General features: G+C 42.8%; 48 protein-coding genes and 3 pseudogenes. 2 read left to right on the plus strand and 49 right to left on the minus strand.

Annotated features, from left to right (window positions below):
• Positions 1–99: 99 nt before the first annotated feature.
• The 13 genes and pseudogenes from ACGF49_RS02205 to ACGF49_RS02265 all read right to left on the minus strand — a co-directional run bounded on the left by ACGF49_RS02205 (position 100) and on the right by ACGF49_RS02265 (position 12033).
• On the minus strand, positions 100–435 hold the full coding sequence (locus ACGF49_RS02205; RefSeq protein ID WP_387489394.1) for a hypothetical protein: 336 nt from the start codon (positions 433–435) through the stop codon (positions 100–102).
• A 165-nt stretch (positions 436–600) separates the two neighbouring features.
• Entirely contained in the window at positions 601–825 is a 225-nt protein-coding gene (locus tag ACGF49_RS02210) for a hypothetical protein (RefSeq protein WP_315901984.1), read from the minus strand.
• A 2155-nt stretch (positions 826–2980) separates the two neighbouring features.
• Positions 2981–5461, minus strand: a pseudogene (locus ACGF49_RS02215) (hypothetical protein); the annotation flags it as partial.
• 58 nt (positions 5462–5519) lie between these two features.
• Positions 5520–5768, minus strand: a pseudogene (locus ACGF49_RS02220) (hypothetical protein); the annotation flags it as partial.
• The gene (locus ACGF49_RS02225; RefSeq protein WP_113043168.1) at positions 5765–6211 is read right to left on the minus strand and encodes a GPW/gp25 family protein; all 447 of its coding nucleotides are present in this window, start codon (positions 6209–6211) and stop codon (positions 5765–5767) included. The gene ACGF49_RS02225 and the pseudogene ACGF49_RS02220, both read right to left, overlap by 4 nt.
• 12 nt (positions 6212–6223) lie before the next feature.
• Positions 6224–7825 (minus strand): phage baseplate assembly protein V, encoded by a 1602-nt coding sequence (locus tag ACGF49_RS02230; protein ID WP_113043167.1) that lies wholly within the window; start codon positions 7823–7825, stop codon positions 6224–6226.
• A complete protein-coding gene (locus ACGF49_RS02235) occupies positions 7822–8505 on the minus strand; it encodes a hypothetical protein (protein ID WP_046975698.1) in 684 nt (227 codons plus the stop codon). Before ACGF49_RS02235 ends, ACGF49_RS02230 begins: the two co-directional genes overlap by 4 nt.
• Complete coding sequence (locus ACGF49_RS02240; RefSeq protein WP_113043166.1) at positions 8492–8671, minus strand: DUF5908 family protein; 180 nt, start codon at positions 8669–8671, stop codon at positions 8492–8494. The genes ACGF49_RS02235 and ACGF49_RS02240 overlap by 14 nt, the downstream gene beginning before the upstream one ends.
• Positions 8668–9126 carry a phage tail protein gene (locus tag ACGF49_RS02245; RefSeq protein ID WP_046975700.1) on the minus strand — a complete coding sequence of 153 codons (459 nt, stop codon included), beginning with the start codon at positions 9124–9126 and terminating at the stop codon, positions 8668–8670. The genes ACGF49_RS02240 and ACGF49_RS02245 overlap by 4 nt, the downstream gene beginning before the upstream one ends.
• Positions 9127–9161: 35 nt before the next feature.
• Positions 9162–10337, minus strand: a complete 1176-nt coding sequence (locus tag ACGF49_RS02250; protein ID WP_113043165.1) for a phage tail sheath C-terminal domain-containing protein — start codon at positions 10335–10337, stop codon at positions 9162–9164.
• A gap of 63 nt (positions 10338–10400) precedes the next feature.
• Positions 10401–10877 (minus strand): annotated as a pseudogene (locus ACGF49_RS02255) (phage tail sheath family protein); the annotation flags it as partial.
• A complete protein-coding gene (locus ACGF49_RS02260; RefSeq protein ID WP_113043164.1) occupies positions 10852–11301 on the minus strand; it encodes a phage tail protein in 450 nt (149 codons plus the stop codon). The gene ACGF49_RS02260 and the pseudogene ACGF49_RS02255, both read right to left, overlap by 26 nt.
• 453 nt (positions 11302–11754) lie before the next feature.
• Entirely contained in the window at positions 11755–12033 is a 279-nt protein-coding gene (locus ACGF49_RS02265; protein WP_387489401.1) for a DUF1778 domain-containing protein, read from the minus strand.
• 121 nt (positions 12034–12154) lie between these two features.
• Here ACGF49_RS02265 and ACGF49_RS02270 point away from each other — a divergent pair, with 121 nt between their 5' ends.
• Complete coding sequence (locus ACGF49_RS02270) at positions 12155–12337, plus strand: hypothetical protein (RefSeq protein WP_387489404.1); 183 nt, start codon at positions 12155–12157, stop codon at positions 12335–12337.
• Here ACGF49_RS02270 and ACGF49_RS02275 read toward each other — a convergent pair.
• The 19 genes from ACGF49_RS02275 to ACGF49_RS02365 all read right to left on the minus strand — a co-directional run bounded on the left by ACGF49_RS02275 (position 12332) and on the right by ACGF49_RS02365 (position 35087).
• Positions 12332–13195, minus strand: a complete 864-nt coding sequence (locus ACGF49_RS02275) for a cytotoxic necrotizing factor Rho-activating domain-containing protein (protein WP_158536579.1) — start codon at positions 13193–13195, stop codon at positions 12332–12334. The two genes, ACGF49_RS02270 and ACGF49_RS02275, sit on opposite strands and share 6 nt — an antisense overlap.
• Before the next feature lie 292 nt (positions 13196–13487).
• On the minus strand, positions 13488–14426 hold the full coding sequence (locus tag ACGF49_RS02280; RefSeq protein WP_387489407.1) for a hypothetical protein: 939 nt from the start codon (positions 14424–14426) through the stop codon (positions 13488–13490).
• Positions 14427–14491: 65 nt separating this feature from the next.
• Positions 14492–15394 (minus strand): DUF4255 domain-containing protein, encoded by a 903-nt coding sequence (locus ACGF49_RS02285; protein WP_113043160.1) that lies wholly within the window; start codon positions 15392–15394, stop codon positions 14492–14494.
• 24 nt (positions 15395–15418) lie between these two features.
• A complete protein-coding gene (locus ACGF49_RS02290) occupies positions 15419–17485 on the minus strand; it encodes an ATP-binding protein (RefSeq protein WP_262977793.1) in 2067 nt (688 codons plus the stop codon).
• A gap of 9 nt (positions 17486–17494) precedes the next feature.
• Positions 17495–19144: a contractile injection system tape measure protein gene (locus ACGF49_RS02295; RefSeq protein ID WP_387489412.1), complete on the minus strand. Its 1650-nt coding sequence runs from the start codon at positions 19142–19144 to the stop codon at positions 17495–17497.
• A 63-nt stretch (positions 19145–19207) separates the two neighbouring features.
• On the minus strand, positions 19208–20431 hold the full coding sequence (locus ACGF49_RS02300) for a tail fiber protein (protein ID WP_113043157.1): 1224 nt from the start codon (positions 20429–20431) through the stop codon (positions 19208–19210).
• A gap of 196 nt (positions 20432–20627) precedes the next feature.
• The gene (locus ACGF49_RS02305) at positions 20628–23522 is read right to left on the minus strand and encodes a hypothetical protein (RefSeq protein WP_262977791.1); all 2895 of its coding nucleotides are present in this window, start codon (positions 23520–23522) and stop codon (positions 20628–20630) included.
• Entirely contained in the window at positions 23519–25345 is a 1827-nt protein-coding gene (locus tag ACGF49_RS02310) for a hypothetical protein (protein ID WP_387489417.1), read from the minus strand. Before ACGF49_RS02310 ends, ACGF49_RS02305 begins: the two co-directional genes overlap by 4 nt.
• A 42-nt stretch (positions 25346–25387) precedes the next feature.
• Positions 25388–25804, minus strand: coding sequence for a hypothetical protein (locus ACGF49_RS02315; RefSeq protein ID WP_113043154.1), 417 nt, complete (start codon positions 25802–25804; stop codon positions 25388–25390).
• Complete coding sequence (locus tag ACGF49_RS02320; protein ID WP_113043153.1) at positions 25801–26322, minus strand: GPW/gp25 family protein; 522 nt, start codon at positions 26320–26322, stop codon at positions 25801–25803. The genes ACGF49_RS02315 and ACGF49_RS02320 overlap by 4 nt, the downstream gene beginning before the upstream one ends.
• Positions 26323–26334: 12 nt before the next feature.
• On the minus strand, positions 26335–27936 hold the full coding sequence (locus tag ACGF49_RS02325) for a phage baseplate assembly protein V (protein ID WP_262977789.1): 1602 nt from the start codon (positions 27934–27936) through the stop codon (positions 26335–26337).
• Positions 27933–28616, minus strand: coding sequence for a hypothetical protein (locus ACGF49_RS02330; RefSeq protein ID WP_271859131.1), 684 nt, complete (start codon positions 28614–28616; stop codon positions 27933–27935). The genes ACGF49_RS02325 and ACGF49_RS02330 overlap by 4 nt, the downstream gene beginning before the upstream one ends.
• The gene (locus tag ACGF49_RS02335) at positions 28603–28782 is read right to left on the minus strand and encodes a DUF5908 family protein (protein ID WP_113043150.1); all 180 of its coding nucleotides are present in this window, start codon (positions 28780–28782) and stop codon (positions 28603–28605) included. Before ACGF49_RS02335 ends, ACGF49_RS02330 begins: the two co-directional genes overlap by 14 nt.
• Positions 28779–29237 (minus strand): phage tail protein, encoded by a 459-nt coding sequence (locus ACGF49_RS02340; protein WP_113024977.1) that lies wholly within the window; start codon positions 29235–29237, stop codon positions 28779–28781. The genes ACGF49_RS02335 and ACGF49_RS02340 overlap by 4 nt, the downstream gene beginning before the upstream one ends.
• A gap of 13 nt (positions 29238–29250) precedes the next feature.
• Positions 29251–30444 carry a phage tail sheath C-terminal domain-containing protein gene (locus ACGF49_RS02345; RefSeq protein ID WP_271859132.1) on the minus strand — a complete coding sequence of 398 codons (1194 nt, stop codon included), beginning with the start codon at positions 30442–30444 and terminating at the stop codon, positions 29251–29253.
• 48 nt (positions 30445–30492) lie between these two features.
• Complete coding sequence (locus tag ACGF49_RS02350; protein ID WP_387489426.1) at positions 30493–31890, minus strand: phage tail sheath family protein; 1398 nt, start codon at positions 31888–31890, stop codon at positions 30493–30495.
• An 11-nt stretch (positions 31891–31901) separates the two neighbouring features.
• A complete protein-coding gene (locus tag ACGF49_RS02355) occupies positions 31902–32978 on the minus strand; it encodes a phage tail sheath C-terminal domain-containing protein (RefSeq protein WP_113043147.1) in 1077 nt (358 codons plus the stop codon).
• Between the two features lie 53 nt (positions 32979–33031).
• Complete coding sequence (locus tag ACGF49_RS02360; protein WP_113043146.1) at positions 33032–33481, minus strand: phage tail protein; 450 nt, start codon at positions 33479–33481, stop codon at positions 33032–33034.
• A gap of 631 nt (positions 33482–34112) precedes the next feature.
• Positions 34113–35087 (minus strand): Rpn family recombination-promoting nuclease/putative transposase, encoded by a 975-nt coding sequence (locus tag ACGF49_RS02365; protein WP_387489430.1) that lies wholly within the window; start codon positions 35085–35087, stop codon positions 34113–34115.
• Between the two features lie 311 nt (positions 35088–35398).
• Here ACGF49_RS02365 and ACGF49_RS02370 point away from each other — a divergent pair, with 311 nt between their 5' ends.
• Entirely contained in the window at positions 35399–36055 is a 657-nt protein-coding gene (locus ACGF49_RS02370) for an IS1595 family transposase (protein WP_271868341.1), read from the plus strand.
• A 127-nt stretch (positions 36056–36182) separates the two neighbouring features.
• Here the strand turns inward: ACGF49_RS02370 and ACGF49_RS02375 are convergent, their stop codons facing one another.
• The 17 genes from ACGF49_RS02375 to ACGF49_RS02455 form a co-directional block, all read right to left on the minus strand.
• Positions 36183–37454: a glycerophosphodiester phosphodiesterase family protein gene (locus ACGF49_RS02375; protein ID WP_271868342.1), complete on the minus strand. Its 1272-nt coding sequence runs from the start codon at positions 37452–37454 to the stop codon at positions 36183–36185.
• Positions 37455–37487: 33 nt separating this feature from the next.
• Entirely contained in the window at positions 37488–38390 is a 903-nt protein-coding gene (locus ACGF49_RS02380; RefSeq protein WP_387489434.1) for a DUF4255 domain-containing protein, read from the minus strand.
• Between the two features lie 24 nt (positions 38391–38414).
• A complete protein-coding gene (locus ACGF49_RS02385; RefSeq protein ID WP_387489437.1) occupies positions 38415–40496 on the minus strand; it encodes an ATP-binding protein in 2082 nt (693 codons plus the stop codon).
• Between the two features lie 9 nt (positions 40497–40505).
• Complete coding sequence (locus ACGF49_RS02390; RefSeq protein WP_387489440.1) at positions 40506–42164, minus strand: contractile injection system tape measure protein; 1659 nt, start codon at positions 42162–42164, stop codon at positions 40506–40508.
• Positions 42165–42227: 63 nt separating this feature from the next.
• Entirely contained in the window at positions 42228–43490 is a 1263-nt protein-coding gene (locus tag ACGF49_RS02395) for a tail fiber protein (RefSeq protein WP_387489443.1), read from the minus strand.
• 239 nt (positions 43491–43729) lie between these two features.
• Positions 43730–46672, minus strand: a complete 2943-nt coding sequence (locus tag ACGF49_RS02400; RefSeq protein ID WP_387489446.1) for a hypothetical protein — start codon at positions 46670–46672, stop codon at positions 43730–43732.
• Positions 46665–49379, minus strand: a complete 2715-nt coding sequence (locus tag ACGF49_RS02405; RefSeq protein WP_387489448.1) for a hypothetical protein — start codon at positions 49377–49379, stop codon at positions 46665–46667. The genes ACGF49_RS02400 and ACGF49_RS02405 overlap by 8 nt, the downstream gene beginning before the upstream one ends.
• Positions 49380–49422: 43 nt before the next feature.
• Entirely contained in the window at positions 49423–49839 is a 417-nt protein-coding gene (locus tag ACGF49_RS02410) for a hypothetical protein (protein WP_011146003.1), read from the minus strand.
• On the minus strand, positions 49836–50267 hold the full coding sequence (locus ACGF49_RS02415) for a GPW/gp25 family protein (protein ID WP_387489597.1): 432 nt from the start codon (positions 50265–50267) through the stop codon (positions 49836–49838). The genes ACGF49_RS02410 and ACGF49_RS02415 overlap by 4 nt, the downstream gene beginning before the upstream one ends.
• A gap of 300 nt (positions 50268–50567) precedes the next feature.
• On the minus strand, positions 50568–52169 hold the full coding sequence (locus ACGF49_RS02420) for a phage baseplate assembly protein V (RefSeq protein ID WP_387489451.1): 1602 nt from the start codon (positions 52167–52169) through the stop codon (positions 50568–50570).
• On the minus strand, positions 52166–52849 hold the full coding sequence (locus ACGF49_RS02425; RefSeq protein WP_387489453.1) for a hypothetical protein: 684 nt from the start codon (positions 52847–52849) through the stop codon (positions 52166–52168). The genes ACGF49_RS02420 and ACGF49_RS02425 overlap by 4 nt, the downstream gene beginning before the upstream one ends.
• On the minus strand, positions 52836–53015 hold the full coding sequence (locus ACGF49_RS02430) for a DUF5908 family protein (RefSeq protein ID WP_011146007.1): 180 nt from the start codon (positions 53013–53015) through the stop codon (positions 52836–52838). The genes ACGF49_RS02425 and ACGF49_RS02430 overlap by 14 nt, the downstream gene beginning before the upstream one ends.
• Entirely contained in the window at positions 53012–53470 is a 459-nt protein-coding gene (locus tag ACGF49_RS02435) for a phage tail protein (RefSeq protein ID WP_387489456.1), read from the minus strand. The genes ACGF49_RS02430 and ACGF49_RS02435 overlap by 4 nt, the downstream gene beginning before the upstream one ends.
• A gap of 13 nt (positions 53471–53483) precedes the next feature.
• Positions 53484–54662 carry a phage tail sheath family protein gene (locus ACGF49_RS02440; RefSeq protein ID WP_387489459.1) on the minus strand — a complete coding sequence of 393 codons (1179 nt, stop codon included), beginning with the start codon at positions 54660–54662 and terminating at the stop codon, positions 53484–53486.
• A 54-nt stretch (positions 54663–54716) separates the two neighbouring features.
• Complete coding sequence (locus tag ACGF49_RS02445; RefSeq protein ID WP_387489462.1) at positions 54717–56108, minus strand: phage tail sheath family protein; 1392 nt, start codon at positions 56106–56108, stop codon at positions 54717–54719.
• An 11-nt stretch (positions 56109–56119) separates the two neighbouring features.
• Positions 56120–57184 (minus strand): phage tail sheath family protein, encoded by a 1065-nt coding sequence (locus tag ACGF49_RS02450; protein ID WP_387489466.1) that lies wholly within the window; start codon positions 57182–57184, stop codon positions 56120–56122.
• Positions 57185–57198: 14 nt separating this feature from the next.
• Positions 57199–57648, minus strand: coding sequence for a phage tail protein (locus tag ACGF49_RS02455; RefSeq protein ID WP_040152829.1), 450 nt, complete (start codon positions 57646–57648; stop codon positions 57199–57201).
• Positions 57649–57671: the final 23 nt, after the last annotated feature.

Consider the following 57671-nt stretch of genomic DNA (forward strand, 5'->3'; position numbering starts at 1 on the left):
AGTTTATTTTTTCCCCTGAAAAAGCAAGAAAAAGTCATACACAATAAGGTCATTTATTGGTGAGTGCAAAATTGATCTTATTTTTTGTATTGAGAGTTTTTAGAGGTTCCCTGTAATACCACCGCTCGGCCAACATTTAACAGCTATGCCACTCGAATCAACGGAAATACCGCCGGTAGGGTTAGTTTTCACTGATAATCCATGATTATTATCCAGTTCTAGCCCTGAATTTGGATTGTCCGTCTGATCCGGTGCTTTGCCTACTGCCCGGCGACCGATATCAGCAATATCAATCAGGTCTGAATAATCGGTTTGTAGGGGAATACTGCCTTCTTTAAAACGATTTTTTAGTTCATCTGCTGAAGGTCCTATTGATTTAGGATTGGTATTTTCTGTATTGGATTGCGAAGTAGACAGATTATGTTTTTTTTCCATTTTAATGACCTTGTATATAATATTGAATTATTCTGTTTTAAATATCCTGTCAATATTGCCGTATAATGAAATGGCAATCAGGGAGAATATTTTATTTAACTCTGAAATCGATATTATTCAACTAATCTATTTTTGCTATTATGTTTACTCAAATGTAGTATTAATTTAAATTTTTGGTACATATAGTAACTGATTATCTTCTATTACCTTTTCGTTCCATTCAGTTCCAGAGTCGCCAATAACCTCTTTGCGCTGCTGTTCGGTGGCAATGCGCATATTACCTGTACCCGTTGCCGTTGAAGGTAGACGTCCTAACGTTAAGGTTTCTAAAATATTATAGGCTTCATCACCCAAGGGAGCGCCATTGTTCTGCCAACGCGTATTTTTCATTGGAAAAATACCAACGATAGCGCCATGCATCTTCTGGTTTCGGGAAATCATATTGTTGGCCGGATATTTTTTTAAGTAATATTCGGCCTTGAATACTATCGAACTTCACTACCTGTGCTTTAAGTTCATAACCGGCGGGAGAATCACTGTTAGCTAATATTGTTGTCGGCGGCCTATCGGGGGTAATGACATATTTCAGGGTGATTTCATCATGTTCTTCGATCATAGCAGGGAAGGGACTTTGGGTGCTGGAGGTGATCCAGCGTTCATCTTCTGTTCCCGTTTGATATGTCTCACTGGCATAAACCAGTTGATAATCCATATCTTCCATCCATACCGGGCTATTACACCAGCGTAAATTACCTTGTTCAAACGTGGTTTTCACACGGTCTAAATTACGCTCTAGATCAGTGCTATTACGGGTGTCAAGCGAGAAGGCGTCTCCTGTAATATCGGTGATCATTTGGCCCCGTAATGTGAATTTTCTGTCGCCCTCAATAATAATTAGATTAATCACTTGACCATGCAATAATTGGCCTGCCGTTCCTTTCTGGGTAATGACTAATTGATGATTTTTAGCATTGGTTTCACTGTTTATTGCCAGATTATCGGGCTTTTGCTCACTATCGAATTTTTTGTCAGGTTTTACCGGTAATAGCTGACGATGTTCAATCAGATAGAAAGGCAAATTAGCCAAGTTGGGGTTGTCTTTAAAACACTCTCCACCTAAGCCAATACGGGCGGCAATTCGTTTTTGCAGCGCTGACACTTTATCAATACGAATATTATTACGCTGGTAGGTCAATTCAGGTTGTTGAGCCAAATAACCGCGCTGAGTAGAGAGAAAATCCAATGAATCCAGAGTGAGTGGTCTGGCCGCGCGATGGGTACCAAAATATTCCAATAAGTCATTCAGGATTGATAATTCTTTTGCATAATTTTGTGGATGGATACCGTTACCATTATTAATAATAATTTGGGAGTCATCATTTAGTTGTTTGATTATATCAGGCATGATTTCCTGATGGACTTTCTGACCGACAGTATTGGCTTTAAAAGGCCATTGTATACCGTATATTGCATTTCCCCGTTGTTTAAAGGCTAGTAATTTCGGTAAAAGGTCGAGTTCGGCGCAGCCGTTAGCCAGCATCTGTTCAAACGGCAACATAAATTGGTGCAAGTGTACTTGCTGTTGAGTCTCGGCGTAGGTCTGTAATCCATAGCAGGCGGGTAATTTATTGCTGACTGGATAGTAATCCAAAACTTTACGATGTTTGCCCCAGTTTAATAATTCGGCTTGTGTCTCAATCAATGGCTCAGCAATAATTTTGCTCGCTATATCTTGTTTAGAAACAGCGACTTTTACTCCACCTTTGGCGGTAATAATGAGTGGGCTTGCTGGTGAGGAAATTAAGCTTAAGGGATCGTTACCCCATAGCCTGGGATAATATCCTTGAGTGATTGTCCAGGACCAATTATCGTCCACCAGCGGAGAAATGTTTTCATCGTGTTGGCCTAATGCTAATCGGGTAATACTTTGTATCCCCGGGATAGCCAATAAACGATTAGCCAAATGGCTGAGCTTTAATTCTGTCGGCTTGGTGTAATCTTTGGCTGCGGGTAATTCAGGTATCCAGCCGTGATGTAAATAAGGTCCCGCGAATATTTCTTCATTGCTGTAGCCTGATTCTTTCATGGCTTGAGTGGTATAACGTAATGGTGTTGCCAGTACCGTCTGTGCGGTTGTCATATAGACTTTGGCGAAGATGTCATCAATATCTCTCACATCATCATCCAGCTCAATATTAAGCTGCAATAAGAAATCCGTGGGTTGTAGCCAGATAATTTTACTGACGGATTCCCCCAGATTACGGTTGTTTTTTAAGAAAGCCGTCAGACTTTGCTGCACTAATGTCTTATTGATCTCAGTTTCCCGACTAGGAAGTAGATAAAGCCAGTAATTGCCTCTCAGCGTTAATTGTTGGCTATCTGGCGTTTTAATAAAACTATATTCACGTTTCTGTTTGTTATACCAGTATTCATAGCGTTCGCTTTCAGGCTCACGAACTAGCTGTACATCGTTAAAGAAAAAATAATCTGCATTGTTGTCGTTATTGTTATCGCTACTGTGCAAATCCAGTAAGGCGCGGCGATAATCTTCTGCCCACGGCATATATTTTCGGCTGAGTTCCTGCTGTAACTGATGACGGCCATAGTCAGGATTAACCCCTGTGACAAACACCAGTTGATAGCTGATCAGCACGTCAACATAGGTGGGGTTGTCGATTTTGAGGGTGGTCCAGGGACTGCTGAGTTGACTTATCCAGTGGACCATTTCTGCCAGTCGGGCCGGGTTCAGGATCGGGCGCAGTGCATCATCGTTGTCTTTGTAACGACTGTCAGGGATCACAATCAGTTGTTGCGTTTCCGGGGCCGGGATTTTGGTTAATTCATTGGCGGAAGGGTATTTGACATCAAATATACTCGTAAAATTCTCTTTCAGTAGCGTGACAATGTTATTCCAACTTAAAGCACGGTTACGATGGGACAACCGAGGTGGAATTCGTGTGAGAAACGCGGGTTCTGTTTCTTTCGGACGCCCATTCCAGGAAGCCCAAGGTTGCGTCACACGGCTAATGGCGGCGGATGTGCTGACTGTCTGCTTGATACTGTCGGCAACCAAGCCATTGATAAAGTGATCATTTTCAATGCCTGCCGGGTTGATTAATGTGGCGGTGGTGGCGTTGTACAGTATGCCTTGCATTCTTGGGTAATCTTGAGGGGCGGTCTGCTGAGTTATCTCTGTTTTCAGCCAGTATCGTCCTGCCGGCATCAAGGCTGCTTGATTTGATGCATCCTGTGGCAATAATGTACTCCATATCCCCCGGTCAAACAGATTATGAGTTTGATCATGAACCAGTTGATTTAATGGTTGCCAGATGTTTTGTTGATTCAGATAAGACCAAGATAGCGTCAGTTCTTGAGTACCGACCAATTGCCAGTATAGGGATAAGGTTTGTCCCGGTAACACGTTGGTGAAGCCCAAATAGAGTGTGTCATTGGCGAATGAAGGGAGTTCTGCGTTTGGGTTTCCCCAACCAAAAGGCGTCAGGGGATAAACGGTGTATTGCTCAGTTTTTACTTTAGCGCTGAATATGATTTGCAACGCACTGATTTGTGGGGTGTAGGGTAAATTTTTACCGGTCGGATCTTTCCAGTATTGGGTGTGCATAAAATCTTGTTCAGTCAATTCTATGCGCACTGACGCAGGCCAGTCATTGGGGGATGGGCTATCAGTAACGGAATAGTCCATTGCCGGTAAGGTAAAACTCAGGCTTTGCCTTTGAGGTGCATCGGTTCCGCCAAATAATGATGGGGTGCCAGTGAGCTTCTTTCTTTCCTGAGACGTGACTAAATAGCCTTGGACTTTAAACGCGCTATTATCAGGTTCAGGGGTGTACCCTTTATACCACGCTTTAAAATTCATTGTGGGTAAACCAACCCATTGTGGCGTCAGGGTAAGCGTCGCGTTTTCAGAACCGTACCATTCAGGGGCGATCAGATTAAAGCCGGAACCCAACGAGGGAAATTGTCCGAAGGGGAAACTGGTTTTATCTGTTTGTTCAGTTCCGCCATCGGAAGCATAGCGCACACTGCGGTTACCGTTAATCTTGATTTCAACGCCGGTAATTTTGGGCAGTGTGGGTTGCTGAGTTGTGCCTAATTTTAATACCGGCACGTCGAATGTCATACCATCAAGGTTATCTGGCGGGCTGATAGGATCAGCCGTGGATGATAATCCCAGTTCAATATTCTTTTTGTCGATAAGTTTTACCGACAACGATAACCAGTGATCTTCTGCACTGATTTTAGCGGTGAGATGTTCAGCTTGACCTGCCCAATCGTTTTCCAGCGTCAATGTGATGTGACGTTCTCCAGCGGACATAGCAAATAAAGATGAAGTAATCAGATAACCGGATAGCACCGCCACATCATTGGCTGTTGGGCTAAAAAGTTGAATGCCGTTTTCGGGTAATGCCATGTTATCCGAAAGGCTAAAGGGGATTGCCGATTGCCAGCCATCCTTATCTTTTCGGTACCAACGCAGGTCGGTCAGTGCTCCTTGATTCGCCAATAAATCCGCGTCTGACGCATACTGTAACGAATTACCGGCGCTATCTTGCCCGGCATCAAACAGCGTGCCTTGTGCTACCAGAAATTCTGCGTTATCCGTATTCAGGCTAACGCTGATGGCAACGCTATCCGCTTGGGCGTTTTTGGGGTTTAGTCCCAGTAATTCTCGATAATAAAGATCACGGTGTCGCGCTGGGAAAGTGTTTAATAAGCGTTTGGTTGTTTCTAATAGTTTTAAAAAAGCCAATATAAACGCCTGATGTGGCGGTAAAAGGCCATTGGCTTGATTAACTTGTTGGTAAATACAAGCTAATTGCTGAGGATTATTTGCCTGAATAAAGTAAAAACTGTCCCAGAACTGTTTTTTATCTTGATCGAAAGGAATGATGGCGGCGTATTTTTTAAGCCAGTTTAAAATATCCAGCGTACTTCTTTCATCAAGTTTAAAAGCAGTATTTGGCACGATAGCGGAGAGTTTATTATCTAACTCGGCTTGTCCCATATTTATACCACCTGTTATTTAAAAATAAGGTTGAAAAGGTTATTTATCCGACACTGACGATATATTGGCTGGCATCCAATTGAGCAATGGTGACCATTCCCATACCGGGTATTGGGTGGCTCGGAGTAATATATTGCGCTTGAAATTGGACCTTTTTTTCGTCACCCACAATGGCGATCTTTTTGCCTTGGATCTGGGCGTGCCCACTGCCTCTAATGGTTGCCGGTCCCAGAAGGGTGACTTGCCGGTTGCCGAATAACGGTTCAAATAGCAGATTGTCGCCATCCACCACACATTGTTTACTCATAGGTTCACCCACACCTGGCCTTCGCTAACCTCAAGGATGCCATCAATTTGTTGGTTGATTTCGCTGCCTCTCAGGGCGTAAGTCACCTGAACATGCAGGGTATTGGGTAAGTCTGTTCTTTGATTTACCTGAATCATCGTGATTTGCGCGCGCGGTTCATAGCGCAGTACCCGTTCTTCAATTCGAGTTTGGATTTCTGCTATCAGTGCATCATTAATATTGGCAAACAGATAATCATTCAGGCCACAACCGTAATCTTCACGCATAATGCGTTCACCGGGTTCAGTGAGAAAAAGAATTTTCATGCTTTGGCGAACATTCTCTGCACCTGATGCCATTTGGACTCCGGTAGGTATTTCTGGATGCGTATTATCTTTAATAAAAAACTGTGGCGGAAAAGCCCAACCCCGGCCATAAATATCGGCTAATATGTTGTTTGTCATTTCGCTGTCCTATTATTGTGTTAAGTTAATTTTCGCACCTTTAATATCGACGCCGGACTTTCCAGTGGCTGACAGGGATTTTTCAGCCTGTAGGTTAATTTCCTGAGCTTTGGTGATAATATTCTTCGCTGAATTTATCGTAATATCTTTATCCTGTTGCAGTGATAACGCATGTTTTCCGCTATTAAGGGCGGCGATTTTATCTTGATGATTGAACACTAATGCTTGTTGATTATCCCCTTGTTTAATGATCAGGGTTTTTATTGGATTTTTTTCACTGGGTTCTATTGGTGTTTTATTTTTCGGGTTGTGCATAGCGCCTAATATCACCGGGAAGCGGGGATCGCATTCAAAGAAACCGATAATCACCTCATCCCCCGGTTCCGGGTAGAAACAGAACCCGCTTTCATGACTGGCATAAGGTTTACCCAGTCGGGCAAAAAGTACGCTGTTGGTTAAGTTTAACGCCGGTATCCTGACCGGAATTCTGTCCAGTGACTGCTTGTCTTGTTGGTATTTTTCCACAATCCCCACATGTAGTTCTTTAACCTGCGGAACAGGCGGTTCTGTTTCCGGCAACAGGCCCAGAGTTAACCGGGTGCGCCAGCCTTGCCGCTGATTGATGGTCTGACTGACGCCGGTGATAACGCTTTTACCATCCATTGCCTGACCAAAGCCGCTTAACGTCAGAACATCCCCCGGTTGATAGCGGCTATTCCCTGCAACTTCAACATTGCCGGAGACGTTATGACTGCGTAGGTTATTCATCATGCCTTGAGCAAGGTATTTGGCTTGTTCATTATCTTGCGGATAGCTAAAAACCCATTGCCATGTCTGATCAGTTAAGGTTGCCAGACTGTCTGGCGCGAGTTGACCACTGCCAAGCCGACTGTTTTTTGCCTGAGTGGCTTGAGACAGTTTTTGTTGTGCGATATCCCAGGATTGTACGCTCACCGTTTTGGGGCTGTGCCGGTTATCCCATTGCAGATCTGCCTCAAACAGCACAGTGTCTTGATCGCTGGCACGTTGTTTAATGGTGTGCATGGTTGATTGATTAAGTGATTCTGGCGTCGTCAGCGTGACCGTCTCGTTACCGGGTAATAACCAGATATTGGTAGCGGCCAGCCGGTTTTTTAAGAATTTCCAGTCATGGCAGCGAAACTGGACCATCTGCTCATGTTCAGTTTTAAGCTGAGGTGCCTGTTTTATCGTGACCGGTATACCCGCCTGACTGAATAGTTTTCTGATAATGGCTTCGTCACTTTGTTGGCTGAATAGCTGTGAATGGAAATTGTCAGTGAGTTTTTGCAGTGGATGTTTCGCTATTAGGGTAACCAGACTGTCCTGACCTTTGAACTTAAGCGCTTGCCGAACAATGATCCCCTTAAACAACACGGTTTTTTGCAGTTGCACGATCAGTTCTTGATTGGGCCGACAGCTTGTGAGTTCAGCTTGCGCTTTGGTGGCAAAAATCGCGTTGGCGTCACCGGCTACGCTAAGCGTGATATTGGCTGTGGGGATACCGTTGATTTGGTGGTTTACGGTCAGACTAATGACAGAAAATTGGCTGAGTGTTTTTCCCGCTATTTTAACCTCTATCACCGGTATCTTCATGCGTCCCCCTGTGCCTGTAGCGTTTGCCCGGGGGTGAAATCATCAAGATTATCCAGATTGTTTTGCCAGGCGAGGGTGAGGTAATCAATGCCGCCTGCCAGAGAAGCCCCGGCGCCTAAGGCGATTAACGGCAGAGAGAGCATATCGGTCACGCTGACTGCGGTGATCGGCGGTGATTTTAACTGCTGTTCAGTGGCTTGAATAACAAAGCTTTCATCCGCGATCAGCGATAAAGTCGCGCTGGCTCGCAGCGGAGTGGCGTCCCGATCAAACAGGGTGTAATTGATGGTGAGATCACTGGCCCGGCAAGCGAAATAACCTTTGTTTTCCCAACGCATTTTGCCCCATTTGATTTTGAGGAAGTGGGGCACGTTGGTGCTGGCATCCACCGTACACAGGGCTTTCAGGGTTGCGAGTTGGGTTTCTACCGGGATAGTGTTGCCCGGCATAGTGGCGTCAAATAGCAGGACTAACGTCAAACCGGCGGGTTGTGATAGTACATAGCGGCTGCTTTGGCTGGTATTGTTAACGCTTGCATCCTGTTGGTAGCGGGTTTGATAATCGAGCTGAATCCCATCAGGGTTATACATCGCCTGTAAGCTGCCTACGGAGATTTTCCCCTCCCGGTCTTTAAAGGCGGTCAGGGTGAGTTTGGACAGGCTGCGTTCAATTAAGCTCATGATAGCCTCCTGTTTCACGCAACGCCTCTAACACTTCCCGTTTGACTATCTCGATCAGGCGGGCGTTATCCAGCGTCTCTTGGGCTAATGACGGCGGCGTGATGGGATTACGCTCGGGATCAGTGACTTTGGCCTGAATAATCAGCTGCTTAATTTCGACGGTCATATTTTCACTCCTAACCAGCGCATATCTTGATAACGCAACTCAAGTGAATTCACCAAAACGGCGTTGCTATTGGCGTCAAAGTCGCCGGTGGACCAGCGCACCGGTAGCGCGTTGCTTAATGTCCAACTTGCCACGGGTAATGAATTTTCATTCAGTAACATAATCACGACATCGGCATAGACCGCTTTTTCGCCACGCAGGACACGATCAAACACCAATGTGAGGGGGGTCACTGTCATCACGCCACGCTCTAACATCAGACTGCCATGTTGGATTTTTTCGGCCAGCCAGGTATTTCTGGCGTTTTCCCCGCCCTGGCTGTGTTGGCTAGTTTGCAACTCACGGCTCAGGCCCGATATCCGTTGAAAGGCGATATCCAGCGGGCTGGGAATGTTGTTAAAAAGAAAACTGGCGATAAAACGGTGCGACACTGCCGGGGTGTAGAGGTTGTTCATATTTTGCCTCTGTTTAACTTTTGCCTCTGTTTAACTTAGCGGGTGATACCGATATAGGTATCGAATGTCAGGTTTAGCTCAATAAATTCTGCTGGAATTAAGACCGCAAGGCTGATTTTGATGATCATTTTTCCGGCCTGTATATCGGCTTCACTCATTGATTCACCCACACCCAATAACACCTTGAACGCTTGATCTTCTTGGGTTCCTCGTAGCCCGCCGTTTAACCATAACTGGCGCAGCCAGTTATAGGCTTGCCCTTTAAACTTCATCCAGGTGATGGCGTTATTGGGTTCAAAAACGAAAGCCCGGCCGAGTTGAGTCATATGGGTTTCGATATAAGAAACCAGACGACGGATCTGGATATAACGCCAGAGGGAACCGGGGGTGTTGTCCAAAGTTCGGCATCCCCAGATCCTGATGCCTTTGCCGGGAAAACTGCGGACCAGATTCAACGAGGCGCCATCCGGGTTAAAGAATGCATTCGCTTCAATATAAGCGCGTACCGGGCTAATCACTTTGGCTAACGCGATGTTGGCCGGAGCGGTCCATACGCCTTGTTGATTATCGTTGCGCTGGATGACGGCAGCCACTGCGGCGGTCGGTGAAAGTACGATAGGATTTTGCGCATTATCCTGATAGGCGCTTTTTAGTCGCGGCCAGTATACGGCACCCCATTGTTGATCTGCGGAAGAAAACTGTTTTAAACATTCAGCGGCTAATGTGGGGTTGTCCGGGGCATCCAATAACCCGATGATACCGCGTCGGCTCTTGCAAAGATTGAGTACCGATTGCCAAAATTGTAACCAGAGATCTCTTTGAGTATAGGAAATATCTGTCTGATTAAAGCGGATAACATCCGGGGTGATAATCAGGGTAATGTCGTTTTCTGCGGAAATCGTTTGTGTCAGCCACGCTTGTTGCAGAGCGGTGATCAATGACGGAAAATCGCTCAATTGTTTTTCGGTACCCAGTGACAGCACATAAGCTTGTTGACCGCCGTTTTCAAAGAAATGGCGCACGGAATAGTACATTAATCCTGACTCAGGAAATGACCGGGCAAAATCGGCCAGACTGTTAAGTTTGATAGCCGTTTTATTGACCATCGATAAGGTATAACCAATAAAAACCGGTATACCGATAAACGTGTCATCTTGCTTTGGGGATATCAGGTTTTCTGTGACGGTGACGCTCGGCTGTGTTATCTCCATTTATCGTCTCCTTAACGACTGAATAGACGCGGTGTTTAACCGCGTCTCAGTACGATTACTGGAAGTGGCAGTATCTTGGGGATTCGCAACCGGCAGGATATAACAAGGTCCACCGCCATTTTGAAAATAAAGTTTTACCGCATCACTACTTGTTGTGTAGGTACCGACAGCTACAGCGTAATTGTAACCGGAGCTTGTATCACCCGCGTTAAGAGCGATATTGGTTGTAGCAACAACTGTTGTATCGCCCACAACTTTCCCGGAAGGCGGAGTGGGAGGCGGTGGCGTTGGTTTGGTCGATGTGATGGCGATTGACGTAATACAACCGACATTAAACAGATTGGTAAAATCCAGCCAGCTACTAACACGTATCGCTTTTGGTGTTGCGCTGGTTTTTTTAGGCTGGAAGCGGCCAATAAAAACAGGTATTGCGGTGTTCCCGTGGCTGATAGAGAGCGATAGTGACGCATCTTCTTCAATATAAACGCCGGGATAGGTCGTTATTGTCGATCTATTAAGGTGCTTGAATGGTGACTCGATCCGCGACCAGCGCGATTTCTTGAATGGCAATATCATTGCTGGTGGCGTCAAAAGAAGGGGAGGTGAATGACGTTGGGAAGGCATTTGTCACATTCCAGGTCATTAGAATTTCGGTGCCGGCTTCGTTGGTCAGGCTAATGGCGATATCTTTTTTCTCAACTTGATTAAGTTGAATAGAATTAATCCAGTCAAAAAGCTTAGTGTCGCCGGAGAAGACTCCTTTACGCAGGGTAATATTGATCGATTGACGTTGGCCCGGCATTTTATAGTAATTACCGGTACCATCTTTATATTCGATGACGTCATGAGAAATATCGAGCCCGGAAACGTTGTTAAAAGGGATCTTCTCATCACCAATAGAGACAACAAACCGATAAGCAGGAATGGGATAGTCAACAGTAATTTGTTCTGGAGTTATAGCCATGATTTTTTCCTTGATTGTTTACATTTGAAATATAAGGAAAACGTCTATTATTTTGTTTTCCTTAGTACCTAACGATTGGGTATAGCTACCGCAACAACCTGATTTAGAGAGGTTATTTTTTATATAAAATAATTTAAAGCCTATTTCTCTTCATTACAAAAAGGCCAAGTAAAATAGCCTCAATGTGCTAGGTAGTTATTTGACGATTATTTAAATCACCTCTCGTGAAACGAAATAATTATAGATACGGAATTTCCAAGTGCGATTATCAATTAATAATAATAAAGATTGTTAATTGATATAGCAGGTTTTGATAATTTTATGCATCAGCATATCTTGATTGATTTCTATAAACAGGGAAATAAAAACGCCCGTAACTTTAATCTGGATTAATACTTCAAATCCATAGGGTATATCACTATTTCATTTTGGTACAATTGACGCTATGTAACGTCATGGCAGTTCCGGCAAAGCAAAGGCAACAGCCATGAGCTTATTGTTGGGAGCCGGTGGATTATCCAAAAGGTCCAGTACATATAAACTGTCTTTCTCTGTCAGTTCAAGCTGTTCGTTCTCATCGATAATCTTCCGCGCTGCCGAGACGACGTTGCGGATCACAAATTCGGTCAGATTGGTGTGTTGTATGGCTGCTGCACGCATCAACAGTGATTTTTCTTCAGAGGCAATACGCAACGATATACGGTCATTGGTTTCTACTGGGATTTGAGGCATGATTGAAGTTCTCCATTTTGTACGCATTAAAATAGTACATTAGATGTGGGTATATATCCTATGGATTTCAAGATGCATCGCGGCGGCAAGGGAGTGAATCCCCGGGAGCATAGATAACTATGTGACCGGGGTGAGCGAGTGCAGCCAACAAAGAGGCAACTTGAAAGATGACGGGTATATAACATCAGTACACTTTCAAAGTGTACATGATGAGTGTCAAATACAAATGTTTTTAGCACAACTGCGACGGCTATTGATCAGACTCCGCATATTCCAGGTGAATGTCACGTCTGGCAGACTATAACAACCGTTTTTTGAGTGAATTGATAACCTCAATACTATTACCGTCTTTACCAGGTGAAACGATAGCATCCTCCGATAATACTTTGACGTTCACCTTGCCGTTATCATTAGCCAGTAGTGCATAGCTATAGCCGACTCGAATAACCGGTCTTCCCGGCTTGATTTCATCGTAGTTAAAAACACTGACATTTTCTGCGGTATTATCAATCACAACCGCCTGTTTTCCCATATAGGTAATAACGCTCTGATCATACTCTGCAAAAATATTCACTAAATCGTTATTTTGTTGGTTAACCGCAATCGGTTTGCCATCCGATAAAAGGGCTTTGTGACTCTGACCGGTAGTAACAACGCCATCTTGGCCGGTTTTCCATTCATCATCACCCGGTTTTTGGCCCGTATGATAGGCAAAGAAATAATTATCCTTCACGGCATACACCATAGTACAACCGCTTAATGCCCCGGACGTGACAATGACCGGATACCCAGGCCGAATATCTCGCAAGGCAATTTTTATTCCCACAGTTCCCGATGCGCCATTGACCACATTAATGCCGGTAATATTGCGGCCTAATCTATTTTTTCCCCAATGCTTTCCTATTGTTCCTGACCCCGATTCTGAAGAGGTTACTTGGTCACCACGAAATCCCATAATAACATCATGAAAAGGATTCTCCTGACCAGAGTCACTATTTTCCCAAGGTCTCGCCTGAGTAAACTGCTGATGGCTGTCATAACGATGCGCTATCACCGGTATGTCGATTGGGACATTATCGCTACCCACTAATAATCCCTTGTTCTTTAGCGGGGAAATATGCCCTTTATTAAGTTTGCTGTCTTCGGTAGAGTGTTTGAACATTGATAAGTCCTCTATACCCGTCATCTTTCAAGTTGCCTCTTTGTTGGCTGCACTCGCTCACTCCGGTCACATAGTTACCTATGCTCCCGGGGATTCACTCCCTTGCCGTCGCGATGCATCTTGAAATCCATAGGGTATAATTAATTAAATTTGCTACGTTTAAGATTTATCTGAAAATAATTATTCAGATGATCTGATGCTATGAGTTTGAAATCCATAGGGTATATGTATTTAATCATAAATTTGAAGAGTAGGTATTTAATTGAGATCTATTTTCAGATTTGTCTTATTTTTACCACCAATAATACCCAGAGACTTTCATATCTTTGGAGGTAAAGGTGTTTGCTTCAATTGAGGGCTTATTGAATGGCAACCAACTAGATTTAGTTTTTATATTTATGATATTAGGGGCTGCGGTTATTTTCTGATAGTGAAGTTGCCATTGTTTTTCCTCTGGATTAAATTTTAAGAATGCAAAACCATAGGTATTTTCCATAACTTTGCCATCAGCTTCGTGATATCCATAATCGCGGAATTCCATTGCCGTAATCATACCCATCCCGTGATCAATATTTTGATTATTATATTCAACGTCTTCTTGACCACCTTGTACGTGCCGAACCCGGAGAGTATCTTTATTCATTTTATCGACCACAAATGAACATCCACTGAAATTTGGGGTAAATACATATTGTGGATGGCGACTGAGATTGGGTTGTACCGGGATATCAACATATCCTCCTTGTGGTGCCCAATAAGCTGAAATAGACATCTCTTTATCCGGCATTTCTTCTTGATAGGTATCGACAATTTTTAATGCGTTGAATGGCAGAGTTTCATCCGATGGTTTAATTTGTAGTGCCTTGAACACCAGATCTCCGCCTCCTTCTTTGTTATTTAAAATATCTTTTACTCCTTCTGACATTTTTATTTTTTGCGGATTAATTAAATCGGTAATAATCGGTTGTGAAGTCAGTGCGCTTTCACTTAATATATCAGACATTGCTATGGAATTGGCGCTATATTGTTTTTGTTTCGCGGGGGATGGAATAAAAGGTTGTGCGCCTTTTATATTTCGTTCATTCCCTGTTCTTAATTTTTTCTTTAACGGTAAATCTAATCCTAATCCCAATGTGCAACTATTCATATTATATTGGTTAGAATGTGTCGAATATTTTTTCGATCTGTTTCCTGAATGGTTAACTTTTTCACTATATTTGCTGTTTGGCATATTATTACCTGTTAGTTTTTGGTGAGGGATTTATTTTATTATCATATGATTGAATGGAAATAAAATTAAATACCAATTAATTTTTCAGAATTTTCTTTGGAGATAATAATACCGACGCCATTTATTTCAATAACAGTACTCTGGCTATTTTGCCATTTTGAAAGAATATCTTTTATTTGTGGTAAATAATTTGAATAGGTAATGCCTGAAACAGCAAGTGTTATATTTTTGTTTTCCTGACTTTCATTATTGACTGTAGCGAATTCAGTAATCAGATTAACTTTAGCCAAAGCAAGACGAGCATCTTCTGTACCACCTAAATCGGCACATAATTTATCTACCAGAGCTTGGTTGATTTGTGAATTATTTAGGTTGGGTTTTTGATCTACAGAAGCGGAAATGTGGTTAATTGGTGTAATATTGTCTTTAATATTTTGCAGTTTCATCGGTACGGTAATGGAATACATTAGAGATAGGCGAGGGCGATTACCGAGAGCTTGCCAGAAATTACCCAAGCTATTTAAATTCTCCTGTTGGGGAATAATTCGAGTATAGGCACCGGGAATGCCGGTTAATTGACGGTTGTTAATTAATGCATTTAGAACACGAGTCATCACTTGCGCCGCTTGATTATTGGGTTGGCTATCCGGGTTTGAACTGTCGCTTGATGGTTTACTGGCATCCCAGTAAGTAATTAAATAGTTACAATTGATATTGACCCAACCCGGTAATAATGTGCTGGTCATTGGGTTATAACGTCTTGGTTCGGCAGAACGTAATTGTAAATCTTCATTGATGTCATAAAGAAATACACTGACCGTCGGTTCCGATTGAATAGAATTAATTTCGGGTAGATCAAAGCGGATATCAATTTTATTGCCATTGATATTTAGATACTGGGATAAAACAGTATTTAATACATTATTTACTTCAATAATCGCATTGTCAGAAGCAATTAGGGTTGTCATGTTTATTCCAATTTTGTTAAATGTTTAAAAAACCAATCGGCCAGTTTTATTGAGTTCGAGTGTAACGGCTCGATTTATATGTTTATTTTCGATCTGTTCACAGTGGTCATTTTTCGCTAACATTGATGCTAATAGCGCAATATTTCTGATATTAGCCCCGGTTAAATCAGCTCGTTTAGCCAAATGGGTAAAATCAATGGTATCGGATAATTTAATTTTTTCCGGCCAAATGACTTGCCACATTTTTTTACGTAATGTTTCATCAGGATAAGCAAAACGGGTAATAAAGGTAAAACGGCGATTAAAGGCGCTGTCTAAATGGCTACGATTATTGGTGGCTAAAATCACTAATCCCGGATAATTTTCCAATCGCTGTAATAAGTAAGAAACTTCAATATTAGCATGTCGGTCTTGAGCATCTTTGGTTTCACTGCGTTTGCCAAATAGCGCATCCGCTTCATCGAAAAATAGCACGCCGGAATCTGCTTCGGCCAGATCGAAAATACGGGAGATATTTTTTTCCGTTTCACCGATATATTTATTCACCACGGTAGAGAGATCCACTTTAATCAAATCAACGCCAAGATGCCCGGCAATCACTTCGGCGGCCATGGTTTTGCCGGTACCTGATTCTCCATAAAATAGTGTGCTAATACCGGTGCCATAACCGATTTTTTCCTGAAATCCGGTAGCCAGAATTTGGTCGCGGTAATGAATGGCGGCAATAATCTCTTTTAATTGTTGCGCTAATGTGTCTGAAATGACTAAATCATTAAAGCTGCGTTTGGGGGTTATTCGTTGCGCTAATTTACCGAAATTCTGTTGAGCACGGAAACTTAATGCTTTACGCAGATCGATTTCTTCCAATTGGCCTTCCGGTTGTCGGAGTATTTGGTATTGATTCGCTTCTTTAAGGATTTGCGGTAATGTTTCTGCGGTAAATGAAAAACGTTGGCATAATTGAGTAATATTTATTTTCTGGGCGATATTATCCGATAAATTGGCTTCCAGCATGGTTTTTTTATCTGCCAGAGTCAGGGCTGGCATATTAATTTGCACTATTGGTAAGTGTTTAATCCACACTAATGAATCTTGTGGTTCTGCCAGACAAACCACGCGTAATTTGGGCTGATTCAATAAAGTGGAGAATTCGCTATGCAATATTTTCTTTTCATCTTTTAGCAAAGAAAAGTTGCGAATTAATAAACAGCCATTATGTAATCGTGCTTCCCGTACAGCATCTATCAGCAAGTTAGGGTTATTTTCTTCCGGCAGTTGAGCTAAGTCTAGAGTTAATGTACTGATATCATGAAATGCCATGATATTGCTTACCGCCAATTCTCTGGCGCTATCTTGTTTTCCTCTGAGTATGACTAGCGGGCGTAGTTCATCGGTTTTATTTAATAATATCTTTTCAAGTGAAGAGTAAAGGGATTGTGGATACCAACAGTGTGAGGCAGGAGAATGCCAATAAGCACAAGTTGTCAGGGGGGGTAAAATAACCCGTTGGCCTGATAAGAAATGCCAGACAGCACTGTGAGTTAGAAATTGAGTTTGTAACCAAATAGATTCTTCGTGGTTATTAAGCCGTAATAGTTGATGACTGATTAATGGTGTTTGCGGTAGAAAGCTATTTTGTCGTAATGGCCGATCACTTTGGCGTTGGTTAAATAATTCAATGGCTAAGTCAAAGCTAGGCCACTGTTTTCTACTGTTACCGTGCAGAGCCGCAAATAACGCATGATAACGGCTATCGAAATGGGGTAATAAACCTAATAATAAAACATCTCGTTCAAATTCAGTGAGTTCAAAACGTTCAACTAATTGTGATAATGCATTGGGGTTTTCGTCGATTTCAGGGAAATTAATAATATCATCCTGTTTGGTGACCCAATGAGGAATGCTTTGTGGTTTTGCCAGCCGCTGGTTTAATTCATCTTCGGTAAGGAGAAAATTCTCCGGTAAATAATCGTATTTTTCTCCATGTTGGTAATAGTAATATTGTAATCGTAGATCAATACGTTCCAGATGGGGATAAATCCAGCGTAATTCTGTTGCCATGTAATGGTTGTTTTTAAGTAGAGAATTCATATAAACCTGTTAAATATTTTGCCAGTCGATTAATAAAGAGTGATCCAGCCAGGGAAGTTTGGCGATATTTAATGGCCACGGCCATTCAGTCAGCAATGCATCAAATGGCTGTTGCTGGATGGTGATTTTAATTTCTTGCTCATTTGCTAATAATTCACCCGGTCGTTGTAAGAATAATTGGCGGACATCATTGCCGCTTAATTTTTTCCAGCCGGGAAGTTGAGCAATAATGGTATCCAGCCATTGCGAGGTGATTAATTGTTTTTCTGGTTCAAGCAAGATTGATTCACTGTTTTCATCAGCCGTTAATCCACATAGAACGTTATTGAGTCTATTACGTTCTATCGATGTTTCTTCGGTTTCCCAAATCAGATAATCAAGGAAATTAGCAGCATGGTATTGGGCTTGTCGATGGATAAATTTTTCCCCCTCAAGTAGACCAAGTTGATTAAACAACGCGGGTAGCATCGGCCAGAGAATTAATATTCCGGCATTACTGATTTGATATGGAACGGTTTTTTCTGGTAATAAAACCGATTCAGATTGTGGCTTGTTGATAGTTTGAAGTTGATTGCGGCTATTGCTTGTAATATGTGTATTATCTGATGTTGATAGTATTTTCTGATCTTCGGTCATGACCTTCTGATTTACCAGAGATTGATGTTGCTGAACGTCTGAAAAATTAACATTATTCGTGGCTGATTTTTTACCGGGTGTATTTTTATCTATGCGGCTTGGCATAAAGCACTCCAATAGATATTGGTATTCTTCAACCGACAGATGTTTTTGGCAAAGCCGTGAAACAGAAATGGTTTGCCAGAGTTGTTTTAGCCAACTATTTAATGGACTATTGTCGGTCATAGTCTGGCGAAATAATTTAATAATAGGAGCGGTATTAAGTGCGCCGTTATTAAGTTCAGTGGTAATACGTGAAATGATTTTCGCATTGGGTTTAGGTATTTCCTGAATATTATGCCGCTGTAGATATTCCAGTGCATTGAGTATTAGTTGTGCGGAGGAGGCAAGCTCCTCCTGATGTTGTGGTTTGTTTACTTTTTCGGATAATCTACGGTTAATGGCAATGAATAAAGCGGGTTGTTTGATAGCTAAAAGCCGTTGTATACCGTGTTCAGATAAGCAGCTTTTTGCCAATAGCAATATCCATTTGTTCTCTATCTGTGTTAATTGATGAATAAGTTTATTAATATTAATGTCTTTATTATGTGTTATTGCCCCCAGTGTATTTGGTTGGTAATCTTGTTGATATAAAAAATGAATGAAATTCTCCGCATCAATTAAATAATTATCGCAGAATGCGGAAGAATTATCGGTAAATTTATTAAATGTTGGTTTATTCAGTAGAGTTTCTTCCTGATGGTTGTTTATCTGATATTGGTTAAGTGCTTTATTCAGCTCAACCTTGAGGCGAGCAGGGAATAATGAATTAAAGTCATGGAAACTTATTTCACCAAGGTCCAGAGTTAATTTCTCTAAAGAGATATCCTGATAAATGTTATATTCATCAAAGTATGAATTAAGTAATTGATTTATATTGGCCTGATTAAGCACGGAGCCATGCAATACTTTTTTAGCTAGCTGTTGATTATTAGCTGAAATAGTAATGGTAATCCGGTTTAACAGATTTGGCTCCGAAGTCATATTAATATATCCTTGGTAATGAGTAAATAATAGGTAATTTAAATCTGTGTTCGTGGAATGAAATTAAAGTTTCATAATAAAGGCTAATAGATAATAAGGCGGAACTACATCAACGCTATGATAATGTGAAGGGGATGATGCTGTTGCTTGGTGATTATGTCCTTGTCCTCCCCCTGTGTCTGATGTGTATGCGTAATAAGGATTACTATCTTCAGTCATTATTCCAGAATTAATGTGATTATTTATTTCTTTTGTTTGGCTCCACCATTGTGAATAATTATATCTTATTCCATCACCATACCGATAAGCCATACCTCCAATATGTTTATGACTAGGTATTTGTGACTCTGTTAATGTTGTATTTTGCACATTAACAGTGACAGAAACTTGAGTTGATTTTGTATTTTGGGGATATTCTTTTTTATCACCTCTACCTCCGGCACAATAATAGCTTTTTCCTTTATCAGAAAAATCATTTCCACACATGACAAAACGATTTCTTAAGTCTGGGGTTCCATTATTACCATTACAGAAAGCCCATCCAGTAGGAGCGCTATCACCAGAAAACATCACAATCATTCCTCTGGGAAGTACTTTAGTGGGATCAATACTGACACCATTGGAATCAACGGTAATACCATTACCTGCTTTGACAGCCACATAATCGTAACCTACATCAATGCCATTACCATGGCAAATTGATATTCCATTGTCTCTGTCAACCAAACCATCACCCATCTTTACAGATAAAACATCATTTTTAGGTTCTAATATTAATGGAGAATAGGCTACGTTGATAGGTTTTCCCATTTTCAAACTGACACCCTTATCGTCTACCTTAATTCCCTCACCAGCTTTAACTTTTACACCTTCATTAACTATTTCAATACCGTGATAATTACCGACTTCAAGTTTGTCGTTGTTAATTCTCAATCCTCTGCCAGCATTGACTGCTAATCCGCTATTATCAGCTAACAGGCTTTTATTCTTGATTTTTACACTTAATCCATTTTCATCTGCCTTTAAACCGCCGTTGTCGTTAAGTTTTACTGCTAGTGCATCGTTATTATCCAGTTTCAGGGCTGAATTTGGGTTATCCGTTTGACCCGGAGCTTTACCAACAGCCCGGCGACCCATATCAGCAATATTAATCAGATCGGCATAATCGGTTTGTAATGGAATACTGCCTTCTTTAAAGCGTCTTTTTAAATCATCTGCTGATGGGCCATTTGATTTGATATTTTCCATATTGGATTTTGCATTAGATAGATTAGATTTTTTTTCCATTTTTATCATCCTATGTGATGTTAAATTATTATGATTTAAATATCTTGTAGATGTTTCTGTATAATTAAGCATAAAAAAATATTTAATCTTAAAATAAGCCTTTTGTGGTGCTATATTAATTCGTTTTTATATTGGATAAATTAGTTTCTATTTTTGCTACTGTCTTTATTAATAATTGCATTGAGTTTAGTTATGCCTACGGCTTAGGCACATATAATAATTGATTACTTTTTATGACTGCTGCATTCCATTGATCGCCAGATTCACCAATGACCTCGATACATTGCTGTTTAGTGGCAATTCGCATATTACCAATACCGGTTGCATCAGAAGGCAGGCGTCCCAAGGTTAAGGTCTCTAAAATATGGTATGCTTCGTCTCCTAAAGGGGCGTCATTGTTCTGCCAGCGTTTATAGGTGCTGGCAAAATCTTTAAAATGCTCCGGTGATAACCAGTGAATAATCATTGAAATATGTGCGGGGAATTCAGCTAATATTTCTGTTTTCACCCAAGATTCCAACTTATAAGGATCAACTTTGTCATTCTCAATTAACTGACGATTCACTACCACGCTAACCACAAATGAAAAGCGGTCAGCCAAGGCATATTTTTCATTGGAGAAGTACCAGCGATAACGCCATGCTTCGGCCTCTTTTGGAAAGTTTTTATTCGGTGAGTCTTGGTTGCGTTTAATTAATATCTTGCCTTGAATACGATCAAATTTAACCACCCGCGCTTTGAGTTCATATTCGGGTGGTTCCGTGAGAACTGTACGAGCTGATATTTTTAGGTCTGGCTCAGAGGGGGTAATCACATATTTCAGCGTGATTTCGTCACCTATTTCAATCATGGCCGGGAAGGGGCTTTGAGCACTGGAACTAATCCAACGTTGATCTTCGGTAGCATTTTTAAACTTTTCATCGGCATAAACCAATTGATAATCCATATCTTCCAGCCACACCGGGCTATTTTGCCAGCGCAGATTACCATCATTAAATTTCTGTTTTATTCTGTCCAGATTGCGTTCCAAATCGCTGCTGTTACGGGTACTAAGGGAAAAGGTATTTCCTGTTACTGCGGTGATCATTTGGCTCCGTAATATAAACTCTCTATCACCTTCAATAATAATCAGATTAATTACCTGACCTTGTAATAACCGACCTGCAATACCTTGCTGTGTGATGATGAGTTGATGATTATTAGAGCCTGAATTCTCTTCAATTATCTTTAGAGCATCAGGTTTTTGTTTATCGTCGAATTTCGTGTCGGGTTTTATCGGCAAAAGTTGACGATGTTCAATTAAATAAAAAGGCAGGCCATCCAGATTAGGTGTTTTACTGAAACATTCCCCGCCCAAACCCAATCGGGCAGCAATTCGTTTTTGCAGTGCCGACACTTTATCAATCCGAATATTATTACGTTGATAGGTCAGTTCCGGTTGTTGAGCCAGATAGCCGCGTTGGGTGTTTAGAAAATCGAGTGTGTTTAGTGTCAATGGTCTGGCTGCGCGATGAGTACCAAAATAGCCTAATAGGTAATTCAGAATTGTCAGTTCCTTGGCATAGTTTTTATCTTTATTATTGCCTTTATCATAATGGATTTGAGAATCATTATTGAGCTTTTCTATTAAATCAGTTTTTATGTTTTGATGGGCTTGTTGGCTGACAGTATCGGCTTTAAAAGGCCATTGAGCACCGTATACGTCATCTCCCCGTTGTTTAAAGGCTAATAGTTTTGGTAAAAGGGCGAGTTCGGCACAGCCGTTAGCTAGCATTTGCTCGAAAGGCAGCATAAATTGATGCAACTGTATTTGCTGTTGGTTGCTGGCATAGGTCTGCAATCCATAGCAAGCCGGTAATTTATTGCTTACCGGATAGTAATCCAGAACTTTACGATATTTACCCCAATGCAGTAATTCAGGTTGTGTATTAATCAGTGGTTCTTCAATTATTTTTTCTTCCACCTGTTGTTTGGAAACGCTAATTTTAACGCTGCCTTTGGCAATAATGGTAAGCGGGCTGTTTGCTGAGGTAATTAATGCCAGTGGATCGTTACCCCATAATCTGGGGTAATATCCCTGAGCGATTTTCCAAGACCAATTATCATCCGACAATGGCGTAATAGTTGTGTCGTGATGAGCTAATGCCAGCCGGGTGACACTCTGAATGCCTTTAATCGCTAATAATCGGTTAACCAAATGACTGAGATTTAATATGGTAGCGCTGGTGTAGTTTTTGGCTTGAGGTAAGGTCGGTATCCAACCGTGATGTAAATAAGGGCCGGAAAATATCTCTTCATGACAGTGACCCTGATCTTTCATGGCCTGAGTGGTATAACGTTCGGGCTTTGCCAGTACTATCTGTTCCGCCGTCATATAAATTTGGGCGAAGATATCAGCAAAATCGATGACGTTATCTTCAAGTTCAATATCAATCTGCAAGGGGAGATCGGCAGGTTGCAGCCAGATAATGTTACTGACGGATTCTCCTAAATTTCGGTTGTCTTTTAGGAAAGTTTTCAGCCTCTCCTCAGCCAGTGTTTTATTCGTTTCAGTTTCCCGACCAGGCAGTAAATAGAGCCAGTAATTTCCTCTTAGTGTTAATTGGCTATCTGATCCGGAGTTTTTAAAACTATATTCACGTTTCTGTTTGTTATACCAATATTGATAACGTTGATTTTCAGGTTCACGAATTAATTGGACATCATTAAAGAAAAAATAACCTTCGCTTGTTTCATTAACCGTGTCGCTGCTATGTAAATCCAATAAAGCCCGGCGATAATCTTCCGCAGTGATCGGGCCACAGGTCAGCGTTTGTTGTGGGCCGAACTCCTGAGGAAAAATACCGTCGCCGGGTGTTTGGTCCTCTGGTCTTGGCGTTAGAAGGTCTCTCAGTGGTAATGTGTGGCGATAGGCCAGATCGGAGGCGCCATAACAACAGGCTTCTAATAAGGTGATACCGGGATCATTTTCACTGGTATTGCTCCAGCATTGGCCGGATTGCTGCTCAATCACTGTTTTGGCCTGAGCGAGTAAGGCATCGAAGGTAATATCGTCTTTGACGATGGGAAACAGGGCATCCTGATGATTCATTGGTTAACTCCTTGGTTTGAGGGACGCTGCTCTGACCAGACTAAAATTAGCACTTCATTATCGGCGGCTTCGATACTTTTACCCACGGCACCTGTGGTTCGGTTAGCGATGGTTAGGCTTAAATCGGTGACACGTTCCACCAGAGGCGATTGTTGGATGGTGGCTAACAACTGGTAGTAGTCAATGTGATTACCGACTGTCACGCCGATAGCCCTATTTTCGCCCCACGGCATATATTTGCGGCTTAACTCCTGTTGTAGCTGATGATGGCCGTAGTCGGGGTTAACGTCAGTGGTAAAAGTCACTTGGTAGTTCACATTAACGTCAACGTAAGTGGGATTGCTGATCTCAAGGGTTGCCCAAGGGCTGCTGAGTTGTTTGATCCATTCGACCATCTCTGTCAGCCGAGCGGGGTTTAACGTTGGACGCAGCGCATCATTGTTATCTTTGTAACGGCTGTTAGGGATCACAATCAGTTGTTGCTTTTCCGGTGCCGGGATTTTGGTTAATTCACCGGCAGACGGGTATTTGACATCAAACAGGCTGACAAATTGCTCTTTTAATAAGGTGACAATGTTGCCCCAACTCAGCGCCCGGTTACGGTGAGATAAACGGGCCGGGAGCCGCGTCAGGAAGGCTTGCTCGGTTTCTTGCGGCTGACCATTCCAAGAGGCCCAAGGTTGAGTTACGCCACTGATTGCAGGGGATGTATTGACCGGCTGTTTAATGTTGTCGGCAGCTAATCCGTTGATAAAGTGATCCTGTTCAACGGTTTCTGCGTTGATCAACGTCGCCGTGGTAGCGTTATACAGTAGACCTTTAATGCGTGGGTAATCTTGGGGGGCAGTCGGATGAGTTATCTCAGCTTTCAGCCAGTAGCGGCCCGTTGGCATCAGAGCCGCCTGATCTGCCGCATCCTGTGGCAATAAGGTGCGCCAGATACCCCGGTCAAACAGGTTATGGGTTTGATCGTGAACCAGTTGATTGATTGGCTGCCAGATATTTTTCCGATTTAGATAAGACCAAGATAAATTAAGTGCTTTAACACCTTCTGACTGCCAGTATAAAGATAAAGTTTGTCCCGGTAATACATTGGTAAAGCCTAAGTAGAATGTGTCATGGGTTAATGACGATATATTTGCTTCGTCCCAATTCCGGTGGCCAGATTGAACTTCAAGATCATTGGATGTTTCGCTAAAAAGTTGAATACCGTTTTTGGGGAATTCAATGTTGTCTGAGTCGCTTAATAGTATTGCTGATTTCCAGACATTACCAACTTTCCGATACCAACGCAGATCGGTTAACTTTCCCTGATTCGCCAGTAAATCCGTATCTGACGCATAGTGTAACGAGTTACCGGCGCTGTCTTGCCCCGCATCAAACAGTGTGCCTTGGGCTACCAGAAATTCTGGGTTGTCAGTATTCAGAGTAATTTCGATAGCAACTTTATCCGCTTGCGCTTTTTTGGGTTTCAGCCCTAATAATTCCCGATAATAAAGATTGCGATGCCGGGCCGGAAAGGTATTTAATAATCGATTAGTTGTTTCTAATAACGTTAAAAAAGCCAAAACAAAAGCTTGATGGGCGGGTAATCGACCATCGGCTTTATTCACATTTTGGTAAATATCCGCTAGTTGTTGAGGATTATTTTCTTGAATAAAGTAGAAACTGTCCCAGAACTGTTTTTTCTCTTGATCGAAAGGAATTTCTTTAGCGTAAGCTTTAAGCCAATTTAAAATATCTAGCGTACTTCTTTCATCAAGTTTAAATGCAGTATCCGGCACAATAGCAGAGAGTTTATTTTCTAACTCGGCTTGTCCCATATTTTTACCACCTGTTATTTAAAATAAAGTTGAAGAGGTTATTTATCCGGCAGTGACCGCATATTGGCTGGCAATAAACCGACCTTTGCCCATACTGGGGGCTGTCACATCCGGGCCGCTCGATGGATTATTGGCTGGTTGTGTCGGGGTAAAACGGGCGATAAATTGTTGCCCGACAACAATCACTGTGACTGGACTACGGCAGAAGTTGACCTGCTGGCTGGCATCCAATTGAGCAATGGTGACCATCCCCATGCCAGGAACCGGGTGGCTTGGGGTAATATATTGCGCTTGAAGTTGCACCTTTTTTTCATCACCGACCACGACAATCTTTTTGCCCTGAATTTGAGTGTGTCCGCTACCCCGGATGGTCGCCGGCCCCAGAATGGTGATTTGTCGGTTGCCAAATAACGGCTCGAACAGCAAAGTGTCGCCATCCACCACCAGTTGTTTGCTCATAAACTCACCTGTACCCGGCCTTCATTAACTTCAAGAGCGCCTTCAATCTGCTGGCTGATTTCGCTGCCTCTCAGGGTGTAAGTGACCTGAATATGCAGGGTATTGGGGACATCCATTCTCTGGTTGACTTGGATCTCGCTGATATCGGCGCGGGGTTCATAGCGTAATACCCGTTCTTCAATCCGAGTTTGAATTTCTGCCATCATTTCGTCACGGATATTGGCAAACAGATAATCATTCAGGCCGCAACCATAATTCTCTCGCATAATTCGTTCGCCGGGTTCGGTGAGAAAGAGAATTTTCATATTTTGGCGAACGTTTTCTGCCCCTTCCGCCATTGTGACGCCGGTGGATATTTCAGGATGCGTGCTATTTTTATACGTACTATTTTTATACGCACTATCTTTATACGTACTATCTTTAATAGAAAATTGCAGCGGAAAGGACCAACCCCGACCGTAGATATCGGCTAATACTTTATTAGCTAATGCTTTATTGGCTAATGTTTTGTTTGTCATCTCATTACCTTATTATTGGGTTAAGTTAATCTTCGCACCTTTAATATCAACCCCTGATTTCCCGGAGGCGGCCAGAGACTTTTGCGCCTCTATTTTAATTTCCTGAGCATGGGTAATAAGATTCTTAGCGGAATTAAGCGTGATATCTTTATCCTGTTGCAGAGATAAGGTATTTTTTCCGCTATTCAATGCGAGGGTTTTATCTTTATTATTAAATAGTAATGCTTGCTGATTTTCTCCCTGTTTAATCACTAAGGTTTTCACCGGATTTTTTTCACTCGGTTCTAACGGCGCTTTATTTTTAGGATTGTGCATCGAGCCTAATATCACCGGGAAGCGAGGATCACATTCAAAGAAGCCGATAATCACCTCATCCCCCGGTTCAGGGTAGAAGCAAAATCCGCTTTCGTGGCTGGCGTAAGGTTTACCCATACGGGCAAAAAGGGTGCCGTTGGTTAAGTTTAACGCCGGTATTTTGACCGGAATACGGCCTAATGATTGGCTATCTCGCTGATATTTTTCCACGATCCCGATATGCAGCTCTTTTGCCTGCGGTATAACTTGCTCTGTTTCCGGCAGTAGCCCCAGCGTTAGCCGAGTGCGCCAGCCTTGCCGTTGATTGATGGTCTGACTGACACCGGTGATCATCGCCTGACCATCCATCCCTTGACCAAAGCCGTTTAACGCCAGAACATCCCCCGTTTGATAACGGTTATCGCCTTCGACCTCAAAATTGCCGGAGACGTTGTGACTTCGGCGGTTGTTCAGGATGCCTTGAGCAAGCTGTTTGGCTTGTTCATTGTCCAACGGATAGCTGAAAACCCATTGCCATTGTTGGTTGGTTAATGATGTCAGGTTGTCTATGGCGAGTTGATTGTGACCAAGACCGCTGTTTTTTACCTGATGAGCAGGAGACAGTTTTTGTTGGGCGATATCCCAAGACTGTACACTCACGGTTTTGGGGCTGCGTTGGTTATCCCATTGCAGATTCGCTTCAAATAACACCGCATCCTGATGGTTGGCTCGCTGGTGGAGGGTATGCACGGTTGACCGATTAAGGGATTCCGGGGCGACCAGCGTCACGCTATCGTTGCCGGGCAGCAGCCAAGTATGGGTCGCGAACAGCCGGTTTTTTAGAAAAGCCCAGTCATTGCAGCGAAATTGCACCATTTGCTCATGCACCGTTTTAAGCTGAGGGGCTTGTTTTATCGTGACAGAGATACCCGCTTGGCTAAACAACTTCTTGATAATCGCCTCATCACTCTGTTTGTTGAACAGTTGCGAGTGAAAGTTGTGAGTTAATTTTTGCAATGAATGTTTGGCGGTCAGAGTAATGATGCTGTCCTGACCCTTAAGCCCCAATGTTTGCCGAACGATGATCCCCTTAAACACCACGTTTTTTTCGATCTGCACGCTAAGTTGGTGATTGGGGCGGCAACTTGCCAGTTCAGCTTGCGCCTTGGCATCAAAAATATGGCTGGCATCACCGGCGATCCCTAGCGTGATGTTAGCCGAGGGGATGCCATTAATATGATGGTTTACTGTCAGGCTGATAACCGTAAAGTGGTTAAGCGTTTTGCCGTCTATTTTGATCGTTATCGTCGGTATCTTCATGCTTTCCCCTGTGCTTGCAACATTTGTCCGGGGGTAAAGTCATCAAGATTATCCAGACCGTTTTGCCAAGCCAGCGAGAGATAATCAATCCCCCCCGCCAGAGAAGCGCCGGCGCCTAAGGCGATCAACGGCAGGGAGAGCATATCCGTGACGTTAACCGCAGTAGCCGGGGGCGATTTTAATTGCTGCTCGGTGGCTTGAATCACAAAGCTTTCATCTGCCACCAGAGATAGGGTAGCGCTGGCCCGCAACGGTGTGGCATCCCGGTCAAACAGGGTGTAATGAATGCTGAGACCACTGGCCCGACAGGCAAAATAGCCTTTGTTTTCCCAACGCATTTTGCCCCATTTGATTTTAAGAAAGTGGGGAACCTGAGTACTGGCATCCACGGCACACAAGGCTTTTAGCGTTGCTAATTGCGTTTCTACCGGGGTGTTATGGCCGGGCATGGTGGCATCAAATAACAGGACTAATGACAGGCCCGCCGGTTGGGATAACACATAGCGGCTGCTTTGGTTGGCACTGTTAACGCTTTCATCCTGCTGATAACGGGTTTGATAATCGAGCTGGATGGCATCGGGGTTATACATTGCCTGTAAACTGCCTACCGAAGTTTTCCCCTCACGGTCCTTGAAAGCGGTGAGGGTGAGTTTGGACAGGCTGCGTTCAATTAAGCTCATAATGACCTCCTGTTTCACGCAATTCCTCTAATACTGCTTGTTTCACCTTTTCAATCAGGTGGGCGTTATCCAGCGCTTCCTGCGCCAGTGTTCGTGGCGTGACCGAGTAACTGGCTGAATCGGTCACTTTAGCCTGAATAATCAGCTCCTTAATTTCAACGGTCATGCTTTCACTCCTAACCAGCGCATATCCTGATAACGTAATTCCAGCGCGTTCACCAGCACCGTATTGCTATTGGCATCAAGGTCGCCAGTGGACCAGCGAACCGGCAACGCGTTACTTAATGTCCAGCTTGCCACGGGAATTGAATGTTCATTCAGTAGCATGATGACCACATCGGCATACACCGCTTTCTCGCCGCGCAGGACGCGATCAAACACCCAAGTCAGCGGCGTGACGGTCATAACACCACGTTCCAGAACCAAACTGCCGTGCTGGATCTTCTCGGCTAGCCAAACATTTCTGGCATTTTCTCCGCCTTGACTGTGTTGGGTGGTTTGCAGTTCACGGCTGAGTCCCGATATCCGCTGGAAAGCAATGTCGAGTGGGCTGGGGATATTGTTAAACAGAAAACTGGCGATAAAACGGTGTGACACCGACGGGGTGTATAAATTGTTCATATTTTGCCCCTGTTTAATGGGTGATCCCGGTACGGGTATCAAATGTCAGATTCAACTCGATAAATTCCGCCGGAATGAGTAGTGCCAGCCTGATCTTCATGATCATTTTCCCGGCCCGTAGATCTGCTTCGCTCATCGATTCATCAACCCCCAGTAGCACCTCGAAAGCTTGATCTTCCTGCGTACCGCGCAGTCCGCCATTCAGCCATAACTGACGTAACCAGTTGTAAGCCTGACCTTTCAACTTCATCCAGGTGATGGCGTTATTCGGTTCAAACACAAAGGCTCGGCCCAGTTGAGTCATATGGGCTTCGATATAGGAAACCAGACGGCGTGTCTGGATATAGCGCCAAGGGGAGCCGGGGGTGTTGTCCAGCGTGCGGCATCCCCAGATCTTTATCCCTTTGCCGGGGAAGCTGCGAACCAGATTCAACGAAGGGCCATTCTGGTTAAACAGGGCATCGGCTTCAATGTGAGAGCGTATTGGGCTTATCACCTTGGCTAACGCGACATTCGCGGGTGCGTGCCAGACCGCCATTTGGTTATCGTTACGCTGAATAATGGCGGCCACCGCCGCAGTCGGCGAAAGAACAATAGACCGATCTTGTTCCTGATAGGCACTGTTCAATCTTGGCCAGTATACGGCGCCCCATTGCCGATCACTGGAAGAGAGCTGCGTTAAACATTCCGCGGCCAGTGCGGGATCATCGGGGGCATCCAGCAATCCCATGATGCCACGTCGGCACCGGCAAAGGTTAAGTACTGATTGCCAAAATTGTAGCCAGAACTGAATCTTGTCGTATTGATCGATTTCTGAATCGGGAGCATCCATCTGATTCAGATAGACAATATCGGGGACCACAATCAGCGTGATAGCACTCTGTGCCGAAATCGCTTGTTTAACCCAATCTTGTTGGAGAGTAGAGCTTAATGATTGAAAATTGCCGCGTGGTTCATCAGATCCTAACGACAGTACATAGGCTTGCTGACCGCCGTTGTCAAAAAAGTGACGCACGGAATAATATGTTAATCCTGATTCACCAAATGACAGGGTAAAATCGGTCAGGCTGTTTAACTTGACGGAGGTTTTGTTGTCTGGACTTTTTTCGGTATAACCAATAAAAACCGGTACACCGATAAACGCCTCATCTTGTTGCTGGGATATCAGGTTCTCCGTGATGGTGACGCCGGGCTGTGTGATTTCCATTCTCGGTTCCTCAATAGAACAGGCGCGGCGAACCGCGCCTCAGTACGGTTACTGTGTTACATTTTGCGAAAATTGCAGGATGATAAATTCAGCCGGACGGACTGCCGCCATCCCAACCTTAACCACCATTTTGCCTTGTTTAATGTCAATATCGGATAGGGTGACACCTTGACCAATCTGGACAAAATAGGCTTCCTGCGGGCTATTACCGGCCAGTGCCCCTTGCTGCCAGAGTTGATGGAGATAGTTGTCAATGGCTGACCGGACCCGTTCCCAGGTGGGCTGACTGTTGGGTTCAAAAACGGCAAATCGCATGGCTTGCTTGATATCCCGTTCTGCCGCATTAAATAAACGTCGAACCGGAATGTAGCGCCAGTTGTCATCATCTTGCAGAGTACGTGCGCCCCAGACGACAAATCCTTTGTTACTGAAATAACGGATGGCATTGATACCTTTTCGATTCATGGTACTTTGTTCATTGTCGCTGAGCCGATCCGCTACATCATTAATTCCGCTGAGAACAACATTCGCCGGTGCTTTCCAGACGCCACGACGAGCATCGGTAGCACAGTACACGCCTGCCATGACTGCACTGGCGGGAATGATATTTTTGTTATCAGCAATTTTTTGTTTTATTGCCTCGATAACTTGCTTATAGAGTCCTGAGTTTTGCTGTTTGAGTTCTGCCAGATGGGTAACTTTTGCATCCTGATAACCTGAAACCGTGACGCTACTCTCCTCCATCTGAATAAGTTGTGAGACTTTCACTGCCGGATAATAAGTCGCGGTTTGTGATTGCAGGCTAACGTTAAGTGTGGTTTCTTTATCCTGATTATCCGCGATAAGGAAATAGCACTCATTTAATAATGAAGATGTCAGACTGTTATATATTTTGCTCTGGTAATGAGAATCTTGTTCAGGGCAGACGATCAAGGTAATTTCTAAAGCCTGCTTAATTAACGCAGGGATTAATGCCAGCATATTAGGATCTTCTGGATTAGAAATTGGCAGGATATAACAAGGACCGCCACCATTTTGGAAATAAAGCTTTAAGGCATCACTGCTTGTTGTATAGGTGCCGATAGTTATATTGTAAGAATCACTGTTATTTTTATCGTCTGTATCAAGCGTAATATTTTGGGCGGCAAAAGTTTTTACATTATCTTTGGCTTTTGCATTGCCTTCGTTTTTCTCAGGATCGGAAGGGGCAGGTGGTGGAGTAGGTTCCGTTAATTTGACTGCTACCGACGTAATACAACCCACATTGAACAGATTAGTGAAATCCAACCAGCTACTCACGCGTGTTATTTGTGGCGTTGCGCTGATTTTTTTCGGTGAGAAACGGCCAATAAAAACTGGGATTGCCGTATTCCCTTGGCTAACGGAGAGAGCCAGTGATGCATCTTCTTCAATATAGACGCCAGGATAAGTTGGTGTTGTTGGCATGTTGCCTCCGATTATTGAGCGATGTTCTGCGTAAACTGCAAGATAATAAATTCGGCTGGACGAACTGCCGCCAGACCCACTTTGACAATCATTTTGCCCTGCTTGATATCGTCATCGGTCATGGTGAGACCTTTACCGATTTGGACGAAATAAGCTTGTTCGGCTTTATTGCCCATCAACCCGCCTTGCTGCCACAAAGTATGGAGATAGTTATCGATAGCGCGGTGGACGGCTTTCCACGTAGGTTGGCTGTTGGGTTCAAATACCATAGCACTCATGGCATTTTTAATATTTTGCTCTGCACTGTTAAACAGGCGGCGAACCGGGATATAGCGCCAGTTATCGCTGTCCTCAAGTGTACGAGCCCCCCAAACCAGCGTACCGCTCTTAGGAAAGGTACGGATCATATTCAGTGCCTTGCCTTGGTTATATTGCGTTTGCAGATCATCGGTTACCGGGTATTTAGGTTGTAATCCCCCTTGAATAGGAACGTTAGCGGGTGCTTTCCAGACTCCTCGGCTATTATCGACACTGGCATAAATACCGGCCATAACCGCACTGGGTGGAATATCAATGGCGGCTTTATTTTCTCCCCATTCAGCGGTTAGCCAAGGGTAATAAACTGCGCCATAAGCGGTAGGGGAATAAGGCTTGAGAGCTTTTTCTGGTTCTTTTATATCGGTATCACTTTGTGGGCCATCAAAAATGGCAAATAATCCTTTGCCCGGCTGACAAAGTTTTCCTGCCACCTCGTTGATCTCTTCTCCGGCGGCAACCAGTAATGTCACATCGTCAAGTTTTGGCACTTGTGTTTCTAACTCTTGAGTTTTGACGAGATAGCAATATCCACCACCGTTAATAAAATAAGCACGCAGTGAAACGTCAAGGATATTCTTGGGATTAAATGGTTCGCCTTTTAGTGTCAAATAGTTCATCCAACTACTAACACGAATATAGGGTTTATCTGATATTAATGAACCGTTGTTTGTAACAGCAAAGACCGGCACAGCCGTTGCACTGGAACGAACGGAGAGTGCGGGTGAAGCGTCCTCTTCAATATAAACGCCGGGATAAGAATATGTTGGCATGTTGCCTCCAATTATTGTGCAATATTCTGAGTAGATAGCTTGATAAATAAGTCTTAAGCCGCTTGAATAGTGACTCGATCTGCGGTCAGGCTAATTTCCTGAACCGCAACTTCATTGCTGGTGGCATCAAAAGCAGGAGCGGTTAATGAAGTTGGGAAGGCATTTGCCACGCTCCAGGTCATTAAAATTTCAGTACCGGCTTCGTTAGTTAGGCTGATTGAAATATCTTTTTTCTCGATCTGATTAAGTTGAATAGAATTAAGCCAGTCAAAAAGTTTAGTATCACCGGAGAAGACACCTTTACGTAGCGTAATATTGATCGCCTGACGTTGGCCGGGCATTTTATAATAATTGCCTGTACCGTCTTTATATTCGATGACGTCATGAGAAATATCGAGCCCGGAAACGCTGTTAAAAGGGACTTTCTCATCACCGATTGAGACAACGAAGCGGTAAGTAGGGATCGGATATTCAACAGCGATTTGTTCAGGAGTTGTAGACATAATTTTTCCTTGATTGGTTATTTACGTTTAAAAGATAAACAGGGTGTTATTGCCTTGTTTTGATTAACACCGAGGTTTTGATTAGCTCCGAGCTATGGCTATAGCTACCGCAGCAACCTGCCTTATGGCGGTTATTATTTATGCTGAAAAAATTTACTTCGCGATTATTTAGTTCGCTTTTAATAAAGCGGCATGATTATAAGTAATGAATCTTTTGAGGGAATACTAATTAATAGTGAGTGATAATTATTAATTGGTATGGCATAGGTTACTCATTTTAGGTATTAGAGCCGTTTTATTTGGTTTTAGGGGATAGGAAAATTATGAATGGATAATTATTTTCTCTTTTATCGATTAATTGATGATCAAAAGAGTGAGTGGAAAAGATCGTATTGAGCCTATGGTTTGCTTTTTTATGAACTCTGTTCGGATGCAAAAATCAATAATAAACGGTTACATCAGGCGCATGAACATCAAGGTTTTGACGAAACAGAACAAGTTATTTTGTTTCCGCAAACAGCTCACCTAATCGCATTCCCCATACTTTTAAGGTGTCATTTCTCTCCCTATAAATAAGAACAAAAATGCCGATCTTAAATATCGGCATTTTGCTGTAAAAGAGAAGATTAATTTAATGCTTTAACGTTTCAATTTTATCTCGGCTCAGTCCGGTACTGGTGACAATAATGTCCAAACTCACGCCATGCCGTAATAAGGCACGAGCCGTTTCCAGTTTACCTTCCGCTCGGCCTTCCTCTCGGCCTTCCTCTCGGCCTTGCACAATACCTTGCTCAATACCTTGCACAATACCTTGCTCAATACCTTGCTTGATACCTCGCTCAAGCCCTTTTTGTTCAAGCTGTTCTGCAATAGTCATCAACATCGTTTCATGCTCCGGAGATTGTTCAATCAGTTGATGGACAAATTGTGAGAGATCCAACGTATGTCCATTCAGTAAAATATAGCGTAACACCACACTGCGCTGCTCAGTTGTATTATACCCTGCATTCAAGAGTTCCACCAATTGGAGGACCCATTCCTGCATATCCCGGCAGCGGATGTGTTTTTGCACCAGCTCCATCAGGGCAACCCCTTTATGTGTCAGGATCTCTTCATCGCTGAGCACGCTGACGTCCACCAACGGAAACGCCTGGCGGTATAAGCGAGCAGCCTGTTCAGGGAGCGTAAAACAATCCAGCCACCGGTTTGAGTAAGGATACGGCCGAACCTCACCATGATAAAACAGCAGAGGCGCCACCAAAGGGAGTTCAGTATGGCCTTTTTTCAGGTGAGCCGCCATGGCTAACATGGCATAATACATCAGCCGCCAGGCCATTAACGGGTCAGGGGTGGATTGATGTTCAATCAGACAATAAATATAGCCCTGTCCCCGGGCAGTTTCAACCGAGTACAGCACATCACTGTGCAGTTGACGTAAATGCTCATCCACAAAACTGCCGGGCTCCAGTTTCAATGTGGCTAAATCACACAACAACTGGATTTCTTCGGGCAGATAAAGGGATAAGAACTCCCTGGCCGTTTCGGGCTGCGTTAAAAAATGTTTGAATAATGCGTCATGGTGAGGCCGTTTTTCTTTCTTTGCCACAATCTGTTTCTCTGTCTTATTAGTTAGTCATTACCATTTATAGTATTTCTACCAAGTTACAAAAAACATTGTCTCAGATTTCCTCAGGCAAATCTTTACCGAATGCATTAATAGAAGAGCCTAAAGAATCAAATACCAGAAAAGAAAAAAAGAGAAAACATTATATTTACAACAATTACTTTATGAAAGCCATTCATTTCAATTAGTTTTTAACTTGCATTTTCATAATGATAATCCCTTTATCAAAATATCGATTATTTATATTTCCGTTGGGGCTGTCCTAGATAAGTAATTTGATCTAGGATATCCAAATGAGAAAAAGTCGGATTAGCCAATACAAGCAAAAACGTCTTCAGGAGCTCTTTGTGGCAGGGGCTACAGCTCGCACTGCGGCTGAGTTAGTGGGGGTCAACAAAACGACTTCAGCTTACTATTTTCACCGCCTCAGAGTCCTTATCGCTGATTATGTCGATGAACACTCCATGTTTGAAGGTGAAGTCGAGATAGACGAAAGCTATTTCGGGGGTAAACGTAAGGGAAAACGCGGGCGAGGTTCAGCCGGAAAAGTCCCTGTTTTCGGGCTTCTCAAGCGAGGTGGTAAGGTCTACACCCGCCTAATACCTAACGCCAAATCCGATACCTTAATTCCGATAATCACGGCGAAAATTAAGCCTGACAGCCTGGTCTACACAGACAATTTTGCCCGCTATGATGTGCTGGACGTGTCCGATTTTAAACACTATCGAATTAACCATAGCACGGAGTTTGTAGACGCTAAAAATGGTCAAAACCATATCAATGGGATAGAGAACTTTTGGAACCAAGCCAAACGTCATCTGCGTAAATTTAATGGCATACCAAAGGAACATTTTGAGCTCTTTCTCAAGGAATGTGAGTGGAGATTTAATACACCGGGTGTAAAAGGCCAATTACATATTATAAAAAAAATAGTTAAGGGAAAAATATAATCGCTATCTAGGACAGCCCCATGTTTTTTTATTTTAGATAAATATCCTAAATGAATAATACCAAAAATTTTAAGTATATAGAGCTGTAGTAATAGCCAGGAATAAGAAAGTTCTCTATCTTAAAGGATTAATCACGACCTAGTTTTGAATATGGTAAGGGTTTTCGTGCACCTTTCTTAAGAAAATGGCTGTTATCCTGAGAATTCGATCTGTAAAAGTAAAAGCAGTCTTCACCATTTGGCAATCTTTTATATATCATTTGAATACCAATACCACTTATCAATATGCTTGATTCAAGTAAAACTTTTCTTGCATCATCTACGTTGTCACATTTGAAAAATATTTCTACATGTTTACTAAGTTCCAGTAGGACAAGTGAAAAATCCCGACTATCTGAATATTGCCTGAAATCCGAGGTGGAAGCATGAATCGATTTTTTACCAGAAATAGCCAGCTTGACAATGGGATTACGTAAATCCCAAAGAATACCGTCATATCCGTTGAAACCATTACCTTCAACAAGTTCTTTGAGATTTTCCATTGCATCTTTATGGTATTTCGCATTAGAGTCTTTTAATGCGAAGTTTTCGTCAATATTATCTTTTCCAAATAAATCTGCAGTTTTGATACCAGGTGCAATATTAATTTCGCTCATATTTCGTTTGTCGGCTTCTGCTTTGAGCTTTTTGAGGGCCTCGTGTTTGAAGGAACAAAACACGACAGGTACATTCTTTTTATCATTTTTCTCCTGTTCAAGAAGGTCAAGAGTTTCAAAAATGGCATTCTCATCTTTCAACTCAATGTTTAGTATAATTGGATTCTCCTTATGCTTGTTGAGTGTTTCATTGGCATGGCTGACCAATTTCATCACTTCTGCAAGTGTTGGCATGGTTTCACCATTACGTCCAATCTTGATATTCTGCAATTGATTGGCGGTCTTTTTCCCCACTAAATAGGATGCCTTGGTTTCGTTGTCAGGCAATTTTTGCCCACTTCTGTCGGCGTTAAACTCATTACGCCAGATTTCATCATCGTGAGTAACGATCACTTCACCTTCTTTGGATTTGAATATATCAATTTCAATCGCGTCAGCTCCTTGAAGGATAGCAGCTTTGATCGCGGGCAGGCTATTTTCAGGGAAATATTTTTCTGGAAAGATTGGACCGAATACACTAGTGGGGCCTGTGCCACGATGAGCTGTTAGTAGTAAATTGTTATTAGTGCGTTTCTTCAATAAGTTACTATCATGGCGACTTTTTAGCATTTTTTGTGTTTCAACATCATTGAGTTTAGTTAAGGATCCTTGAGAGGAATTAAGTGATCCATCACCCTCCTGATCAGATTGGTGATTTTTTTTGTAAGTCCTTTTTGTTTCTGAAGTTAGTTTATTTGCGTACATTATTTATTACCTCATTCAATTAAAATAATAATTTCAAATTACAATTAAATTATCAGAATTTTCTTTAGTGATAATGATTCCTATACCATTTACCTTTACAACAGCTTTTTTACTATTTACCCATTTTGAAAGAATATCTTTTATTTTAGGTAAATACTCTGAACGAGTAATACCAGAAACTTTAAGAATAACACTTTCATTTTTCTGACTTCCATTATTTTCTGTATCTGGCTCTGTTATTAGATCCACTTTAGTAAGGGCAAGACGAGTATCTTCTGTACCACCTAAATCAGCATACAATTTATTTGCCAAAGCTTCGGTGATTTGTGAATTATCCAGACTTGGTTTTTGATCTACAGTAGGATATATTTCACTGACTGGGATTACATTTTCCTCAATATTTTTAAGCTTCATCGGAACGGTAATGGAGTATAATAAAGAGAGGCGAGGACGATTACCGAGAGCTTGCCAGAAATTACCCAGACTGTTTAAATTTTCCTGTTGGGGAATAACCCGGGTATAAGCACCGGGAATGCCAGTTAATTGGCGATTATTGATTAATGCATTTAAAACCCGTGTCATCACTTGTGCCGCTTGATTATTGGGTTGGCTGTCTGGGCTGGAGCTGTCACTGGAGGGCTTACTGGCATCCCAGTAGGTAATTAAATAGTTACAATTGATATTGACCCATCCCGGTAATAATGAACTGGTTGCCGGGTTATAACGCCTTGATTCAGCAGCACGTAATTGTAGATCCTCATGTATCTCATAAAGAAATACACTGACCGTCGGTTCTGATTGAATGGAATTAATTTCGGGTAGATCAAAACGAATATCAATATTCTGACCAGTAATATTTAAATATTGAGATAAAATGGTATTTAATGCTTGATTAATTTCGATAATCGCGTTATCAGAAGCAATTATGATTGTCATGTTGACTCCAATTCTACTAAGTTTTTAAAAAGCTAGCCGTCCCGTTTTATTTAATTCAAGTATCACGGCTCGTTCTATATGTTTATTTTCGATTTGTTGACAGTTATCATCTGCTGATAATATTGATGACAATAAAGCAATATTCCTGATATTAGCCCCGGTTAAATCAGCCCGTTTAGCCAGATGGGAAAAGTCAATTTCATTGGATAGTGTCAATTGTTCCGGCCAGATTTTTTGCCACATTTTTTTACGTAATGTTTCATCAGGGTAAGTAAAACGAGTAATAAAAGTAAAGCGGCGATTAAACGCGCTGTCAAGGTGGCTACGGTTATTGGTGGCTAAAATCACTAATCCCGGATAATTTTCTAGTCGTTGTAGCAGATAAGAAACTTCAATATTGGCATGTCTGTCTTGGGCATCTTTAGTTTCACCGCGTTTGCCAAATAAAGCATCGGCTTCATCGAAAAACAGTACCCCGGAATCGGCTTCGGCCAGATCGAAAATACGGGAGATATTTTTTTCCGTTTCACCGATGTATTTATTCACCACGGTAGAGAGATCGACTTTAATCAGATCAACACCAAGATTATTGGCAATCACCTCTGCGGCCATGGTTTTACCCGTACCTGATTCACCGTAAAATAGTGCACTAATACCGGTACCATAACTGATTTTTTCCTGAAAGCCAGCGTTTAGAATTTGGTCACGGTAATTAATGGCTGCGACGATCTCTTTTAACTGTTGCGCTAACGTATCTGAAACCACTAAATCGTTAAAGCTGCGTTTTGGGGTGATTCGTTGGGCTAATTTACCGAAATTTTGTTGAGCGCGGAAACTTAATGCCTTACGTAAATCAGTTTCTTTCAGTTGGCCTTCTGGTTGCCGGATCATTTGGTATTGATGTGCTTCTTCAACAATGAGCGGTAATATTTCCGCTGTAAAAGAGAAACGTTGACAGAGCTGAGTAATATTGATTCCTTGGATGACATTAGCCGGTAAACTTGCTTTTAGCATTGTTTTTCTATCTTCCAACGTTGCTGCTGGCATATCAATTTGTACTATTGGCAAATGCTTAATCCAGACTAATGCATCTCCCGGTTCTGCCAGACAAACTACTTTTAATTTCGGCTGATTCAATAAAATAGATAACTCATGGTGTAATCTTTTTTTTTCCTCTGCAAGTAAAGAAAAATTGCGGATTAATAAACAGGCATCATGCAAGCGGATTTCTCGTATTGTATCTGCCAGTATGGGTATTGTGACACTATTTTCTTCGTCGGGCAGGCGAGCTAAATCAAGAATTAAGGTATGAATACCATGAGATGCTATAATATTACTGACCGCTAATTCTCTGGCGCTGTCCTGTTTTCCTCTGAGTATGATTAATGGCTGTATTTCGTTGGTGTCATTCAATAATATTTTCTTAAATGAATGATAAAGAGTTTGCGGATACCAATTATGTGAGGCTGGAGTATGCCAATTAGCACAGGTTATTAATGGCGGTAGAATAACTCGTTGTCCCAATAAAAAATGCCATACCGAGTTATGAGTTAAAAATTGTGTTTGTAACCAGATTGGTTCTTCTTGATTATTAAGCCGTAGTAGTTGGTTGTTGATTAATGGTGTTTGCGGTAAAAAACTGTTTTGCAGTAATTGTCGATCACTTTGACATTGGCTAAATAATTCAATCGCTAAGGCAAAACTCGGCCACTGTTTTTTACTGTTACCATTGAGAGCAGCAAATAGTGCATGATAACGACTGTCAAAATGGGGTAATAAACCTAATAGTAAAACATCACGTTCAAATTCAGTCAGTTCAAAACGTTCTACCAATAATGATAATGCATCAAGGGCAGTATTTTCCTTTGCTGCTGGGTGGCTGATAATATCATCTGGTTTAGTTAGCCAATGGGGAATGCCCTGTGGTCTTGCCAGACGTTGTTCTAATTTATCTTCTGCGAGTAAAAAACTTTCCGGTAAGGAATCGTATTTATCACATTTTTGGTAATAGTAATGCTGTAACCGCAAATCGATACGTTCTAAATGGGGATAAATCCAGTGTGATTTTGCCGTTATATCGTGGTTATTTATCAGCGGGTAATCCATATAAACCTTCTAAATATTTTTCCAGTCAATCTTTAAAGGGCGATCCAGCCAGGGAAGTTTGGCGATATTTAATGGCCACGGCCAATCAGCCAACAGCGCATCAAATGGCTGATGCTGGATGGAGATTTTGATTTCTTGCTCGTCTGCCAGTAATTCACCCGGTCGTTGTAAAAACAGTTGGCGGACATCATTACGGCTTAATTTTTTCCAGGCAGGAAGTTGGCTGATAACGGCATCCAGCCATTGATCTATTATCAATTGTTTTTCCGGCTCAACAGGAGTTAATTCAATCATTTCGTCGGCCATTAATCCACACAAAACGTTATTCAGTACTTTTCTTTCCGCTGGTCTCCCTTCGGTTCCCCAAATCAGGTAGTCAAGTAAATCAACGGCATTGAACTGAGCCTGATGATGGATAAATTTCTGTGCTTCAAGCAGGCTAAGTTGATTAAACAGTGCGGGTAGCATCGGCCACAGAATTAATATCCCGGCATTATTTACTGGGCGTGGAAAAGGGTGTTCAGGTAATAAAGTCTGTTCAGAGTGTGGTTTGTTGATGGTTTGAAGTGGGTTGAGGTTATTTTCTCTAATAACCGATGGGTTATCTGATATTGATAATGCTTGCGGATCTTCGGCAATTACTTTTTGATTTGTCGGATGTTGATATTTCTGAGCGTTTGAAGAGTTATCGCCACCCATGAAGGGTTTTATCTCAGATCTATTTTTATCCGTGTGGTTTGGTATAAAGCATTCCAATAGATATTGGTGTTCTTCAACCGACAGGTGCTGTTGGCAAAGCTGTGAAATAGCAACTGTTTGCCAGAGTTGTTTTAGCCAACTATTTAATGGGATATTGTCGGTCATAGCCTGGCGAAATAATGTAATAACAGACGCGGCATTAAGTGTACCGTTATTGAGCTCAGTTGTAATACGCGAGATGATTTTTGCATCGGGTTTAACTAGTTCCTGTGCATTATGTCGCTGTATATATTCCAGTGCATTGAGTATCAGTTGCCCGGAGGAGGCAAGCGCCTCCTGGTGTTGTGGTTTATTTATGTTTTCGGATAATCTGCGGTTGATGGCGCTCAATAAAGCGGGTTGTTTGATAGTTAAAAGCCGTTGCAGGCTATGTTCAGATAAACAGCTTTTTGCTAATAGTAATGCTGATTTGTTGTCTATTCGTGTTAATTGATTTATTAATTTCTTAATCTTGATATCGCTATTTTTATTATCGGTTGTTACCTCCATTGGATTGAGTTGCAAATCTTTTTGATATAAGAAATGAATAAAACTCTCTGCATCAATTAAATTATTGTCACTGGATAAAGAGGTCTTATTAATAAGTTTATTGGATGTTGGCTTATTCAGTAGAATTTCTTCCTGATGGTTATTTATCTGATATTGACTAAGTGCTTTATTCAGCTTAACCTTGAGGCGAGCAGGGAATAATGAGTTAAAGTCATGGAAACTTATTTCACCAAGGTCTAGAGTTAATTTCTCTAAAGAGATATCCTGATAAATGTTATATTCATCAAAGTATGAATTGAGTAATTTATTTATACTGGCCTGATTAAGCCGGGAGCCATGCAATACTTTCTTAGCTACCTGCTGATTGTTAGCCTCAATAGTAATGGTAATCCGATTTAACAGATTTGGCTCCGAAGTCATATAAATATATCCTTGGTAATTATCGAATAATAGATGGTTTAAGTTTGTCTGTGTTGAGCCGAATTAAAGTTTCATAATAAAAGCAAGAATATAATACGCTGGTAGGCTATTTATAGTATGATCATGCGCTCCCTGAGTGGCAGTGCTGGTATGTGTATGCTTTTCAGCCTGGTTACCAAAAGCATCGGTAAGCGGGTTTCTGAATATATCTTGTTGTCCTGCATTTGCGACAGAATATACGGTGTGACCCTGTCCACCACCTGTCTTCCATGTATACTGCACAAAGTGTGCATGGGGGGGGATATGTTTTGCTTCTAAAGCTGTTCCAGAAATATTTACCGTTATGTTACCAGCAGAAACGTTACTCGTTTTAACAGTATACATTTTATTACTTCCACTCCCTGTTAAACCTTGCCCGCCTGTTTTACCCACTTCATCGTTTTTACCTCCAATAATGAAGCGGTCAATCAAGTTCGGCGTGCCCTGAGTTCCATCACATAATGCCCAGCCTGTAGGAGCACTACTACCAGAAAACATCACAATCATTCCTTTAGGGAGTACTGTTTTGGGATCAATACTGACGCCGCTTGAATCAACCGTGATACCGTTACCCGCTTTGACTTTTACACCATTTTTACTCAGGCTCAAACCACTTACACCACTCCAACCATTGTTTGTATTTCCCCCTTCTAATTTCAAATAGAGACCGGAATTATCAGTTGCTACAATACCTCCACCATCCCAATACTTAACAGCTATACCATCCGAATCAACGGAAATACTACCTTTATCTTTAGCCTTAACTTCCACTCCCTTTCCACTAACAGAAATGCCATTACCCGCTTTAACTGAAACACCATCGCTATTAACATTAATCCCATTACTTGCTTTAACTTTTACACCTTCGTTAACTATTTCAATACCATGATAACCATCGACTTCAAGCTGATCGTTATTAATTTTTACCCCTCTACCGGCATTGACTGCTAATCCGTTAGGGTCAGCTAATAAGCTTTTATCCTTAAGTTTTACACTTAATCCGTCTTGATCTGCTTTTAAACCGCCGGTGGAGTTAATTTTTATTTTTAGCCCAGAGTTGTCATCCAGTTCCAACGCTGAATTTGGATTATTAGTTTGATCTGGTGCTTTGCCTACAGCCCGGCGGCCAATATCCGCAATATCAATCAGGTCGGCATAATCGGTCTGTAATGGAATACTGCCTTCTTTAAAACGAGTTTTTAAATCATTTGTTGAAGAACCTATTGGTTCAATCTTGCTATTTAATATATTAGATTCTGTATTGGGTAAAAAATTTTTGTTTTTCATTTTCATTACCTTGTATAATAGTATCGAATTATTTTATTTTAAATATTATTTCATTATCATCGTGTAATTAACAAACAATGAGAAGAAGTATTTAAATCAATAATAAGTAAGTGTTTTTATAATGCTAAATTAATTTTATTCTTGTCCATCGATAAATTAATCCTATCTTTATCATTCCGAAATCTTAATGGATAATTTTCGACTAATATATTTTCGTTAAGAGCTTTTCTAATATTGAATTACTTTTCAATATAAGGTACATATAACAACTGATCATTTTCTATTACGTTTTCGTTCCATTCCTTTCCAGATTCACCAACCACATCAATACGTTGCTGTGCGGTAGCAATTCTCATATTACCAATACCTGTTGCGGCAGAAGGTAATCTTCCCAGGGTTAAAGTTTCTAAAACATGGTATGCCTCGTCCCCTAAGGGAGCGCCATTATTTTGCCAGCGCTGATAGGTACTGACAAAATCTTTAAAATCTTCCGGTGACAGCCAGTGGATAATCATGGAAAGATGAGCGGGAAATTCAGCCAAAATTTCGGTTTTCGCCCAAGATTCCAATTTGTAAGGATCAACGTCGTCATTTTTAACGAGTTGGCTATTAATCACCATACTGACTACAAATGAAAAGCGATCGGCTAAAGCATATTTTTCGCTGGAGAAATACCAACGATAGCGCCAGGCGTCTGCCGCTAATGGAAAATTATCCTGTGAGTCCTGGGTGAGTTTAATTAGTTTAATTAATATCTTGCCTTGAATACGATCAAATTTAATGACGTTTGCCTTGAGTTCATGATCAGATTTCTTCGGCCCGGATGGGGTAATTACATATTTCAGTGTAATTTCATCATTTTCTTCGATCATGGCAGGGAAGGGACTTTGGGGGCTGGAGGTAATCCAGCGTTCATCTTCTGTTCCCGTTTGATATATCTCACTGGCATAAACCAGTTGATAATCCATATCTTCCATCCATACCGGGCTATTACACCAGCGTAAATTACCTTGTTCAAACGCGGTTTTCACGCGGTCTAAATTACGCTCTAGATCAGTGCTATTACGGGTGTCAAGAAAAAAGGTGTCTCCGATAATATGGGTGATCATTTGGGCTCGTAGTGTAAATTCTCTGTCACCCTCAATAATAATCAAGTTAATGACCTGACCATGCAATAGCCGGCCCGTTGTCCCATTTTGGATAATGATTAATTGATGGTTTTTAGAATTGGGTACGCTTTTTATTTTCAGCTTATCGGGTTTTTGCTCCTTGTCGAATTTCGTGTCAGGTTTTATCGGTAATAGCTGACGATGTTCAATTAGATAGAAAGGTAGATTAGCCAAGTTGGGTTTTTCTTTGAAACATTCTCCTCCCAGACCAATACGGGCGGCAATCCGTTTGTGTAGTGCTGACACTTGATCAATACGGATATTATTACGTTGATAGGTTAATTCGGGTTGCTGTGCCAAATAGCCACGTTGAGTAGAGAGAAAATCCAGTGAATCCAGAGTGAGTGGTCTGGCCGCACGATGGGTACCAAAATATTCCAATAAGTAATTCAGGATTGATAGTTCTTTTGTGTAATTTTGTGAATGGATACCGTCATCACTGTTAATTTGGGAATCATTATTTAGTTGTTTGATTAAATCGGGCATGATTTCCTGATGGACTTGCTGACCGACAGTATTCGCTTTAAAAGGCCATTGTGTACCGTATACCGTATTTCCCCGTTGTTTAAATGCTAACAGTTTCGGCAAGAGAGCGAGTTCAGCACAGCCATTAGCCAGCATTTGCTCAAAAGGCAACATAAATTGGTGCAAGTGCACTTGTTGTTGAGTCTCCGCGTAGGTCTGTAATCCATAGCAGGCAGGTAACTTATTGCTGACTGGATAGTAATCCAGGACTTTACGATGTTTGCCCCAGTTTAGTAATTCGGGCTGTGTTTCAATCAAGGGTTCTGCAATGATTTTGTTCTCTATATCTTGTTTAGAAACAGTGACTTTTACTCCGCCTTTGGCGGTAATAGTGAGTGGGCTTGCTGATGCTGATGATGAGGAAATTAAGTCTAAAGGATCGTTACCCCATAGCCTGGGATAGTATCCTTGAGCGATTGTCCAGGACCAACTATCGTCCGCCAACGGAGAAATGTTTTTATCATGCTCGCCTAATGCCAATCGGGTAATACTTTGTACTCCGGGAATAGCCAGTAAACGATTAGCCAGATGGCTGAGCCTTAATTCTGTCGGCTTGATGTAATCTTTAGCCGCCGGTAATTCGGGTATCCAGCCGTGATGTAAATAAGGGCCTTCAAATATATCTTCATTACTGTAACCCTGTTCAATCATGGCTTGGGTGCTATAGCGTAATGGGCTTGTAAGCACCATTTGTTCCGTTGTCATATAAATTTGGGCAAATATATCAGCAACATCACTGACATCATCATCAAGTTCAATATCAAGCTGCAATAAGAAATCTACGGGTTGCAGCCAGATAATTTTACTGACGGATTCCCCCAGATTACGGTTATCGTTTAGGAAATCATTGAGCTTTTCCTGAGCTAGCTTATTATCGATCTGAGTTTTCCTGCTGGGGAGTAAATAAAGCCAATAGTTTCCTCTTAGTGTTAGCCGTTCTTGATCTTGTTCTTGTTCTTGAATAAAACTGTATTCACGGCTTTCTTTGTTATACCAGTACTGATAACGTTCATTTTCAGGTTCACGAATCAATTGGATATCATTAAAGAAAAAATAATCTTCGGTTTTTATCTTATCGGTCTTTTCTATTTGATAGATTCTCTTTATTTTCTTAATTCTTTCGTCGTCATTATTGCACCAATCAAGCAAGTGTAAATCCAATAAGGCGCGGCGATAATCTTCCGCAGTAATTGGGCCACAGGTCAGCATTTGTTGTGGGCCGAATTCCTGTGGAAAAATGCCATCACCCAGTGTCTGCTCTTGTTTTTCGGGGGTAAGCAAATCGCGCAGGGGTAGCGAATGGCGATAGGCGAGATCAGATGTGCCGTAACAACAGGCTTCTAATAAGGTAATACCGGGATCATTTTCTTCGGTATTGCTCCAGAGTTGCCCAGACTGTTGCTCAATGACCGTCTTAGCTTGAGTGAGTAAGGTCTCAAAGGCGATATCGTCTTTAACGATGGGAAACAGGGCGTCTTGATTATTCACTGTCTGCTCCTTTATTAGTGGAACTCTTTTCTGACCAAACCAAAATCAGTACTTCATTATCAGCAGCTTCTACACTGTCGCCGACTGCTCCTGCGGTTTGGGACGATTTTTTCAACGTTAAGTTGGTGACTCGTTCAACTAAAGGTGACTGCTGAATCGTGGCTAATAGTGGGTAGTAATCAATGCGATTACCGGTTGTGACGCCGATAGCGCTATCTTCCGCCCACGGCATATATTTTCGGCTGAGTTCCTGCTGTAACTGATGACGGCCGTAGTCGGGATTAACCCCTGTGACAAACACCAGTTGATAGCTGATCAGCACGTCAACGTAGGTGGGGTTGTCGATTTTGAGGGTGGTCCAAGGGCTACTGAGTTGGCTTATCCAGTCGGCCATTTCCGCCAGTCGGGCCGGGTTCAGGATCGGGCGTAGCGCATCATCGTTATCTTTGTAGCGACTGTCGGGGATCGCAATCAGTTGTTGTTCTTTCTGTGCCGGGATTTTAGTTAACTCACTGGCAGAAGGGGATTTAACATCAAATAAGCTGACGAATTGTTCTTTCAATAAAGTGACAATGTTATCCCAGCTCAGTACCCGGTTACGGTGGGACAACCGGGCAGAAACCCGTGTCAGAAAGGCTTGTTCTGTCTCTTCCGGGCGGCCGTTCCAGGATACCCAAGGCTGATTGATACTATCGATAGCAACTAATGCATTGACCGGTTGTTTAATACTGCCGGTGGCCAATCCGGTGATAAAGTGGTCAGTTTCAACGAGTTCTGCATTGATTAAGGTAGCTGTGGTGGAGTTGTACAGTATGCCTTTAATTTTTGGGTAATCCTGAGATTCAGCCTGATGGGTTATTTCTGCTTTCAGCCAGTATCGTCCTGTTGGCATCAGAGTTGCCTGATTTGACGCGTCCTGTGGCAGTAGTGTGCGCCAGGTACCTTGGTCAAACAGGTTATGGGTCTGGTCGTCAACTAGCTGATCCAATGAACCCCAAGTGTTGCTCTGATTGAGATAAAACCAGGATAAGTTGAGCGCTTTAAAGCCCTCTAACTGCCAATATAGCGATAAAGTTTGTCCCGGTAACACATTAGTGAAACCCAAATAGAGTGCGTCGTTAGTGAATGAAGGGGGGGGGGCGTTTGTGTTTGCCCAACCAAAAGGCGTCAGGGGATAAACCGAGTATTGCTCAGTTTTTACTTTAGCGCTGAATGTGATTTGTAACTCACTGATTTGTGGGGTATAGGGTAAATTTTTACCGGTCGGATCTTGCCAGTATTGGGTGTGCATAAAATCCTGCTCAGCCAATTCTATACGCACTGATGCAGGCCAGTCATTGGGGGATGGGCTATCAGTCACAGCGTAGTCCATTGCCGGTAAGGTAAAACTCAGGCTTTGTCCTTGTGGTGCATCGGTTCCGCCAAATAACGATGAGGTGCCAGTGAGCTGTTCTCTTTCCTGAGGTGTGACTAAATAGCCCTGAACTTTAAACGCACTATTATCAGGTTCAGGGGTGTACCCTTTATACCATGTTGAAAAACTGCTTGTCGGTAAGCCAACCCATTGAGGAGTCATCGTTAATGTTGCGTTTTCAGTGCCATACCATTCTGGGGCAACCAGATTAAAACCAGAACCCAGTGATGGTGATTGACCGAAGGGGAAGCTGGTGGTATCCGTCTGTTCGATACCACCATCAGAGGCATAGCGCACACTATGGTTGCCGTTAATCTTGATTTCAATACCGATAATTTTGGGCAACATGGGTTTCTGAGTAGTGCCTAGTTTTAATACCGGTATGTCGAATGTCATGCCATCAAGATTATCTGGCGGGCTGATAGGATCATCAGTGGATGATAATCCAAGCTCAATAGTGTTTTTGTTAGGACGATTAGGATTTACCGACAACGATAACCAGTGATCTCCTGTACTGATTTTAGCGGTGAGATGTTCAGTTTGACCTTCCCAATCGTTTTCCAGCGTCAATGTGATATGACGTTCTCCTTCGGGCATAGAAAATAAAGATGATGTAATCAGATAACCGGATAGCACCGCCACATCATTGGCTGTCGGGCTAAAAAGTTGAATACCATTTTCAGGTAATGCAATGTTATCTGAGAGGCTAAGAGGTATTGTCGATTGCCAGCTATCCTTATCTTTATCTTTCCGATACCAACGCAGGTCGGTCAGTTCCCCTTGATTCGCTAGTAAATCTGTTTCTGATGTATATTGTAATGGGTTGCCGACGCTATCCTGCCCGGCATCAAACAGGGTTCCTTTAGGGATAAGATATTCTGCGTTATCTGTATTTAAGGTAATGCCTAAAGCAACGCTATCCGCTTGGGCTTTTCTGGGGCTTAGTCCCAGTAATTCCCGGTAATAAAGATCGCGGTGTCGGGCCGGGAAGGTATTTAATAATCGGTTGGATGTTTCTAATAACTTTAAAAAAGCAAAAACAAAAGCTTGATGTGGCGGTAAAAGGCCATCTGCTTTATTAGCATGTTGGTAAATATCCTCTAATTCTTCAGGAGTATTTTCCTGAATAAAATAGAAACTATTCCAGAATTGATTTTTATCTTGATCGAAAGGGATTTTTTCAGCATAAGCTTTAAGCCAGTTTAAAATATCCAGTGTACTTCTTTCATCAAGTTTAAATACAGTATCTGGCACAATAGCAGAGAATTTATTATCTAACTCGGCTTGTCCCATATTTATTCCACCTGTTATTTAAAAATAGGGTTGAAGAGGTTATTTATCCGGCACTGACTGCATATTGGCTGGCAATAAAGCGGCCTTTGCCCATACTCGGCGTTGTCACATCTGGGCCAGTTGACGGATTATTAGCAGGTTGGGTCGGGGTAAAACGGGCGATAAATTGTTGCCCGACAACAATTGCTGTGGCGGGAGTACGACAAAAGTTTACCTGCTGGTTCGCGTCTAACTGGGCAATGGTGACTATGCCCATGCCAGGTATCGGATGGCTAGGGGTAATATATTGCGCTTGAAGCTGTACTTTTTTTTCGTCACCCACAATAACGATTTTTTTGCCTTGGATTTTGGCGTGTCCGCTGCCTCGAATGGTCGCAGGTCCCAGAATTGTGACTTGCCGGTTGCCAAACAATGGTTCGAATAGCAGGTTGTCGCCATCAATCACCAGTTGTTTACTCATAAGCTCACCTGTACCCGGCCTTCATTAACCTCAAGGACGCCTTCAATCTGTTGGTTGATGTCGCTGCCTCTCAACGCATAGGTAACCTGAACATGTAGAGTGCTGGGCAAGTTTGTTCTCTGGCTCACTTGAATCGAGGTAATTTCTGCGCGTGGTTCATAGCGTAATACCCGTTCTTCAATATGGGTTTGAATGTCTGCCATCAATTCATCACTGATATTGGCAAACAGGTAATCATTCAGACCACAGCCGTAGTCTTCACGCATAATTCGTTCACCGGGTTCCGTCAGAAAAAGAATATTTATACTCTGGAGAACATTTTGGGTGCCTTCTGCTATTGCTATGCCAGTCCGAGAGTTGTCTTTTATAGAAAACTGTGGCGGATCATCTTGGCTAACACGAAGGACACCTTGAATTTTTTGGCTGATTTCGCTGTCTCCTAAGGTATAGGTAACCAATATATTCAGGGGATTAGGTAAATTTGTTTGCTTACTTACCTGAGTAGATGTGATTTTTGCGTGGAAGTCGTAGCACATTACACTCTCTTTTATACAAGCTTGGATTTTCACTATCTGTTCAGCTTCGATTTTTTTTTCACTCAGATATTTATTCAGATCACTACTATAATCTTCATAAGGAATACGTTCACCTATAAAAAACTGTGGCGGAAATGCCCAGCCCCGACCATAAATATCGGCTAATATTTTGTTTGTCATTTCATTGCCTTATTATTGTGTTAAGTTAATCTTTGCTCCTTTAATATCTACCCCCGATTTTCCTGAGGCGGACAGGGATTTTTCGGCCTGTATTTTAATTTCCTGAGCATTGGTGATGAGGTTGTTAGCTGAATTAAGCGTGATATCTTTATCTTGTTGCAGAGATAATGTGTTTTTTCCGCTATTGAGCGCGACAGTTTTATCTTGATTATTGAACACTAAGGCCTGTTGATGATCTCCTTGTTTGATGACTAAGGTTTTCATTGGGTTTTTTTCACTGGGTTCTACCGGAGCTTTATTTTTCGGGTTGTGCATGGAGCCTAATATCACCGGGAAGCGCGGATCGCATTCAAAGAAACCGATAATCACCTCATCTCCTGGTTCAGGGTAGAAGCAAAATCCGCTTTCATGGCTGGCATAAGGCTTACCCAGGCGGGCAAAAAGTACACTGTTGGTTAAGTTTAACGCCGGTATCTTGACCGGAATACGTCCCAGTGACTGTCTGTCTGGTTGGTATTTTTCAACAATACCAACATGCAACTCTTTAACCGGAGGAACTGCCTGTTCTGCATCTGGCGGCATACCTAAGGTTAACCGGGTACGCCAGCCTTGCCGCTGATTAATTATCTGGCTCACGCCGGTGATAATCCCTTGACCATCCATCCCCTGACCAAAGCCATTCAGCGCGAGGACATCACCCGGCTGATAGCGGCTATCACCTTCGACTTCAAAACTACCGGAGACGTTATCACTTCGCAGGTTATCCATAATGCCTTGAGCAAGATATTTAGCTTGCTCATTATCCAGTGGATAGTTAAAAACCCATTGCCAGTCTTTATTGGTCAGTGTAGTTATGCTGTCTACCGCTAGTTTATTACTGCCAAGCCCACTATTCTTCACCTGAATTGTCTGAGACAGTTTTTGTTGGGTAATGTCCCAGGACTGTACACTCACCGTTTTGGGGCTGCGCTGGTTATCCCATTGCAAGTTTGCTTCAAACAGTACAATGTCCTGATCGTTGGTGCTCTGACGGATCGTATGTACAGTTGATTGATTCAGCGCTTTAGGTGTTATCAGTGTAACGACTTCATTGCCGGGCAGCAGCCAGGTATTAGTGGCGATAAGTCGGCTTTTTAAGAATGTCCAGTCATTACAGCGAAATTGCACCATTTGCTCATGCACGGTTTTGAGCTGAGGGGCCTGTTTTATCGTCGTTTGTATACCGGCCTGACTGAATAGCTTCTTGATAATCGCTTCATCACTTTGTTTGCTGAATAGCTGTGAGTGGAGGCCATCTGTTAATTTTTGCAATGGATGTTTTGCCGTCAAGGTCATCAGGCTGTCCTGGCCTTTGAACTTAAGTGCTTGCCGAACAATGATCCCTTTAAACAATATGGTTTTTTGGATCTGTACAATAAGTTCATTATTGGGGCGGCAGTTTGCCAGTTCAGCCTGTGCTTTGGCATCAAAAATATAGTTAGCATCGCCGGCGATACCCAGGGTGATGTTAACCGAGGGAATACCATTGATGTAGTGGTTTACTGTCAGGTTGATAGCAGTAAATTGATTGAGGGTTTTGCCGCTTATCTTGATGGTTATCTCAGGTATTTTCATGCCTTCTCCTGTGCTTGCAGTGTTTGCCCTGGGGTGAAGTCATCAAGATTATCCAGATCGTTTTGCCAGGCAAGGGAGAGATAATCAATGCCGCTTGCCAGAGAAGCGCCAGCGCCTAAGGCAATCAACGGCAGGGTGAGCATATCTGTCACACTGACTGCGGTGACCGGTGGTGATTTTAACTGCTGCTCAGTGGCCTGAATAACAAAGCTTTCGTCTGCAACCAAAGATAAAGTGGCACTGGCTCGCAGTGGGGTGGCGTCCCGGTCAAACAGGGTGTAATTAATGGTAAGGCCACTGGCCCGGCCAGCGAAATAGCCTTTGTTTTCCCAGCGCATTTTGCCCCATTTGATTTTCAGGAAGTGGGGCACATGGGTGCTGGCATCAATGGCGCATAAGGCTTTCAGGGTCGTCAGTTGTGTTTCTACTGGGATATTATTGCCTGGCATGGAAGCATCAAACAGCAGGACTAATGACAAGCCAGCCGGTGGCGATGACACATAGTGACTACTTTTTCTGGTATGGTTAACACTTTTATCCTGTTGATAATGGGTTTGATAATCGAGTTGAATGGCATTGGGGTTATACATCGCCTGTAAACTTCCCACGGAAATTTTCCCTTCCCGGTCTTTGAAGGCAGTCAGGGTGAGTTTGGACAAGCCGCGTTCAATTAAGCTCATAACGGCCTCCTGCTTCACGCAATGCGTCTAACACCTCCTGTTTTACCATCTCAATCAGACGGGCATTATCCAGCGCCTCCTGGGCTAATGTTCGCGGGGACAATAAGTCACTTGCGGAATCGGTAACTTTTGCCTGAATAATCAATTCTTTAATTTCGACAGTCATACTTTCACTCCTAACCAGCGCATATCCTGATAACGTAATTCTAGGGAATTCACCAAGACGGCATTGCTATTGGCATCAAAGTCGCCGGTGGACCAACGAACCGGCAGGGCGTTACTTAGCGTCCAGCTTGCCACGGGGACTGAATTTTCATTCAGCAGCATGATGACGACATCGGCATAAACCGTTTTTTCGCCGCGCAGGACGCGATCAAACATCAGAGTGAGTGGTGTCACCGTCATGACGCCGCGTTCCAGATGCAGACTGCCATGCTGGATTTTTTCGGCCAGCCAGACATTTCTGGCGTTTTCTCCACCTTGACTGTATTGGGTCGTTTGCAGTTCGCGGCTCAGGCCCGATATCCGCTGAAAGGCAATATCCAGTGGGCTAGGGATATTGTTAAACAGAAAACTGGCGATAAAACGGTGTGATACTGACGGGGTATAGAGGTTATGCATATTTTGCCCCTGTTTAGCTAGGTATGGTACCGGTACGAGTATCAAATGTCAGATTCAGCTCAATGAATTCCGCCGGAATTAACACGGCCAGTCTGATCTTGATGATCATCTTTCCGGCCCGCAGATCCGCTTCTCTCATTGATTCGTCAACGCCCAGTAATACTTCAAATGCTTGATCTTCTTGGGTGCCCCGTAGCCCACCCTTTAGCCATAACTGACGTAGCCAGTTGTGGGCTTGACCTTTGAATTTCATCCAGGTGATAGCGTTGTTGGGTTCAAAGACGAAGGCTCGGCCAAGTTGAGTCATATAAGCTTCGATATAGGAAACCAGACGGCGGGTCTGAATATAACGCCAGGGGGAGTCGTGGGTATTTTCCAACGTTCGGCATCCCCAGATCCTGATGCCTTTGCCGGGAAAGCTGCGGACCAGATTCAGTGAGGCGCCATCCGGGTTAAACAGGGCATTCGCTTCAATATAAGCGCGTACCGGGCTGATCACTTTGCTTAACGCGATGTTGGCCGGTGCGGTCCAGACGCCTTGTTGGTTATCGTTACGCTGGATGACGGCAGCCACTGCGGCGGTTGGTGAAAGCACGATAGGGTTTTGTGTATTATCCTGATAGGCACTTTTTAGCAGCGGCCAGTATACGACGCCCCATTGTCGATCAGCGGAAGAAAACTGTTGTAAACACTTAGCGGCTAATGTGGGATCGTCTGGGGCATCCAATAACCCCATGATACCGCGCCGGCTCTTGCAAAGATTGAGCACCGATTGCCAAAGTTGTAACCAGAGATCGCGTTGAGTATCGGAGATTTCTGTCTGATCAAAGCGGATAACATCTGGGGTGATAATCAGGGTAATGTCGTTCTCTGCGGCAATCGTTTGTGCCAGCCACGCTTGTTGCAGCGCAGTGATTAATGACGAAAAATCGCTTAATTGTTGCTCCGTACCCAGTGACAGCACATAAGCTTGCTGACCGCCGTTTTCAAAGAAATGGCGCACGGAATAGTACATTAATCCTGACTCAGGAAATGACCGGGCGAAATCGGCCAGGCTGTGGAGCTTGATAGCGGTTTTATCGACCGGCGATGAGGTATAACCGATAAAAACCGGTATACCGATAAACGAGTCATTTTGCTTTGGGAATATCAGATTTTCTGTGATGGTGACGCTCGGCTGTGTTATCTCCATTATCATCTCCTTAACGACTGAATAGACGCGGCGTTTAACCGCGTCCCGGCACAGTTACTGTGCTACATTTTGTGAAAACTGAAGGATAATAAATTCAGCCGGGCGCACTGCCGCCATGCCAATTTTGACAACCATTTTCCCTTGTTTAATGTCGTCGTCGGACATGGTGATATCTTTACCAATCTGGACAAAATAGGCTTCTTGTGGTTTGTTCCCCGCTAACGCTCCTTGCTGCCAAAGTTGATGGAGATAGTTGTCAATGGCTGACCGGACTCGTTCCCAAGTGGGTTGGCTGTTAGGCTCAAAGACGGCAAATCGCATTGCTTGCTTGATATCCCGTTCTGCCGCATTAAATAAACGCCGAACTGGAATGTAGCGCCAGTTGTCATCATCTTGCAGAGTACGTGCGCCCCACACGACAAAACCTTTGTGGCTGAAATAGCGAATAGCGTTGATGCCTTTAGAATTCATCTCCCCTTGTTCATCATCAGTAAGCCGTTCGGCCACATCACTAATCCCGTTAAGTGCAATATTCGCCGGGGCTTTCCAGACGCCACGGCTGGCATCCGTAGCGCAGTAGACTCCCGCCATGACTGCACTGACAGGAATGGTGTTGTCGCTGGAGGCCATTTTGTCCTGTATTGCTTGAACCACTTGTTGGTAGACAGTTGGGTTTTTCTCTTTGAGTTGCGCCAGGTTTTTGACTTCATCGGGTTTTGTTTTTGTATCTTCATAACCTGATACTGCTATCTGGCTATCTTCTGCTTGAATAAGTTGTGAGACTTTAACCGCCGGATAATACGTCGCGGTTTGTGATGTTACTTCAGTAATGAGTGCAGTGTTTTTATCCTTGTTGTCAGCGATAAGGAAATAGCCGGCATTTAATAAAGAGGTGAGGCTGCCATATATTGCTTTCTGGTTATAATCACTGTCTTTAAGGTAGACTATCAGTGTAATTTCTAAAGCCTGTTCAATTAATTCAGGGATTGATTCCAGAAATCCATCTGTTAACTTACTTGGTCGTGGCAGGATATAACAAGGCCCGCCACCATTTTGGAAATAAAGTTTTAGGGCATCACTACTGGTCGTGTAGTTAACTGTTTTCACCTCGTAAATGTAAGCGGGATCTTTATTGCCTGCATCAACAGAGATATCGGGAGTAGCAACGACTGCTGTATTGCCTTTAACGCTCTCGAAAAGAGTTGGGGCAGGCGTTGAAGCCGGTTTTGTTGGTTTAATTGCGATTGATGTAATACAACCCGCATTGAACAGATTAGTAAAATCCAGCCAGCTATTAACGCGTGTTACTTGTGATATTAGGTTGGTTTTTTGGGGTGAAAAATCGCCAATAAAAACGGGTATTGCCGTGTTCCCCTGACTAACAGAAAGGTTTAATGACGCATCTTCTTCAATATAGACACCAGGATAAGTTGGTATTGTTGGCATGTTGCCTCCAATTATTGAGCGGTGTTCTGTGTAAACTGCAAGATAATGAACTCTGCTGGACGAACTGCTGCCATACCGATTTTGATGATCATTTTTCCCTGGTTGATATCGTCATCGGTCATGGTGATACCTTTGCCAATTTGAACAAAGTAAGCGTCATCTGGTTTATTTCCCGCTAAACCACCTTGTTGCCACAGACTATATAGATAGTTATTGATGGCACTGCGTACTCGTTCCCAAGTCGGTTGGCTGTTGGGTTCAAAGACCGCGAAGCTCATGGCGTTTTTAATGTCCCGTTCCGCGCTGTTAAACAGGCGTCGAACCGGGATATAACGCCAGTTATCTTTGTCCTCAAGAGTACGAGCGCCCCATACCAGTGTGCCGCTCTTAGGAAAGGTGCGGATCATATTTAGTGCTTTACCTTGGTTGTATTGTGCTTGCAGGTCATCGGTTACCGGATATTTAGGTTGTAATCCACCTTGAATAGCCACGTTAGCCGGTGCTTTCCACACGCCACGGGTGCTATCGACAGAGCAATAGACACCAGCAATAGCAGCACTTGGGGGAATATCGATAGTAGTCGTCCAATCGGCGGTTAACCAGGGGTAGTAAACGGCAGCAAAAGGATTTTGGTCATAATCGCTGTTGGATGTGCCATCGGATTTTAACTCTGTGGTAGGACCATCAAAAATAGCAAATAAACCTTTGCCCGGTTTGCAAAGTGTACTTACAGCAGTAGTAATATTCTCTCCGGCAGCAACCAGCAATGTGACATCATCCAGCTTTGGAACTTGTTTTTCTAAATCTGTGGTTTGGACCAGATAGCAATATCCACCACCGTTAATAAAATAAGCGTGCAGTGAGATATCAAGTGTATTGGCAGGATCAAATTGTTTATTTTTTAGTGTCAGATATTCCAGCCAGTTACTAATGCGAATATAGGGCTTGCCTGATATTAATGGATTGTCACCTGCGACAGCAAAAACAGGCACTGCTGTTGCACTGGAACTAACGGAGAGTGACAGCGAAGCGTCTTCTTCAATATAAACACCGGGGTAGGTTGTTATTGTGGTCATAAAATCTCTCCTTATTAAGCTGCTTGAATGGTTACACGATCTGCTGTCAGTGCTATTTCCTGAACAGCGATTTCATTGCTGGTGGCATCAAAAGAGGGGGAGGTGAATGACGTTGGGAATGCATTAGCCACGTTCCAGGTCATTAAGATTTCGGTGCCAGCTTCATTGGTCAGGCTAATTGCAATATCTTTCTTCTCAACTTGATTAAGTTGAATAGAATTAATCCAGTCAAACAGTTTGGTGTCGCCAGGGAAGACCCCCTTACGCAGGGTAATATTGATAGATTGACGTTGGCCCGGCATTTTATAGTAATTACCGATGCCATCTTTATATTCGATGACATCATAATGAACATCAAGCCCGGAAACGTTGTTAAATGGGATTTGTTCGTCACCGACTGAAACAACAAACCGATAAGTAGGAATGGGATATTCAACAGCGATTTGTTCTGAATTTATAGCCATGATTCTTCCTTTATTAGTTATTG

Origin of the sequence: Photorhabdus sp. RM96S (assembly GCF_042879335.1) — a bacterium.
Lineage (GTDB): Bacteria > Pseudomonadota > Gammaproteobacteria > Enterobacterales > Enterobacteriaceae > Photorhabdus > Photorhabdus kayaii.

Bases quoted from the DNA above. Each gene is read 5' to 3' on its own strand.
- ACGF49_RS02205 (WP_387489394.1), bottom strand. From the start codon at position 435: ATGGAAAAAAAACATAATCTGTCTACTTCGCAATCCAATACAGAAAAT.
- ACGF49_RS02210 (WP_315901984.1), bottom strand. From the start codon at position 825: ATGAAAAATACGCGTTGGCAGAACAATGGCGCTCCCTTGGGTGATGAA.
- ACGF49_RS02225 (WP_113043168.1), bottom strand. From the start codon at position 6,211: ATGACAAACAACATATTAGCCGATATTTATGGCCGGGGTTGGGCTTTT.
- ACGF49_RS02230 (WP_113043167.1), bottom strand. From the start codon at position 7,825: ATGAAGATACCGGTGATAGAGGTTAAAATAGCGGGAAAAACACTCAGC.
- ACGF49_RS02235 (WP_046975698.1), bottom strand. From the start codon at position 8,505: ATGAGCTTAATTGAACGCAGCCTGTCCAAACTCACCCTGACCGCCTTT.
- ACGF49_RS02240 (WP_113043166.1), bottom strand. From the start codon at position 8,671: ATGACCGTCGAAATTAAGCAGCTGATTATTCAGGCCAAAGTCACTGAT.
- ACGF49_RS02245 (WP_046975700.1), bottom strand. From the start codon at position 9,126: ATGAACAACCTCTACACCCCGGCAGTGTCGCACCGTTTTATCGCCAGT.
- ACGF49_RS02250 (WP_113043165.1), bottom strand. From the start codon at position 10,337: ATGGAGATAACACAGCCGAGCGTCACCGTCACAGAAAACCTGATATCC.
- ACGF49_RS02260 (WP_113043164.1), bottom strand. From the start codon at position 11,301: ATGGCTATAACTCCAGAACAAATTACTGTTGACTATCCCATTCCTGCT.
- ACGF49_RS02265 (WP_387489401.1), bottom strand. From the start codon at position 12,033: ATGCCTCAAATCCCAGTAGAAACCAATGACCGTATATCGTTGCGTATT.
- ACGF49_RS02275 (WP_158536579.1), bottom strand. From the start codon at position 13,195: ATGTTCAAACACTCTACCGAAGACAGCAAACTTAATAAAGGGCATATT.
- ACGF49_RS02280 (WP_387489407.1), bottom strand. From the start codon at position 14,426: ATGCCAAACAGCAAATATAGTGAAAAAGTTAACCATTCAGGAAACAGA.
- ACGF49_RS02285 (WP_113043160.1), bottom strand. From the start codon at position 15,394: ATGACAACCCTAATTGCTTCTGACAATGCGATTATTGAAGTAAATAAT.
- ACGF49_RS02290 (WP_262977793.1), bottom strand. From the start codon at position 17,485: ATGAATTCTCTACTTAAAAACAACCATTACATGGCAACAGAATTACGC.
- ACGF49_RS02295 (WP_387489412.1), bottom strand. From the start codon at position 19,144: ATGACTTCGGAGCCAAATCTGTTAAACCGGATTACCATTACTATTTCA.
- ACGF49_RS02300 (WP_113043157.1), bottom strand. From the start codon at position 20,431: ATGGAAAAAAAATCTAATCTATCTAATGCAAAATCCAATATGGAAAAT.
- ACGF49_RS02305 (WP_262977791.1), bottom strand. From the start codon at position 23,522: ATGAATCATCAGGATGCCCTGTTTCCCATCGTCAAAGACGATATTACC.
- ACGF49_RS02310 (WP_387489417.1), bottom strand. From the start codon at position 25,345: ATGGGACAAGCCGAGTTAGAAAATAAACTCTCTGCTATTGTGCCGGAT.
- ACGF49_RS02315 (WP_113043154.1), bottom strand. From the start codon at position 25,804: ATGAGCAAACAACTGGTGGTGGATGGCGACACTTTGCTGTTCGAGCCG.
- ACGF49_RS02320 (WP_113043153.1), bottom strand. From the start codon at position 26,322: ATGACAAACAAAACATTAGCCAATAAAGCATTAGCTAATAAAGTATTA.
- ACGF49_RS02325 (WP_262977789.1), bottom strand. From the start codon at position 27,936: ATGAAGATACCGACGATAACGATCAAAATAGACGGCAAAACGCTTAAC.
- ACGF49_RS02330 (WP_271859131.1), bottom strand. From the start codon at position 28,616: ATGAGCTTAATTGAACGCAGCCTGTCCAAACTCACCCTCACCGCTTTC.
- ACGF49_RS02335 (WP_113043150.1), bottom strand. From the start codon at position 28,782: ATGACCGTTGAAATTAAGGAGCTGATTATTCAGGCTAAAGTGACCGAT.
- ACGF49_RS02340 (WP_113024977.1), bottom strand. From the start codon at position 29,237: ATGAACAATTTATACACCCCGTCGGTGTCACACCGTTTTATCGCCAGT.
- ACGF49_RS02345 (WP_271859132.1), bottom strand. From the start codon at position 30,444: ATGGAAATCACACAGCCCGGCGTCACCATCACGGAGAACCTGATATCC.
- ACGF49_RS02350 (WP_387489426.1), bottom strand. From the start codon at position 31,890: ATGCCAACAACACCAACTTATCCTGGCGTCTATATTGAAGAAGATGCA.
- ACGF49_RS02355 (WP_113043147.1), bottom strand. From the start codon at position 32,978: ATGCCAACATATTCTTATCCCGGCGTTTATATTGAAGAGGACGCTTCA.
- ACGF49_RS02360 (WP_113043146.1), bottom strand. From the start codon at position 33,481: ATGTCTACAACTCCTGAACAAATCGCTGTTGAATATCCGATCCCTACT.
- ACGF49_RS02370 (WP_271868341.1), top strand. From the start codon at position 35,399: ATGAGAAAAAGTCGGATTAGCCAATACAAGCAAAAACGTCTTCAGGAG.
- ACGF49_RS02375 (WP_271868342.1), bottom strand. From the start codon at position 37,454: ATGTACGCAAATAAACTAACTTCAGAAACAAAAAGGACTTACAAAAAA.
- ACGF49_RS02380 (WP_387489434.1), bottom strand. From the start codon at position 38,390: ATGACAATCATAATTGCTTCTGATAACGCGATTATCGAAATTAATCAA.
- ACGF49_RS02385 (WP_387489437.1), bottom strand. From the start codon at position 40,496: ATGGATTACCCGCTGATAAATAACCACGATATAACGGCAAAATCACAC.
- ACGF49_RS02390 (WP_387489440.1), bottom strand. From the start codon at position 42,164: ATGACTTCGGAGCCAAATCTGTTAAATCGGATTACCATTACTATTGAG.
- ACGF49_RS02395 (WP_387489443.1), bottom strand. From the start codon at position 43,490: ATGAAAAACAAAAATTTTTTACCCAATACAGAATCTAATATATTAAAT.
- ACGF49_RS02405 (WP_387489448.1), bottom strand. From the start codon at position 49,379: ATGGGACAAGCCGAGTTAGATAATAAATTCTCTGCTATTGTGCCAGAT.
- ACGF49_RS02410 (WP_011146003.1), bottom strand. From the start codon at position 49,839: ATGAGTAAACAACTGGTGATTGATGGCGACAACCTGCTATTCGAACCA.
- ACGF49_RS02420 (WP_387489451.1), bottom strand. From the start codon at position 52,169: ATGAAAATACCTGAGATAACCATCAAGATAAGCGGCAAAACCCTCAAT.
- ACGF49_RS02425 (WP_387489453.1), bottom strand. From the start codon at position 52,849: ATGAGCTTAATTGAACGCGGCTTGTCCAAACTCACCCTGACTGCCTTC.
- ACGF49_RS02430 (WP_011146007.1), bottom strand. From the start codon at position 53,015: ATGACTGTCGAAATTAAAGAATTGATTATTCAGGCAAAAGTTACCGAT.
- ACGF49_RS02435 (WP_387489456.1), bottom strand. From the start codon at position 53,470: ATGCATAACCTCTATACCCCGTCAGTATCACACCGTTTTATCGCCAGT.
- ACGF49_RS02440 (WP_387489459.1), bottom strand. From the start codon at position 54,662: ATGGAGATAACACAGCCGAGCGTCACCATCACAGAAAATCTGATATTC.
- ACGF49_RS02445 (WP_387489462.1), bottom strand. From the start codon at position 56,108: ATGCCAACAATACCAACTTATCCTGGTGTCTATATTGAAGAAGATGCG.
- ACGF49_RS02450 (WP_387489466.1), bottom strand. From the start codon at position 57,184: ATGACCACAATAACAACCTACCCCGGTGTTTATATTGAAGAAGACGCT.
- ACGF49_RS02455 (WP_040152829.1), bottom strand. From the start codon at position 57,648: ATGGCTATAAATTCAGAACAAATCGCTGTTGAATATCCCATTCCTACT.